This window comes from Acinetobacter sp. ANC 3903 (assembly GCF_002135315.1).
GTDB lineage: Bacteria > Pseudomonadota > Gammaproteobacteria > Pseudomonadales > Moraxellaceae > Acinetobacter.
The window spans coordinates 1-57,671 of sequence record NZ_NEGA01000012.1 but is presented as its reverse complement, the minus strand read 5'-3'; the positions used below and the strand labels follow the sequence as shown (position 1 = coordinate 57,671).

Here is a 57,671-nt window from a genome sequence, read left to right as displayed (position 1 = left end):
AAATCGCCACGGTAGTGGCAAATAAATTGGGTTGATCCTGAGTGTAAATAAAGATCTGTACTGCATCTTGTGCTGACTGACGATGGGCACGCATCAATACCAGAGGTTCCGGATTATTGCCATGTTGCAAAATGGCACGGGTATGCCAGGCAATTTCATCGGCTGATTCTTTAATGAAATATTCATCACCGAGTTCTTGCCAGACTTTTTCTACTTCTTCAAGTGCAAAGTCATTAACCAGCATTTCACTGGCAGCAAATTTGGTGTCTTCAATCAGCATCTGATAATCCACCGGATGACCCAGACCGGTACGTATGACATCACGCGCATGGGTATATAACTGACGCATCAAGGATGCGCGCCAAGTGTTCCATAGTTTTGGATTGGTCGCGTTAATATCGGCAACGGTAAGTACATACAGATAATCCAGATGCTCCATATCACCCAGCTTTTGGGCAAAATCTTGCACCACATCCGGATCGGAAATATCTTTTTTCTGTGCCGTCATCGACATCAGCAAGTGATTTTGAATCAGCCAGGCCACCAGATTACATTCACGTTCGGTAAAGCCGTGGGTTCGACAGAATGCAATTGCATCTTCTGCACCCAGCTCACTATGGTCACCACCACGACCTTTGGCAATGTCATGGAATAAAGCAGCCAGATAAACAATGTCGCGACGTCGAAGACGCTGGAACACCGAACTGACCACAGGGAAGTCTTTGGCGAATTCGGGTTCTTTAAAGCGATTCAAATTACGCAATAACAATAAGGTATGGGCATCTACGGTATAAATATGAAACAGGTCATACTGCATCAGTCCCATAATTTGACCGAATGCCGGAATATAATTGCCCAATACGCCGTAACGTTTCATCGCCACCAGTGTGTCATACAGACGATGCGGTGAACGCATGATGGCCATGAATAGGGCTTGATGTTCAGGATTGTTGCGGTAGTTCTGGTCAATACGTTTTGCTGCAAGAGTCAAAAGACGTAAGGTGCGGGCACGGATGCCTTCAATTTCAGGACGGTTTGCCAATAAATAGAACAGTTCTAAAATTGCATTTGGGCGTTCCGAGAAGATTTTATGGTGCTGAACTGCGAGTTTGCCATCAACCAGTTTGAAGTTTGCATTAATTTCTTCAATTTTACGTTCATAATTGGGTAAACGTGGTGTGATGACAGACTCGTTAAAATAAGCCAGCAACATTTCATTTAAGGTGGATACTTGTTGCGCGCTCCGATAATAACGCTTCATGAACTGTTCGATCGGATAATTCGGTGATTTATTTTCTTCACGTGTATAACCAAATAGGGTAGCGATATCACGTTGATAATCGAACAATAAACGGTTTTCATCACGTTTGGTCAAACGGTGTAAATGGTGGCGAATTTCCCATAGAAAACTTTCAGCTTCTTCTAATACACCCAGTTCAAAATCTGAAATAAAGCCTAAATGAACTAGGTCATAAATACGGTTGACCCTGAAGTGCCGTTTGGCAATCCAGCCAATCTGGTTGATGTCACGCAGACCGCCCGGTGCGTTTTTAATATCCGGTTCCAGGTTGCTTTCGGTATTGTTGTGCTGAGCATAGCGTTTTGCCTGCTCATCCATTTTGGCATCATAAAAGGTTTTATCGGTCCAGGTTTGCGAAACAATACGGCGTGGCCATTTGGCTAAATTTGGGTTGCCCGTAATCAAACGCGACTCAATCAGCGCGGTCGCAACGGTTAAATCATTGGTGGCCTGTTCAACACATTCGAAAATGGTACGTACGCTAATGCCGGGTTTGAAATTACCGACATCCCAAAGCGAGGAGATAAAAGTGGAAATCAGTTTTTCCTGATCGGGGCTAATTTCATCTTCCGATAAAATCATGATATCCACATCGGAATAAGGCAGCATTTCCCGGCGGCCATATCCACCCACAGCAAACAGACCCAGATCGGTCTGATCAAGTTCAGCATGTTTCCAGAGAAACTTTAGGGCTTCATCAATCAGGTTGGATCGGGCCAAAATGATCTCTCGGATCGACTGTCCATTTTCAAAACTTTCCTGAAGCTGATTTTCAACATCGGTGCGCCATTGATTGATCGCCTGTATGTCATGGTTACTTTTAACGTAATTCAGCAGTGGAGAGGTATTGATCATGAACAGTGGTCCGTTAATAATTTAGCAAGTTTAGTTTTGTTTAACACTGACTTGAGATGCAGTCTCTAGTGCAAGTTCACGCGCCTGATCTGTGGTTTCAGCACGTGCAGTTGCAACCCCCATGCGACGACGTTTAAAACCTTCGGGTTTACCAAAAAGGCGTAAATCAGTGTTCGGATTTGTTAAAGCAAGATTTAAGCCAGAAAAAGACAAATTGCTATCATCAACGCCTGCATAAATGACCGCACTGGCTGCAACACTATGACGTGAAGTATTCACTGGCAGACCTAAAATGGCACGCGCATGTAATTCAAATTCGCTCTGGTATTGTGATGCAAGGGTGACAAGCCCTGTATCATGCGGACGTGGAGATACTTCACTAAACCATACTTTATCGCCTTTGACAAACAGTTCCACACCGAAAATACCGCATCCGCCCAAAGCTGTGGTGACTTTATGGGCAATGCGTTTAGCTTCTTCTAAGGCCGCCGGAGTCATGGCTTGCGGCTGCCAGCTTTCTACATAATCACCAGAATCTTGACGATGTCCGATCGCGTCGCAGTAGTGGGTTTCAATTTCACCTGTTTCGGCATTTTTGGCACGAACGGTGAGTAAAGTAATTTCAAAGTCGAAATCAATTTGTGATTCAACAATCACTTTACCCTGATTAACCCGGCCACCGGTTTGCGCATATTCCCAGGCAGCATCGACTTCATCAAAGTTCTTAACACGGGATTGTCCCTTACCGGAAGAAGACATCACCGGTTTAACAAAGTTTGGATAACCAATGTCATCACAGGCAGCACGGAAAGATTCTAGCGAGTCGGCAAAGCGGTAGGCAGAAGTCGGTAAGCCAAGTTCTTCAGCAGCCAGACGACGAATGCCTTCACGGTTCATGGTCAGGTTGACTGCTTTGGCGGAAGGAATAACGGTGGCAATATTTTGTTGTTCGATTTCGACTAAAACTTGAGTCGCAATGGCTTCAATTTCAGGAACAATCAGATTGGGTTTAATTTTTTCAATCAGCTGTTTGAGTTCTTCAGCATCTGCCATGTTTAAAGTATAAGAATAATGGGCCACTTGCATGGCAGGGGCATGATCGTAACGATCCGCAGCATGAACTTCTACACCTAGGCGTTGTAAGGAAATCACAACTTCTTTACCTAATTCTCCCGAACCTAACAATAAAACTTTAAACGCAGAAGGCTGAAGTGGAGTACCAATGGTCACGCTCATGTAAATCATCCATGCTTGATTTTATGGACTTTTAGCATAGCAGAACTGGTTTAAGAGTTAAGGTTTCGTTCACATAAATTAATGATATTGTCCAACAATTTTATTTATAAAGTGTTTTGAAAATCTCCCTAAATCCCTCTTTATCAAAGAGGGACTTGTATACAGGATTTAAAATGAAACTGGCAGATAGGTATAAATCAATCCGTACGCAAGCGCTGCGGTTAAGGTCGCCGGGACAATTTTCTTAAACTTAAAATACAGACCCGCCAGGGTCAGAAAACCGACCAGCATGGCAAAACTTTTATTCGGACTTTCCATCAGTGGCGGTAGGGTAGCAACCACCAGCATGGAACTGATTGCAGCAATACCGATACTGCCTAAAGCAATCTTGATCCAGACAGCACCGCGTTTTTGTGAATTCTGACGGCTTTTTTGAATGAGATAAAATGGCCCAAAACGCGAGGCAAAATTGGCAATGCCGACAATGATCCCGACCAGAATAATTTCAAGATTCATGTGCCTCTCCAAATTCATCATCATATTGTTTTAAAACATAGTGTTTAAATAAGCCTGCCAGAATACCGGAGAAAATCCCGATAAAAATCGCAGCCGATAAATTAATGAAATAGCAGGCAATAGCGGATACCGCTAAACAGACCGTGACAATAAAGCTATGCTTTTTCTCAAAGGCAGCAAGCAGGAAACTCAGGAATAACGCGGGCAGCAAGAAATCCAGAGCGGCCTGTAAAAACTGAGGTAAGGCACTGACCTGATCGGCAAATAATCCACCTAAAAATGAACCTAAGGCCCAGGACATCCAGCTAAACAGGCTTAAGCCCAGCATCCAGGATTCTGACCATTCCTGACGCCGTTGCGAAAGTTTAATCATCCCGGAAGCAAAGACTTCATCGGTTAAACCCCAGGCCCAGACAGCAGTTTTCTTTAAATTGAGTTTGTCCTGAATCAGATTTTGTAAAGCTGGCCCATAAAGCACGTGACGAATATCTAAAGCAATCACGGTGAGGGCAGTCATCCAGATGGATGTGCCACTGCCAAGTAAAGCCACCACTAAAAACTGGCTGGCGCCGGCATACATGGAACAGGATAAAAACAGCGCTTCCCAAGAGCTAAAGCCAAATTGGCTGGCTGAAACACCGAAAGCAAATGAAACAGGAAGATAAGTAAAAATAATGGCTTGACTGTCTTTAGCACCTTGCCAAAAGCCAGCAGCTTGAACTGGAGGAATTTTGTGCTCAGACACGACACACCTTTGCGGGAGAGTTGAACAACGGGTCAAATGATGATTGAGTATTGTACTCGAATTCACTAGCATAGTGCCGAATTGTTTATCTGGGTGAGCCTGATATGTTGATGTTGAAGACACGTGGAATGCTGATTGTTTCTTTATTATGCAGTAGTGTTTTGCTGCAGGCTTGTGGAAATGAGGGCAATAAAACTGAAAAAGCTGAAATTAAACCCGCACCTAAACTGACCAATGATGCAACCACTTATGCCAATGAAGCGTGGAAATTCATTAATCAGGTGGATGGTCTGGTGTATGCAAAAAAAGTTGATGCCTTGGAAGAGCAGGTCCGTAAACCGGCACGCAAGCTGAGTACAGATTGGCGCATTAATGTCAAAATGACTGATTCCGTAACTGAAGGCAAATATGCTTTATGCCGTAAGGCATTGACCAGTCTGGAAATTTGGGCACGTGAAACCATGGATCAATCCAGTTCAGTGGCGCAGAAACAGGCAGATTACGAGCGTGATAAGCAGCAATGTAAAGATGCAATCGATAACCCGGTACTTGGAAATACTGATCCGAAAAAAATCGGCTCTTAAAATGGAAATCAAAACGAGGCTTAAGCCTCGTTTTTTATGTACTCTACTTTTTAAAATATACTTTTACTTATAGTTTTAAGGGATGAATAAGAGAATAAAACGATAATATGATAAATATATAAAATTATCGTTAAATGATAATTTGTGTATAATAATGACGATTTAATCTATATTATTTTGATAAAAATCTAAATAATTTCTACTTAGTTGCTAATTAGGAGTAAAAGAGATGTTTGATAAAGTGTTTTTTTCAATAAGTATAACTATCGCAATCAGTACTTTTAGTCAGCTAGCGACTGCATCAGCACAAGTACAGGCTGCTCAATCTTCCTCAGAGAACGAACATGAAGTTGCAGCATGCACCAATGGTTTTGATGATGTGAATGTGTGCCAGTTACTTTCATAAGATCTTATCTGTTCAACCTGTGAATGATCAGACAAGTCACTTCACTTGTTCTGGTTGGCGGTAAATATTTAAAGCTTAATCCTTACTTAATCTGTTGATCAACCAGTATTTTTTCCTCAGTTGCCTGGAAAAGCATGAGCAATGTGATGCAGTTGCGCCAAGTTTAAAATTTCAATTTTCTTAAAAGATAGACGCAAAATATTTTGCTGTTCTAAAGCTTGCAGTTCCTGATTGATGGTTTGTCTGGAACAGGTCAGCATTTGCGCCAGTTGTTCTTGCGATAAATGAATGACATTTTTTTCAATGCTTAAATGATTGCCATAGCCATTTAAAATAAACAGCAAGCGTTGTGCCAAGCGCTGGGTCATGTTTTGGGTTTGGATTGAAATTAGCTCTAAAAAAGCAAAGCGTAGTTTTTGACTGGTGAGTTGCGCAATGTGATACCAAAACACCGGATGTTGTTGCAGCAGCAATTGTAGCGCGGTACTCGGTATATGCAGAATCAGGCTTTTTTGCGTGGCAATGGCATCATGGGAACGCGGCTTGGCATCGACCAGAGAGATTTCACCAAACCACATAATCGGTTCTACAATCGCAGCAACTGCGGCTTTACCATGAATATCAATATAACCCAAGCGGACAGCACCTTCTAAAACAGCATAGATGCCATTGAAGGGATCACCTGCATGAAAGATGGTTTGTTCCTTGTCAAAATGTTGTTGCACAGCACTGTTCACGATAAAGTCCTTAAACAGTACAGGCAATTGGGTGAACCAGACATTTTGTTCTAAATGATCGATATAAATGGACTCAAGCACGTTAATTCCTTTTTTTATTTCAGTTGTCGGCTAACTGACAACATGTCCCTGGATTTTTTTATATAGTAGAACAATAAGTGGAACAAGGAAGAATAACATGACCAAATTAGAACAGCTGTTAAGCCAGTATGCAGCTTATCACCTCGATCAAAAGAATATTTTTACCCATTTTATTGGCATTCCGCTGATTGTTTTTTCCATCGTCTGTTTGACTGCGCGGGCAGGTATCCCGCTTGCAGGCTTTGAGCTGACTCTTGCCTTATTATTAATGATTGCAAGTTGCATCTATTATTTCAGTCTGGACCGCATTTTCGGGATTGTCATGCTGGTCATTTTTGCGCTTATTTATCCAATGGCCTACCAGATTGCGCAAATGCAAATGGCGAGCTGGTTAGGCTTGAGTATCGGCATTTTCGTGGTGGGCTGGCTGTTTCAATTTGTTGGTCACTACTATGAAAAGAAAAAACCGGCATTTTTTGATGATGTGATTGGTCTGGCGATCGGCCCTTTATTTGTGTTGGCAGAATTTGTGTTCTTGTTGGGATTGCGCAAAGATTTACAGCAAAGAATGTTAGTTGAGGCACGCAAACAACGTGCTGAAATGGATGCCAAGATGGTGAATATTACTTAACTTAAAAGCTTCAAGATAAAAAAGCCGGTTGATTAAACCGGCTTTTTTTAGCAATTATGGTTTTGGTTTGCCCATCTCGGTATTGGCTTTGTTCATATCCATTTTTGCTTTGTTCATTTCAGTGTTGGCTTTGTGCATATCTTTTTCTGCCGGTTTGATCATATTGCTATGTTCTTTTGTGGCATGGGCTTTGCTTTTTTCATGCTGCGTAGCAGCATGCTTTTTGGCTTCTTTTGTAGTAACACATGTGCCGCCTTTATGATTTGGACCCGTACCACCCGTCATGGTCATGCCTTTAGGGCAAGCAAATGCAGTGGCACTAAGCATTGTGAAGATCGCTGCGGTAAAAATTGTGCTAAGTTTTTTCATTGCTATTATTCTTTGAAAACAGGCATCAGTGCCTGTATATAAATTAGGCAAATTTTATTCGTGATTAAGTTGCAGGATGGTTGCTGAAAAGCAATAAGTTACAGTGAAATTGTTGGTGTTTTTTGGGTTTTAAGCAGGATTTAAGTTTGAGCTGCTGAAACTGAAATAATAGGCCAGATAAAATAGCCTTAGGCCTAAGTTTAATGAGAAAAATAACCGAGTATATCGATGTGCAAATCGTCTATGCTGCTTTAATGCGCTTTGATGATTGGACACAGGGCTAATTCTCCAGACAAACCATCGTCAGACCAAGTAGTAATAATTTTAGTAATAATTTAAAGATTTACCCATGATCTAGCCTACTTGTTCTGAAGCGGGTACTGATATTGGCTATTGAAAAAGTACATCAAATCTAACGATCAATTCACACGCTATACCGATCTAACTGCAAGATGAGCATTCAGCTGATTGAGACAATAAAAAAACCCCAATGATGGGGCTTTTTTATTAAATCACGAATTAAACATTAAAACGGAAGTGCAGAACGTCACCGTCCTGAACCACGTAAGTTTTACCTTCCAGACGCCATTTACCAGCTTCTTTGGCACCGGCTTCACCGTTGTATTGAACGAAGTCATCATAAGCAATACATTCAGCACGGATAAAGCCTTTTTCAAAGTCAGTGTGGATCACACCGGCTGCTTGTGGTGCAGTTGCACCTACTTTCACAGTCCAGGCACGAACTTCCTGTACACCCGCGGTGAAGTAAGTTTGTAAGCCAAGCAAGCTGTAACCGGCACGAATCACGATATTCAGACCTGGTTCTTCCATACCCATAGCTTCCAGGAATTCAGCACGGTCTTCATCTTCAAGCAATGAAATTTCAGCTTCAATCTGGTTGCAAAGCGGAACCACAATCGCATTTTCTTCAGCAGCCAATTTTTTAACCGCTTCTAGATGCGGGTTATTTTCAAAACCATCTTCAGCCACGTTGGCAATGTACATGGTTGGTTTTAAAGTCATTAAACCAAAACCACGTACCAGTTTACGTTCATCATCATCAAGGTCGGCTGCACGTGCAGGTTTGCCTTCATCTAGCAAAGGCAAAATTTTGTCTAAAACAGCTTTAGTGGCAACAGCTTCTTTGTCGCCACTTTTAGCTGATTTTGCTAAACGTGTTACTGCTTTGGTTACAGTTTCCAAATCAGCAAGGGCAAGTTCAGTATTGATGGTTGCAATATCATCCAACGGGTCGATTTTACCGTTCACGTGAATGACATTTTCATCTTCAAAACAACGCACGACGTGCGCAATAGCATCGGTTTCACGGATGTTGGCAAGGAACTGGTTACCCAGGCCTTCACCTTTAGATGCACCAGCCACAAGACCGGCAATATCCACAAATTCCATGGTGGTTGCAAGCACACGTTGTGGTTTAACGATTTCCGCAAGTTTGTCCATGCGTAGGTCAGGTACAGGAACGATACCGGTGTTCGGTTCGATGGTGCAGAACGGGAAGTTTTCTGCAGCAATGGCAGCTTTAGTCAATGCATTGAAAAGTGTAGATTTACCAACGTTCGGCAAGCCGACAATACCGCAATTAAAACCCATGAAATAACTCACAACGTGTTATATAAAAATTGCCGATGATTTTACATGAAAGCCATGACAAAGTCAGGTCATGGCTAGATGGTTTGTTGAAAACTCCTAAAATCGGACAGCTTAAATTTTACGTTTATCCAGCTGGCTGGAGATTGAATCGCCTGCGGCCTGAACCAGCATCACCAGAATTACCAGCACCACAATCACGGCGAGCATGATTTGCATATCAAAACGCTGATAACCATAACGGTAGGCGATATCTCCCAAACCGCCTGCGCCAATCGCACCGGCAATGGCGGATGAGTTGATCATAGTCACCAAAGTCACGGTAAAGCCTGCCACAATTCCGGGCAGTGCTTCAGGTAACAGCACATGCCAGATAATCTGTTTACGATTACAGCCAATCGCTTGTGCCGCTTCAATCAGGCCCTGATCCACCTCACGCAAACTGACTTCGGCAATACGGGCAAAGAAAGGGGTGGCTGCCAATGTTAAGGGGACAACTGCTGCCCATACGCCGTAACTGGTGCCAACAATCCAGCGGGTGAGTGGAATGAGAGCTACCATTAAAATCAAAAACGGGACCGAACGGGTAATATTCACGATCCAGCCCAAGCCCTGGTTGATGCTTTTGGAGGGATAAATGCCGTGTTCGGAAGTACTGACTAAAATCACAGCGATAGGCAAGCCAATGATAAAGGCAACAATGGCGGACACACCGACCATCAGCAAAGTATCAATTGTTCCGGTCAGTAATAAATCAATGAGCTGGTCGTGCATAGCCAATGACCTCAATCTGTGCAATGTATTGTTTTAATTTTTGTTGAAGTAAGCCGGTATCAATATTCAGATCAGGCACGGCGACAATGAAACTTCCGACCAGATGCTTCTGGATAGTATCAACATGGCTCTGATATAAATGTACCGGCGTTTCAAACTGATCAAAAATAAGTTTCAGATCAGGTGAATGTTGAACATCGGGGGCATAGCGCAGTTTTAAAATGCTATGTGAACTTTCAGAAATCACATTCGGGCTGATGGCAAAAGGTAAATCCAGCTGTTCCAGATTTAGCAATTCCTGGGTAATTTCTTGCTGGGGATTGGAAAAGACCGACCAGACTTCGCCAGATTCGACAATTTCACCATGTTCAATGACCACCACCTGATCGCAGATTTCACGAATCACCTGCATTTCATGGGTGATCAGCACAATGGTAATACCCAGTTTCTGATTGATTTCTTTCAGTAATGACAACACCACTGAAGTACTTTCCGGGTCTAGGGCCGAAGTCGCTTCATCACAGAGTAAAATTTCCGGATGATGCACCAGCGCACGGGCAATGCCAACACGTTGTTTCTGGCCGCCAGATAACTGTGAAGGATAGTGCTGTGCTTTTTCACTTAAGCCGACCAGTTGCAGCACTTCATTCACACGTGCATCAATGTCTGATTTTTTATAATTGGCGACCTTTAAAGGTAGGGCAACATTTTCCCAAACCGTTTTCGCTGACATTAAATTAAAGTGCTGAAAAATCATGCCAATGCGCTGACGCAACTGGATCAGTTCGGCATGTTTCAATTCTGCCAGATCCTGCTGATGAATATGGATATGACCTTCACTGATTTGCTCCAAACCATTTAAGGTGCGTATCAGTGAAGATTTACCGGCACCACTTTTCCCGATAATGCCAAAGATTTTACCTTCAGGAATATCTAGATTAATGTCTTTTAAGGCATGAACCGGGTTACCCTGAACATCATAATATTTGTGCAGATTGCGGATTTTGATGTGCGGGACAGAGAAGTCCACCTGAGAACCAAAACTCACCATCGTTTTCTCCTTATTTCCAGCCCGGGAACCACATGTTCTTACCAAAATCTTTGTCTAAAATATTTTGAACTTGTGATGAGTTTTGAAAGGCGTGAATGAATTTTTCTAACTTTTGATTTTTGTCTTGATAATCTTTACGCGTAACAAAAAGGATGGCGTATTTCTTATCAATTGGATCTAAAAACAAAGCACTGTGTGGATCGGCTTTTTTAGCCATATTTAAATAATGGGGGAAACCAAAAATCAGATCCGCATCGTCATAGGCAAGTGCTGTTTGAGGACCTTCAACTTCTAAAAATTTGAGTTGCTTCGGATTCGCCACAATATCTTGCAGGGTTGACAGTTCATTGTTGCTGTCTTTGATTTGGATCAGCCCTGAACGATGCAACAAAATCAATGCACGAGCCGAGTTAACAGGGTCACTTGGGATAACCACACGTGCATTTTGTGGCAAGGCATCTAAAGATTTATATTGCTTGGAATATAAACCTACATGGCTGCCACTGCCTATGCCAAAAGCATGTAAGTCGTAGTTGGTTTGTTTAATCGCATTCTTTAAAAACACGCTTTGCTGAAAAAAGTTGGCATCAATATCACCGTTTTGTACTGCCACATTGGGTGCCTGCCAATCTGAAAATTCAACCAGTTTGACATGAATGCCATCTTTCTCTACTTCTTTTGCAACTGTCTGTAATAGTTCTGCATAGGGTGGGCTAATACCAATCGTCAGAACATTATCCTGTTGCTGGTTTTGCTTATAACGATAGGCAAACAATCCTGCAATAACTACAACTATAGTGAGGCCAATCAGCAGATTTTTAATATTAAGCTTGGAAATTTGAGACATTGTTTAAACCCTTATTTCCAGCCCGGGAACCAGAGTTTGGCACCGAAATCTGCATCCAAAGCCTGTTTTACCTTCGGCGAGTTCTGATAGATTTCGACAAATTTCTTCAGTTTGTCATTTTTGTCTTGATAGTCCTCACGTACCGCAAACAGAATGGCATAACGGCTGTCCTTGTTAGAGTCAAATAACAAAGCTTGTTCCGGGTCAGCTGTTTTTGCCAGACGCAGGTAGTGCGGATAGCCAAAAGCCAGATCTACATCGTCAATGGCACGTGCGGTTTGTGGACCTTCCACTTCAACGAACTGTAAGTTCTTTGGATTGGTCGCGATGTCTTTCAGGCTAGATAAATGGTTATTTGGATCTTTAAGGGTCACCAGTTTCGCCTGTTGTAAAAGTAATAGTGCACGTCCCTGATTCACTGGATCGTTTGGCACCACAACTTTGGCACCATCTTTTAACTCATCAAAACTTTTGATTTTCTTTGAATACAAACCGACATGTGTTGCTGCGCCTTTAGCGAAGGCCTTGATCTTAAAGTCGGTTTCTTTTTTGGCATTGTCCAGAAATGGTTGATGCTGGAAGAAATTGGCATCAATATCACCATGATTAAGCGTGATATTCGGTGTATTCCAGTCGGAGAATTCCACCAGTTTCACGTTCAGACCTTGCTGCTTGGCTTCATCAGCTGCGACCTGTAAAGGCTTGGCAAAGGATGGACTAATGCCAATCACCAGTTCATCTGAACCGGATTTCTTTTGTTGATTCCAGACCACCAGTCCGATAACCACTACCGCAATAATCACCCCAATAATGGTGAATTTAGTTTTAGCGCTTTGTGCCATGTTGCACCTCAAAATTTATGCTGATTGTTTTTGCTTTAAGTTGGAATTCGAAGTTGATGCAGAGTTTTGACATCGAAATTGCTGAACAGGATGTGAGGCAGACAGTCGGTCGCCTTGCTGAAACAGCTTGTGTCGGAGACTGCCTTGTTCATATGCAGTCTTATAGCGTCCGCGCTGCTGTAATTCGGGAATAACCAGACGGATAAAATCCTGATGTGATTCTGGAGCAACGGTACGGGTCAGGTTAAAACCATCAATGCCGGTTTCATCAATCAGTTGAATCAGTTTTTCAGCCACGGTTGCCCCACTGCCCACGATCAGTGGATAACGTCCGCCAAGTACATGCTGGGCTTTCAGGTCATTCGGTGTGATCTGCTGTTCTTTAAACTTGTTATTCACCGAAGCAATGCTGTTGGTCTTCTGGTAAGGAATCGCTTCATCATCTGCAAATTTAGACAGATCAATCCCGACTGAACTGGAGAAGTGGGCAAGACCCGCTTCAGGACTGGCATAAGCAATATATTCATCCAGTTTTTGCCGAGCCAGTTCATCGCTTTCAGCAGTCACCACGGTAATGCCGACAAAAATCTTAATTGCTTCTGGATCGCGTCCTTGTTCGGTGGCTTGTTTCCGAATTTGATCGACCTGTTTTTTGATTTTTGCTGGTTGATCACCACCAATAAACATGCCTTCCGCATGCTGGGTGGCAAAAGCCATACCACGCGGTGAAGCACCTGCCTGGAATAAAACCGGAGTACGCTGGATAGAAGGAGAGACCTGAAACACGCCTTGGCTTTGGTAAAACTGCCCTTGGTGCTGAACCGGATGAACTTTAGCGGGATCGGTAAAAATACGCTTCTGTTTATCTTTTAAAACCGCATCATCTTCCCAGGAACCTTCCCAGAACTTATAGCAAAGCTGTAAAAATTCTTCGGCTTGTTCATAGCGCAGGTCATGGTCTTTTAAACCTTTTTCACCAATCAGACGTTGGGCACTGTCCAGATAACCAGTCACGATATTCCAGCCAATACGGCCTTGGGTCAGATGATCCAGACTGCCGAAGCGACGGGCAAACTGATACGGTGATTCATAACTTAAATTGACGGTAATACCGAATCCAAGGTTTTGCGTCACAGCAGCCATGGCAGAAACCAAGGTACTAGGATCATGACTGGGTAATTGAATCGACTCTTTTAAAGTCAGGTCAATACCGTTTTGATAGACATCATAAACCCCGGTAATGTCGGCAATGAACAGACCATCAAACAGGCCTTGTTCCAGGGTTTGGGCTAAATCTGTCCAGTAACTCAGCTCATTAAAACGGTGCGACTGATCACGCGGATGGGTCCATAATCCGTGATTGATATGGCCGACACAGTTCATATCAAAAGCATTCAACAAGATTTTTTTTGCCGAAGCAGGTAATGAATTTGTCATTACAATGTCCCCCGGCGTGGTGGCAGTACACCATTTAAAATATAGTTGGCAATGAAATAATATTTCCAGCGCGAAGCATCATGCAGGGTATGTACGCGGGCATTACGCCAGAAGCGATCTAGGCCGTCTTCACGCTGGCTACCACGGCTGCCTGCCAGTTCAATCAGTTTTGAAGATGCCTTTAATGCTGTTTCGCTACTATGTGCCCGAACCTTGGCCACATCTAAAGAAGCTTTCGCTACATTTTCTGCAGTAGGTGCTGGCTTTGCGGCATCAATCGAACGCGCTGCCTGTTTGAGTAACACTTCTGAGGCGCGGACATCGGCAACAATTCGGCCCAGTTCAAATAGGGTAAGCGGATCATCAGTCGCTTTGTCTACACCTGAATCAATCCATGGTCGTGCCTGACGCACGCGGTTTAAGGTTTCTTCAAATGCTGCACGGGCAATCCCGGTTTCAATAGATGCATGCATCAATTGCGCAAAAGGCCCCGAGATGGTGGGTTGAGAATAGGCAGTATCAAATCGAACTACATCTTCCTCTAATACCTGCACATTGTTAAATTTCACCGTGCCACTGCCTGTGGTACGTTGGCCAAAACCGCTCCAGTCATCAATCAAAGTTAGACCTTCACTATCACGCGGCACAAAAGCCAGGAATTGCTGATCCTGTTCATCCACAACTAGTGTTGGAATACGATGGGCAAATAAACTGCCGGTGCAATAGAACTTTTCACCATTAATGACATAGCCTTCAGCATTTTTCCGGATAGCCGTTTGGCGTTGTGCGGCAGTTTTTGTTTTGAATTCTGCCAAGGCATTGCCAAAACGGGCACCTTTTAATACTTCGGCATAGAGTTTTTGTTTTTGCTGTTCTGTGCCGTTATTGCGCAGGATTTCCAGAGCATAAAAATGGTTTTGTGGAATCTGGCCAATTGAACCATCTACACCACTCATCAGTGCAATCACTTGAGCTACGGTATAACTGGATACCTCTGCACCACCATACTGTTTTGGTACGGTAATGGCCCAGAGTCCAGACTGGCTATAGGCTTCAATTTCTTCAAATGGAAGAATGCGCTCGGCATCGCGCTGAACGGCTCCAGCTTTGAATTGTTCAGCTAAATTGCGTGCAATTTCTAGTGCTTCTGCATCAGACTGAATAATGTGGGCATGCGCCAGCTGTTCGGAATTAAATGAAATAATATTTTGATATGAAGTCATGGTGAATATCCTTAAATCCAGGCGTGGCGGGCAGGGAGCTTATGATTCAGGTAATAATCCCCAAGCGCATGCAGTTTCCAGCGGATCGGGTCATGCAGGGTATGCACACGCGCATTACGCCAGTGCTGATCCAGGTTATGCTGACTCAGACTTGAACGGCTACCGCCGAGTTCTAGTAATTTTTCAGATATATGTAGCGCTGCATCATTGGCATAGACTTTGGCTTCAGCAACTAAAATAGAGGCTTTTGCAGCCTGCTCATCTGTCACCGATTCCAGTTGATCAAGCTCATCCAAATATTCAGCTGCTTCATCCAGCAGTAAGATGGCTGCATCTAAAAGAACGGAAGATTTCCCCACTTCCTGTAAGGTGTAATGTTCAAAACTGGCTTTTTCGACTTGTGCATCGACAATCGGACGCGCTTTATGAATCGCGCTTACGGTATCGGCAAAAGCTGCTTCGGCTATGCCGACATCAATTGCCACCTGTAATAACTGTGAATAGGCACCGCGGTAATTGGGTTGACTGGAAAGTAGACGCTCATCAAAAATCAGTAGCGGATTAACTTCAACGTGTTGAAGTCTGACTGTGCCACTAGATGTGGTGCGTTGACCGAAACCATTCCAGTTATCAACCACGTCAACACCGGTAGTCTCACGATTCACAATGGTTAAAACCACATGGCCTTCAGGATGAATGGCTTTAATCGCCAGCCAGTGAGCAAAGCTACTACCAGTAGAATAGAATTTTTCACCATCGACAAAATAGCGACCATTTTCAAAGCTTAAAGTGGTTGCCAAGGTTTTAGTATCTTTGGTATTGCGCTCCGGACCACCGTTGGCCAGACGTTTGCCTTGTAAAATTTCCTGATAAATAAACTGTTTCTGCTGCTCTGTCCCCATAATTTGAATCATATTCAACAGCGCAATTTGATTCTGTGGAATTTGTCCTACACTGGAATCTGCTTTGTTGATGATGCGAAATGCATGAGCAAGAGTTTTATTGGAAACAAATGCACCACCATATTGTTTAGGAATACGAAGACCGCCTAGGCCTTTCTGGCTGAACAGATCAATTTCAGCAAAAGGCAGCAAGCGCTGTTGATCACGTTGATTACGACCTTCCAGTGCAAAATCAGCCACATGATAAGCAGCATGAATCGCATCGAGATCGTTTTCAATCACATGAACATTTTCAGAAATTAAACGAGACATAATGACACCTTAAATCGATATCAGAACGCTACAGGTAATTGAGTTTGAAAATAAGCAATTGCTTTTGCAAAGCTTAGAAGAAATATGATTTAGGATAAAAACTGCTAGATTTTTATTTATTTGGAATATATTAAGTGTTTAAAAATCAACACTATTTCACTGGTTTTAAATTTATCTTCTTGGATGTTAATGAAGATATATCAGCTTTAAAGATAACAAAGACAAAAAAACATATAAAAATAAAGCACAGGTGATTTGATATTTAGCCATTTATTTTGGATAAAAAGTACATTGTAATTCCGAAGCAGGGTGACTAAAGTATTGGACTGAATTAGATGGTTTTGATTTGGCAGAACTAAAAAAATAAACGCGGAGCTTTTATGCGAATTTTATACCAGTTTCCTTTATCTCATTTTTGTGAAAAGGCGCGCTGGTTGCTCGATCATAAAGAATTGGATTATGTCGCACAAAATTTAGTACCGGGTGTACATCGTGCTTTCGCACAGCTCAAAACAGGGCAGAACAAATTGCCTATTTTACGTGATCAAGATCTTTGGATTGCAGATTCAACTGAAATTGCCTTATATCTGGATGAGGTTTATCCAGAACATTCTTTATTGCGTGCTGATCCGCAACAACGTCAATTGGCTTTGGAAATCAATGATCTGGCTAACGAACTGGGCAGACATGTTCGCCGCTGGAGACTTTCCCATGCCTTGTCAGAAAGTGAAGAATCTTTAGATATTTTAATTGGTGAAAAGGGTTATTTACGCCAGTTCGAAAAATATTCCAAACCGATTATCAAAGCTTTGCTTTCTAAGGGTTATCAACTGAATGCAGACAAGGTGGCTGAATCTAAACAGCAAATGGATAATATCATCCAAAATTTAAATGAAAGATTGATTGAAAATCATGGACGTTACTTTGTTGGCGAACGTCTAGGTCTGGCTGATATTGCGGTATGTTCCATGTTGGCGCCGATTCTTGAAATTTCGGGTACCCCTTGGGAAAAGGAGCATGGGGAAATGCTGTCTGATGCATTTAAACAGTATAAAGAGCATTTGACGGCATTACCGTTAGGGCAATATATACTGCGTATTTATCAGACCGAACGCAATGCACGGGTGGACTGGCGGGGAATTTAAAAGGATCTCTAAAAATCGTCGAACCACCATTATTTGATTGAATCAAACTGCTGATGAAGCTTTGTGTAATATCATTGTTTTTAATGCGCTATTTTTTGTTTTGGTCCAACATTTTCCTTTTAATCTATTTCTATGCAAATGTAAAAAATGAGCGATGATCCGGAGCAGGACACTTGACTGGATGAGTGTTAAATTCAATATAAATAATTAATATATAACTAAAATTACCATTGATTATTTTTTATACTTAAATGGCGAGTGATAATCTAAGCATGAATCAAATTTTTTATGAATTGATTAGGCTTTTGGAAAATATTTTCAGGATATTTAAATTTTGTGAAAAATAAATAATTATTGTATAACATAAATAGCGTAATATTTTGCGCATCTATTGATTATTGAAAAGAGTATAAAATGGAGCTCGACCGTTTTGACAAACAGATCCTTGAAATATTGAGTCATGAAGATGTCAACTTAAATGAGCTGTCTGAGCGCATTAATCTTTCGGTCAGTTCTGTACATCGACGTATTAAGCATTTGATTGAAGCAAATATCATGACGCATTTAAAGCGTGATATTAACTATGCCAAGCTGGGTTTTAGTTTGCATGTGCTATTGCAGGTTTCTTTAAATAAGCATGATACCGATACTTTTGCCAAATTTTTAGAAGAATTAGAAAGTATTCCAGAAGTGATTAATGCTTTTTTGGTGACGGGGCAATCTGCTGACTTTATTGTCGAAGTGGTGGCTAAAGATATGGAAAATTATAGTGAAATTCTATTAAAGCGCATCGGGAAAATTGAACATGTGGTGGCATTGCATTCCAGTTTTGTGATTAAAGAATATAAGGTGTTGAACTGTAGTGGCTTACTCAATCGGGTCTGATAGTAAATTTGATGTTTAAAAAGGCACTACCATGTGCCCAAATCATTTACATTTGTTTAGTCAGTCTGTTGTTATGGCTACTGATTGATATGCTTAACATGAAAATGCATGGGTATTGGGGTAGTCGAACAGTCGCTATATTGCTGTGGATTGCTCAATATTTAACGTTTCTTTATATTCTAAAAGATCGTTTTAAGAATAAATCTGTATTGAAAGCATGGTATTTCAGAATTTTTATTTCATTGCTAATACTGATTGGTTTTACGATTTTACTGATTCCCATTTTATTTAGTTTTCATATCTGGATGGGTGGGCCATTATAAAAAAACGCACCCTCAGGTGCGTTTTTAAATTCAGTCAATATTAGCCTTCAAGCTGTTCTAAGACTTCGTCTGAGAATTCAACGTTGGTGTAAACGTTTTGAACATCATCAAGATCCTCAAGCATATCAATCATTTTCATGATTTTTTTTGCTTGGTCGATATCTGTGATTTCAGCTTTGGTAGAAGGACTCATGACCACTTCAGCATTGTCAGATTTTAAACCTGCGGCAGCTAAAGCATCTTGTACTTCACCGAACGCTTCAGGAGTCGTAATGACCAGAATTTCATCTTCATCTACTTCGATGTCTTCAGCACCAGCTTCTAATGCGACATCCATGATTTGATCTTCTAAAGAAACATCTTCAAAGCTAATCTCACCACGTTTAGTAAATAAGAATGCAACCGAACCGTTAGTACCTAAGTTACCATCAGTTTTAGAGAAGCAGTGACGTACATCAGGAACAGTACGGTTTAAGTTATCAGTCATTGTTTCAACAATAACGGCAACACCACCCACACCATAACCTTCGTAAGTGACTTCTTTTAAGTCGTCGTTGTCTTCACCACCCGCACCACGCTGAATAGCACGGTTGATCACGTCGCGTGTCATGTTTACAGAGAGTGCCTTTTCAACTACAGCACGTAAACGTGGGTTGCTTGCGGCATCACCACCGCCAAGTTTTGCAGCTGTGGTTAACTCACGAATGTATTTGGTAAAAACTTTACCACGGCTAGCATCTTGTTTTGCTTTACGATGCTTGATATTGGCCCACTTGGAATGACCCGCCATGCGAACTATGCTCCTTGTAGATTGGCTTTATGCCTAATCGAATGTTTTAAATTCTACCATAAGCCCTTTTTTCTTAGAAAGGGCTAGCTTTTGAGTTTTTAAACAAATGCTACTTAGTTTTTGGTTTCAGGAATATTTTTAGGTTCGGGAATAATAATATCTAAGCCTACTTTTTCTTTGTAAAGCTGTTTTAACAAAGCCAGGTCATGATTAATTTCCGTAGGATAAATTTTACCTAAAATTCCGCCTTGTTTAGTTTGTGAATTAGCATACATTAAAACGATAGGTACACCTGCAGCTTTGGCTATATGCCAAAAACCTGTGCGGATGGGTTTTCTGGTTTCACCTGTTTTGGCCCGGGTCGCTTCAGGGGCAATTACCAGATTGAATTTTTCATTCTGCTGAAAATGTTCAACCATTAATGACACGATATCTTTATTGGATTTACGATCGACCGCAATCCCACCAATGGCTTCTAATAAAGGTTTCATCGGGCCTTTAAATAATTCTTTTTTAATCAGGGTATGAATTTTTATATCATAAATCTGGAATAGCGCTAGGGAAAGCACGGCATCCATCATGGAAGTATGTTCAAACCCAACAATTACTTGCTTATTTTCAAGTACATCTGGTTCAACGTGATAATTCCATCCTGCAAGTTTAAATGCAGATTCACCAATAAATTTTTTTAACATGGATATGAGGGATATTTGGTAATATGAAAGTGGGCTAATTTCTGCCTGTTCGTATTTATAGTCAAGTGCTGATGAGTTAAAAATAATCAAATAAATACACTTTACATAGCTTTTAAAAATACAGCCATTAATTGGTTTTATATATAAAATAGCTCGAATAAAGACTTAAAAAATATCATTAAATATAAATTAAGACTGAATAATGACTATCCAGATTAAAAAATACCTATTAGACTTTTGTCGAAGATAAAATTTATTTAAACACATGACCCGACTGGGCAGCTGTTTAATGAGGATTGAAAAGAATGATGTATGTTTCGGCTTTTCTATTAGCATTTTGTTTGTTTATGCTCGTGGTTGTGTGGTCTTTAATCGAAATTCGCATTGAAGAGCATAAGCAACGCAGTCTTGAGTCTTGATCACCAGTCAAAGCTTAAAGAATTTTACTATTTTGATTTTTTAAATCGTTATTTAAAATTTATATAAAAATTTAAAATAAGAGTTTTTAAATATAAGTTATTCATCTTTTTCCCATGATTTAAATTTCAAAAATGTGATAAGAGGGATGACTTGATTTAATTTGGTTATTTTTAAAACTGAATACTCAATCATAATCTGTTAAAAGGTGATTGTTAAAAGTAACACGATCATCATACAATTTCCTTCATTTACTAACCTCTCTTAAAAATTGTGAGTTGTTCTCAATTTATTAGCGGGAAATATTGGTATAGCATCTTCATATAAATGTTTTTAGAATTTATTATAGATACACAAGCTCAGTAAATTTGTAGATTGTTTAGGGTAGGATGGAACTAAGTTCTATGAAAAAATAATAACCTTTTAAAACGTGCTAAATAATTGTTGTGTTACTGTGCAAGTGAAAGCGAAAATGCTTGTTTTTTGAAAAAATCTTCGTTAGTATTGCCTCGCTTGAACTTGTTGATATATAACAAATTCAGCTTATAAGGGCCTATAGCTCAGTTGGTTAGAGCAGCGGACTCATAATCCGTTGGTCGACAGTTCAAGTCTGTCTGGGCCCACCATATAAAACAACCACTTACGTGTACTAATCGTAAGTGGTTTTTTAATTAAAACAAAAAAGGTAGCGAATAGGTAGCAGTTGATGAATTGCAAATTTCACCTTTACACATAAAAAAGAAAATAGTTTGTAAGCTATTAGATATATCCGTGAATCAATTAAGAAAAATATCGTTAGCAGATGAAAATTTTCCGAAGCATTTAAAGTCGGGGCCAACCCGTCAGGCAGGTGTCTATTTTGATTATCAAGAAATTGTAGAGTGGCATAAAAAGCAACTGGCATTGAGATAGTTTTGTAAATCGTGTCCTGACTAAAGATTACAGTAGTAATCTTTAATTGGCTGAATATTTTAATTTTAATTCTTAAGCAGGAGAAATTTGGTATAAATCCTCACAAACTTTATCTTAATCACAAGTTTTTAAAGGAAACTATACTTGAGTTAAGTTATTACCATTTCAAGAGCTTCTTTCAGTTTACATCAAAAATCCGTGAGAAACTGAAAGATGGCTGTGGTAAGTTTTGGGTTTAAAAGTTAAGCTATTTTTGATGTAATTTCTGTTTTATTCTCTTGGGTATTATAACGGAAGCTGGCTCCTCTATGGTTTTTAGGCAACAGCGGTCCTTGTCCAAAAAGTTTTTCGCGTAAAGTTCCTGTTGCATATTCAGTCTGATAAACACCGCGGCGTTGAAGTTCAGGAACCACATACTCAACAACATCTTCAAATGTTTTATGGGCCAAAATATAAGCGAGGTTAAAACCATCAATATCGGTATCTTCTACCCACTCTTGCAGACGGTCAGCAATGGTTGCAGGAGAGCCTACTAATACAGGTCCATTACCTCCAACACTGATAAATTTAGCAATTTCTTCAATTGTCCAAACACGTTCTGGATCTGCTTTAACATACGAATCGAGCATAGATTGAATTGCATTGGTATGAATATATTCTACTTGGTCTTGCGCATTAAATTGTGAAAAATCTACACCAGACCAACCAGAAGCTAAGGTTAATCCACCATGATAGCTTCCATATTTTTGATATTCTTTGAATTTAGCTTGCGCTTTTTCATCTGTTTCATCTACAACAATAGAAAGCATAGTGTAAATTAAAATGGAATGTGGATCTTTACCCTCTTCTACAAGTTTAGTACGAATTCCTTGAACTAGTTTTTTTACGGCTGCTTTTGTTGGCGCAGAAATAAAAACACATTCTGCATTTTGACTGGCAAAAGATTGCCCACGACTAGATGCCCCAGCTTGATACAGTACAGGCGTACGCTGCGGAGAAGGCTCGCAAATATGAATACCAGGAACTGTAAAATATTCACCTTCATGATTAATAGGGTGAACTTTGGTGTGGTCAGCGAAAATTCCTTTTTCTTTATCGCGAAGGACTGCATCTTGTTCCCAAGAACCTTCCCAAAGCTTGTAGAGTACTTCTAAGTATTCATCGGCAATATCGTAACGGTTATCATGACTGACCTGATTTTTTAAGCCTAAATTTTTAGAGCCACTTTCTAAATATGAGGTCACGATGTTCCAGCCCGCACGACCTTTTGTTAAATGGTCTAATGTACTCATGCGACGTGCAAATGGGTAGGGATGCTCAAATGAAATAGAGGTTGTGACACCAAAGCCCAAGTGTTTGGTTACGGCAGCCATGGCAGGAACAATCTGTAAAGGGTCATTCACTGGTACTTGAACTGCACCAGTCAGTGCATGTTCTGCAGACTGGTTATATACATCGTAAATACCAAGTACATCTGCAAGAAAAATACCGTCAAATTTACCGCGTTCTAAGATTTGAGCTAAGTCAGTCCAATATTCTAAGTCTTTGTATTCAGTAGAGCGGTCTAGCGGATGACGCCATAACCCCGGTGATTGATGGGCGATACAATTCATTTCAAAGGCATTAAATCTAATTTGCTTAGTCATATTGGTCTGTAATAACGTCAAAAATTTAATTAATTTTAATAAAAAAATATTGAAACTTTTAATAATAAAAATTTCAATATTTATCATAATCGTTGTTTATGAAAATAACGTATTTAGTTATTAGAAATAATAGCCTAGTGAAAGGAATAACATATTATTCCAGTTGTTATCTTTGCTTGTGGCATAACCATCACTAGAACCAAATGCAGTATCATTTTTTGCATTAATATATTCTAAATAGAATTGAAGATTATCTTTGTATTTTGTATATACACCATTGATTAGGCGTTCTGAGTCTGAATAATCATTATTGTCTTTAAAATATCTGGAGTAATTTGAATATAATATTGGACTACTAAAATTTTTATAATTTAAAGGTAGTGCATAGTTTATTTCAGTAGATAAAAAGTTGGCCTTATTTGCAACGTTATAATAGCCATCAAAGAAACCAAAAGTTGAATATTCAGGATGATCTATATCTTTATTTTTAATATTTTGTCCACCATATATAATATTAAAACCTAATGGTCCAGCTTGTGTTTTCTGGAATACGGTCCAAACATTTCGATTACCTGTAGCATTAGTTTTTAAGTTGTCAATTTGACTATGTAAATATGATGCACCAGCTTTTGTTGTAATTTTAGTATCTGAAATATTGTAATTAAAATCTTTATCTAATTTAATTGTAAACTGATTTTTTTCTTCTGTTTGTGTACCATCTGCAAAATCATGTTCTGCGGTTAAATTACTAGAATAGTGCGATGATTTTTTACTTTTACCTGTATAACTCCCTGCATCACTAAAGAAGTAGCCTGCTGTTAAATTAAATGATTTTGGTGTGTATTGATAAGTTAAGCCTATATTATTTAATTCCTCTAAACCTAAATTATAAAGTTGGGTTAAATTGTAAGTTGTACTGTAATAGCGGTCTAACCCAATTGGTACAGGTTGTAGGCCAGCAGTTACTTTATGTTCAGGTGTGAACTGGTAGGCCAGCCAAGCATTTGCAGGAAAATGTATGCCACCTAATTTATCATGTGCTTCATATACACGATAATCTAAATGCCCACTTAGGGCATTATTCTGATAATTTAACCATAAAACTGCATCGCTAAAATCAATTTTATTTCCACTGTTTTCTAAATAATCATTATGTGTATATTGGAAGCGAATAGTTCCACTTACATCTAGACCATTTTCAGTATTTTCTGCATGTGAAATTTGATTGAATGTTGAAAGAATAGATATTGATAAAATCAGTCGTTTAATCATGGCTTAAATTTAATTTAAAAGGTATTGTGTAATTATATGTTTGCATTTTGTTTTTAAATATTAATATAAAGTGATAAATTAATTCTGATTATTTATATAAGACTTTAAAATGAATATCTATGGCATATAAACATGCCATAGATGTATTAAGTAATAATTAATCTTCTGATACTGGGGTTAAAATGCCTTTTACATTTAGGTCATCAGTGGTTTTCAGATATTCAGCGATGCGAGGATCAGCGAAGATTTTTTGCAGTTTTACAATTTGCGGATCATCCTTTTTTGCCTCAGCAATGACTAAACGGCTGGCGAAAGTACGCGGTGCTGCAGGAAATAGAATGCCTTTGCTGCGCGAGATTTTACCTGCATCAAACTGAGCGACATAGCCAATTGCCGCATCAACAGAGTCTAGAGTGCGCGCCATAGACAGCAATTCAATTTCAGTAAATTTAAAGCTGTGGGGATTTTCCTGAATGTCTTTAATTTTTGCTGTACGTGGTTCAATCGCAGGATTCAGTTTAATCAGGCCTTCACGCTGTAGCAACCATAGCGCTTGACCTTGGTTGGCTAAATCGCTAGGAATGGCAAATACTGCATTTTTTGGCAGCTCATTAATGTTCTTATAACGGTCTGAATAAATTCCGAACGCCCATTGGAAGACTTCAACTGTCGGCAGGAGTTTAAAGCCATTGGCATCTGCGACTTGTTTCAGCCACCATTGATGCTGATATATGGTGCCGGCAAATTCACCATCATTGACTGCGCGGTTGGCCTGAACTGGGTCCTGTACACCAACGGCTTCCAGCTTCACGCCGTAATCAGGGGCAATATGTTCATTGGCATATTCAATCAGGTTTTTTTCACCGATCATGGTCGGTTCATAATGAACTTTTAGCACATTGCTTTCTGCGGATGCCTGATGAGAGGAATTTTGCTTAAACAGGGCAAGGCCTGCAATGACGGCGATCACGACAATCGCGCCGATGATCAAAGGCAATTTAGTTTTTTTCTTCAGTTCAAATGGGTGCTGCGGGGAAGTCATAACAATGTCCGTATGTTGAATTAAGCATGTTTTAAGGAGGCGCTGATGCGGTTACCGATAAACTGCACCGCTTGAATGGTCGCGATCAGCGTGATAATCGTGGCGATCATGATGTGATGGTCAAAGCGCTGATAGCCGTAAAGCACCGCCAAATAGCCAATGCCGCCTGCGCCGATTGTGCCGGCAATTGCAGAGTATTCAATCATGGCAATCAGATTTAGTGTGGCGGCTGAAATCAGGCTAGGCAGCGATTCTTTCAGCTGTACCTGATGAATGATCTGCAGGGAAGTACCGCTAGATACACGTCCGACAGAAGTGATTTCAGGTGGTAGTTCATTAAGTGCATTTTCGACCAAGCGGGCAAAAAATGGAATGCCAGCGATGGTCATGGGAACCACAGCCGCAGCAATACCAATAGTTGTTCCAGTCAGCCATTTGGTTAGCGGAATAATGGCAGCCATCAGCACCAGAAAGGGTAATGACCGGCCAATATTGACAATTGCGCTAAGTGCGCCGTACAGCTTTCGGTTTTCGAATAGTCCGCGGTCAGAGCTGTTGAATAAAGCAATGCCGGTAATGCCGCCGATAATAATGACCAATGTCATCACGATGCCGACCATGGTCCATGTTTCTAAATAAGCCGGCAGCAGCATTTCAGGTATTTCTGTCCAAGGTGTATTTTGATCCAGTACGATATCTTTCGACATGATGTTTATTCCTTAAGCGGCTGCATGCTGGGAAGAGGGTGGTGCAGATTGAATGACTTTGAACTGCACATTCCATTTGGCCAGTTGGCTTTCTATCTGTGTTTTATGTTTGTTGTATAGCGCATCCGGCAGGCTGAAAATAATTTTGCCGACAGTGGCATTGCTGATCACTTCAACTGTAGATGTGTGCACATCCAGACCATATCCTGCGTGGATACTCAGCTGGCTGAGCCAGTTCAGTGGTGTATCCAATGCTGAGGAGTAGGTCGCTGAAAATATGGTATGGTCAGTCGGTAATACTGCTGGAATATGCAAGGGCAAAATTTTAGCGCCGATGGCCGATTCAGGATTTAAAATCAGGTCCATGACACAGCCTTGTTCCGCGATTTCACCATGTGAGAGCACTGCGACATCGTCTGCAATTTGACGTACGACGTCCATTTCATGGGTAATTAAAATTACGGACAGCCCGAGTTCATCGCGCAGTTCAGTTAGTAGTTTTAAAATGGATTGTGTTGAATCAGGATCTAGGCCTGAAGTGGCTTCATCTGCAATTACGATACTAGGCTGCAGTGCTAAGGCGCGGGCAATCCCGACACGCTGCTGCTGACCGCCAGAAAGCTGCGCAGGATAATGGTTGGCGCGATCAGATAGCTTCACATTTTCCAGCAGGTAAGCGACCCGGTCTTTGATTTGATGATCCACCACGCCAAGAAATTCTAGGGGCAGGGCAACATTTTCAGCTGCTGTACGGCGCTTGAGGAGTGCTGAAGACTGAAAAACAAGGCCAATCTTCTGGCGCTGCTGGCGGAGTGCTTCAGCTGATAGCTTATTTAACACTGTGCCGTCTAAGATCAGCTCACCTGAACTCGGATGTTCTAATAGGCTTAAGCATTTGGACAGTGTGGATTTGCCTGAACCACTGGGGCCAACAATCGCGGTAATTTTGCCTTTTGCAATGCTGAGATTGATATCTTTCAGCACCTGTGCCGCGCCGCCATTTTTCAGCGGATAGCTTTTATTAAGATTTCGAATTTCATACACTGTGCAAAAACTTCAACTGAAACAAGAGCTGAAATTTAATCTGAATTTAATATGTTTATTAAATATAAATTTCTGCAGATTATATGCATTTAAAGGCATATATAAATAAATGAAAAGCTAATAATATTTAATAGAAATTATTTTAAATAAAAAGATTTCTTTCTCTAATTAATGTATAAAAAAAATCAGAAAATGATGCTAGCTTATTTTTATGACAAACAAGAGAGCATTTTATAATGACTTCTAAAATCGAAATAAAATTGACAGATGTACAGAATGTCCCTCGGGATTTTTATCAACATGATTCTTCGGCTCATGTAATACGATCTGATAAAGAAGCCATTGAAACAGCGCAGCGCTTAGCTGCTGATTTTGCTAAGGAAGCGTCGAAACGCGATCATGAACGTCGCCTGCCATTGCAGGAAGTACAGCAGTATTCTGCTTCCGGCTTATGGGGCATTACCATACCGAAAGCTTTTGGTGGTGCAGGTGTCAGCTATAAGACATTAGCCGAAGTCGTTAAAATTATTTCTAGCGCCGATTCATCCTTAGGTCAGATTGCGCAAAACCATTGGGCATTTCTAGAGCACATCCGTTTGGATGCCAGTCCAGAACAGCAGGAATTTTTCTTTGATCAGGTGTTAAAGGGCAAGCGGTTCGGCAATGCATTTTCAGAAAAAGGCTCTAAAACAGTAGCGGATTTAACCACAACGATTGATTTTAAATCCGATCATGCAGTGATTAATGGGCAGAAGTTTTTTGCCACCGGTGCACTACTGGCACATTGGGTACCGGTGGTTGCCGTCAGTGATGGCAAGCCTTATGCCGCGCTGGTGCCCCAGCATACGCCTGGACTTACAATCATTAATGACTGGAGCGGATTTGGCCAGCGCACCACAGTTAGCGGTTCAGTGCTTTTAGAAAATGTTCAGGTAGATCTGAAGTACATAGTGCCCATTCATCAAGCCTTTGAACGTCCGACAGCTGCAGGTGCAATTTCCCAGTTTATTCAGTCTGCTGTAGATGCTGGCATTGCCCGAGGCGCGATTCAGGAAACCATTGACTATGTGCGTCAGCATGCGCGTCCATGGATTGATTCAGGCTTAGATAAAGCTTATCAAGACCCGTACACCATCGCCAATATCGGAGAGCTGAAAATCAAGCTTCGCGCTGCTGAAGCTGTACTGGATTTAGCTGGCGAAGCGATTGACCGCGCGCTGGAAAATGCCACAGAAGAAACAGTGTCGGAAGCCACACTGCTGACCGCAGAATCCAAGGTGTTGACCACGGAAATTGCGCTGCTGGCGGCCAATAAGCTGTTCGAACTGTCAGGTACACGTTCGACGCTGTCTGAACTGAATTTAGACCGTCATTGGCGCAACGCGCGCACGCATACACTTCATGATCCCGTGCGCTGGAAACTTAATTTAGTCGGTAATTACTATTTAAATGATATTCCGTTGCCGCGCCATGCGTGGAGCTGAGAGGGAAAAGCTATGACCATTCAAAATAAACAGAACTTATCTCTTGGCACGAACTATGAGCAGGTGGCTGGTAAATTCCGCCCGATCTTCCAGCGTATTGCCGAAGGAGCTTTGGCGCGTGAGAAAAACCGCGAGCTGCCGCGGGAACCGATTCAATGGCTGAAAGAAGCTGGCTTTGGTGCAGTGCGTGTGCCGACAGCATTTGGCGGTGACAGCGTATCTCAAAAACAGCTGTTCCAGCTGCTGATTGAATTGGCCAAAGCGGATTCAAATGTCGTTCAGGCGCTGCGCGGTCATTTCGCTTTTGTCGAAGACCGTTTGAATGCGCATAAAACTGAAGATCAGAGCCTGTGGTTTCAGCGTTTTGTTGACGGTGATTTGGTCGGCAATGCTTGGACGGAAATCGGCAAAGTTGAGATAGGTGATGTCGTGACCCGCGTGACTGAAAATGCGCAGGGGCAGCTGACGGTGAATGGACGCAAATACTATTCGACCGGCACCATTTTCGCGGATTGGATTGACTTATTTGCGTTAGATGAAACCACCAATCAGCATGTGATTGCAGCGGTTTCGACCCATGCATCTGGCATTAAAATCAGTGATGACTGGGATGGTTTTGGTCAAAAAACCACAGGTAGTGGTACGCTGGTGATTGAAAATGTGCCGGTCAGCCGTGAATATATTTTGCCTTTTGATCAGCGTTTTAAATACCAAACCGCTTTCTACCAGGTGGTGCATTTGGCAACGCTGGCAGGGATTGCGCAAAGCGCTGTTGCAGCCTTTAGTGATGAAGTTCGCAAGCGTACCCGTATTTACAGCCACGGCAATGCAGAGCTGGTGCGTGATGATGCGCAGATTCTGCAAGTGATCGGCAAAGCATCTGCTCAAGCATATGCCAGTGAATCGATTACGCTGCACGCAGCTGAAGCTTTGGACGGCGCATACTTGAGCCATTTCCAAAATGATCAGCTGCTGGATCAAAAGGCCAATGACCTTGCTGAACTTGAGTCTTCTCAAGGGCAGGTCGTAATTTCTGAACTGGTATTAAATTTGACCACAGAATTGTTCAATGCACTTGGCGCATCTGCCAGTACAACCGAAAAGCAGCTCGACCGTTTCTGGCGCAATGCGCGCGTGGTGTCTTCACACAATCCGCTGATTTATAAACAAAAAGTCATTGGTGATTGGGAGATTAATAAAGCGCCGTTGCCTTATGTATGGCAAATCGGCAATAGTCCCGCAGCCAAACAGCAGGAAATTGCAGCTTAAAGTCTTTTTAAATGAAAAACTGAGAATTAAAACCGCATGATTGCGGTTTTAATTCTATTTATATCTTTAAAAAATATAATGAGGCTTATTTTATTTCGTGTTTTGTAAATATTTATAAATTCTAAATGATTAAATAAATTGCTGATATTTTAATACGAATAAATTAATTTTAATGATGCAGAGTTTTAAGCCATTATGAATATTAAACTTCAAGACCTTCAAATTGAAAATAATCAGGATATTCCTGAATCAGTATTTGTACAGCAGCAGCCGGCGCATATTATCCAAAATGATGCCGAAGCCATAGAAACAGCAAAAAAGCTTGCTGAACGTTTTAAGCAGCAGGCATCACACCGTGATGCCAACCGCTTGCTGCCGCTGCAGGAAATTGTTGAGTTTTCACAAAGCGGGTTATGGGGCATCAACATTCCTAAACAGTATGGCGGCGCGCAAGTGAAGCACCGCACGCTGTCACAGGTGATCCGCATCTTAGCCAGCGCCGATCCTGCACTGACACAGATATCAGAAAATCATCTTTCGTTTTTGGAACAAGTGCGCTTAGATGCCACTGAAGCACAGAAGCAGCTGATTTTCGGCAATATCCTGAAAGGTCAGCGTTTGGGCAATGCGCTGTCTGAACGCGGTGGTAGAACTGTAATTGACTTGAAAACCCGAATTACACCGAACGAGCAAGGCTATGCGGTAAACGGCAAGAAATTTTATGCTACAGGTGCAATCTTGGCACATTGGGTTTATGCGGTAGGACTGGATGATGACGGCAATGAACTCACTGCGTTGATTCCGCATCATGCTGCGGGACTGAGCATTATCAATGACTGGTCGGGCTTCGGCCAGCGCTCTACAGCAAGCGGTACGGTGATTTTGGACAATATTCAAGTGGATGCGGAATATGTTATCCAAACGGGTGCAGGCGGTGAAAGCATTAATCTCGTCGGGACGATTTCACAGCTGATTCATTCATCAATTGATGTCGGCATTGCTCATGCAGCCATTGAGGATACAATTGAATTTGTACAGAATTATACCCGTCCTTGGATTGATGCTGATCAGGAACATGCTGTGGATGATCAATTCACTCAAGCTGCAGTAGCTGATCTGAAAATCAAATTGCATGCGGCAGAAGCGCTGTTGGACCGTGCTGGTGATTATGTCGATGCTGCCTTGGAAAATTTGAATGAAGACAATGCCAATGCGGCTACTCTGGCGGTGGCTGAGGCCAAAGTACTAAGTGCAGAAATTGCAATTTTAGCGTCGAATAAATTGTTTGAATTGGCCGGAACACGCGCAGCGCTGTCAGAGCTGAATTTAGACCGTCATTGGCGCAATGCGCGCATTCATACGCTGCATGATCCTGTGCGCTGGAAGTATAAGCTGATTGGAGAATATTATTTAAAAGGCAAATATTTGCCGCGCCATCCGTGGAGCTGATGAAAGGATTTGTTTATACGCAAAATTAATAATCAATGCAGCCTTTATTAATTCTGTTTTTTGCATATCAAAATAATATTTAAATTATTTTTTAAACAAGCATTTTTGTATATTTTTGCAGAATTGAAATATAGAACTGCTGCCATGATTAATATTGCAAATGCTGATAAGTATTTTAATGCAAAGAATAATAAAATCTTTGCATTAAAAAATATTTCCCTGCAGATTGACGCATCGAAAATAGTTGGAATCATTGGCTATTCCGGTGCGGGTAAATCAACATTATTAAGGCTGATGAATGGGCTGGAGAAAGCCGATGCTGGTCAAGTGGAGGTGTTGGGCCAGTCTATTCAGGATGCGTCTGAGCGTGAACTGAAAGCACTGCGAAAACAGATTTCCATGATCTTTCAGCATTTCAATTTACTGAAGACCAAAACAGTATTTGACAACATTGCATTTCCGTTACGTTTAGACAGCAGCTTAAACAAAAAACAGCTAGAGCTGCGTGTAGAGGAATTAGCGCATCAAGTCGGCTTAACCGAGCATTTGCATAAATATCCGAAACAGCTTTCAGGTGGTCAAAAACAGCGTGTCGGCATTGCCCGAGCTTTGGCAAATTCACCGAAAATTCTGCTGTGTGATGAAGCGACCAGCGCACTTGATCCGATTACTACACATGAAATTTTAAACTTGCTGCTGCAAATCAACCGAGATTTAGGCATTACCATCGTGCTGATTACACATGAAATTGACGTGATCCGCCGTATTTGCGATGACGTTGTGGTGCTGGAAAAAGGTCACATTGCAGAACAGGGGCCAGTTGATCAAGTGCTGCTGCATCCTGCGCATGAGATTTCCCGCTCTTTGATCTTAGAAAATATCGATATTGATGAAGTACATCTGCTGCCAAACTCACAGATCATCCGTGTTACTGCAATCGGTGAGCTGGCGCAGCGTCCAGTGTTTGAAACGTTGGCGATTAAGCATCAGGTGAATTATCAAATTCTGCATTCCAAAGTCGAACGCACCAAAACTTCGCTGTATAGCCAATCCATTCTGTCACTTCACGGGCTGGGTATCACTTGTTACCTTGAACAGATGGAACAGCAGGGTGCACATATTGAAATCATTCACGGCGCTGCGCCACGCATAACGGAGGCAGCCTAAATGCTCGAACTAATTGCAAATCTGGATTATCAAGAACTATTGGATGCGACTAAAGCGACATTGCTGATGCTCGGGCTTTCACTACTGTTTATTGTGCTACTGGGCCTGCCTTTAGGTGTGGCGATTTATTCGTTTGCCAACAGCCGGATTAAGAAGCATCCCGTACTTTATTCCATCCTGTCGTTCTTCATTAATATCATCCGCTCAATTCCGTTCATTATTTTAATGATTTTGCTGATGCCTTTGACTGCAATTATTACAGGGACAACTATTGATGTTGCCGGTGTTATTCCACCGATTACTGTTGCAGGCATTGCATTCTTTGCGCGCTTGACTGAAACAGCACTGCATGAAGTCGATACAGGCGTGATTGAAGCGGCGCAATCCATGGGGGCGAGCTACTGGCAGATGGTGAAGGGTGTTCTGCTGCCAGAGGCACGTGCGCCGATCATTGCTGCAGTTACGGTGACCAGTATCGCGCTAGTGGACTATACGGCGGTATCTGGTGTAATTGGCGGCGGCGGTTTAGGGGACTTAGCTATTCGATACGGCTATCAGCGTTATCAAACCGAAATTATGCTGGTGACTGTCATTCTGCTGATCGTGATTGTGCAAATCATGCAGTTCATCGGCAACAAAGCAGTGTTGTATTTTTCCAAAAACTACACTTAAGCCATCCAAAAATTCAAATACAACATATTGAATACTTAACTTAAAGGAACAACGATGAATACGTTAAAAAAATTAGCAGCAGTTATTAGTATTGCTGCGGTATCTGCAGGGGCTTGGGCAAATCAAACGGTCACGATTGGTGCCAGTGCAACACCACATGCTGTAATTTTAGAGCACATTAAACCTGAGGTGGCAAAGCAGGGTGTTGATCTGAAAATCAGAGTCTATTCAGATTATGTACAGCCGAATACCCAACTGGTATCGAAAAAACTGGATGCCAATTATTTCCAGTACCGCCCGTTTTTAAATGATTTTAATGCCAAAACAAAATCGAATTTAGTGCCTGTAGTGCCAGTACATATTGAACCGTTTTTGCTATATTCATCAAAAATTACCAATTTAAAACAGCTGAAAGATGGCGCAACTATCGCGATTCCGAGTGATCCAGTCAATGGCGGGCGCGGCCTGCTGCTTTTAGCCAAACTGAATTTGATCACTTTAAAGCCAGGCTTTAAACAGCTGGCAGTACCAACAGATAAACTACCGTCAGTCCGTGATATTGCATCTAATCCAAAGAAACTGAAAATTAAAGAGTTGGATTCAGCAATGCTGCCGCGAACTTTGTCTCAGGTAGATTTAGCTGCATTGAACTGCAACTACGTACTGGAAGCGAAGCTGGATATTAAAAAATCGCTATATATTGAAAGCGGTCAGGACGGTAAAAAGATCTGGGCTGAATATTTAGTTGTACGCCCAGGCGACCAAAAGAAACCTGAAATCCAAAAAGTCGCAAAAGCGTTGAACAGCGATTCAACCCGCCAATTTATCAAGCAGCACTTTAAAGGTGAAATTTATACTGCATTCTGATGAGCTGAAAAATATAAAAAAGGCATGTGATCACTGCCTTTTTTATTGGCTATATATTATGAACAGAGTGTTTGGCTATTTGATTATTCAATCTAAACGGAAGTGTATTATTTCTATTTTTCTCTGTTTGTGCGGGCAATTTAAAGGAATTCTTTAGATCATGGAGAGAGGCTGAGTCAAGGTGTGGATGCTTTAAATTGATATCCAATCTCGATCAATAAATGTATCGTAAAATTGTGTTAATAATTGGGATCTAGGCAAAATGCATTTGGCTGTGTATCCACGATTAATTTCATAACGGCATAACGGGAAAAGAAATACGTATAAGATCCAATGATATTTCCCAATAAAAATACAGATTAAAAAAACGCTTGGAAAATCAATCCAAGCGCATGCTGAGAAACGTAAAACAGAATTATTTTGTACTGACTACACTTGGCCGATACGCCATTGGTAAGGAGGCAAAGTTCCATTCACACTGAAATCACCCACAATGCGGTCTTTATAGATGCGCGGGTTGTGAGAAGCCAATGTGCGGATGTTTCGCCAGTAGCGGTCTAGTGCCAAGTCTTTATCTGTTGCAGAAGCGCCAAGTGCATCAAAGATAATCGTTGATGCATTTAAGGCCAAATCAGAAATAATCGTTTGAGATTGCGCGATTTCCAATTCTGCAATTGCATTTTGATCTGCTTCTTCAGCAAGATTATTAAGGAAAGCAGATTCATAGGCGCGCTGCAAAGCTTGCGCATTTTTCTCAATGATTGCGCCAGAGGTGTAGGCTGCACCTCGGATTTTTCCTACCACTTGCAAGATTTGCGGGTCATGGCGCACATGCGTTGAATTAGCATGACTGTAGTTACGAGTGCGTTTTTCTACTGCTTTGGACACATCATAAGCAGCGGAACGAGTTAAACCGGTGATAATTGATAGCTGAATCAGTTGGTAAAAACCTGCTGAATATTTAAACCTATCATCATCGGGAAGTACATCCGCAGGATCTACTTCAACATTATTGAAAATAGTTGTGCCGCTAGCAGTTAAGACTTGGCCAAAGCCATTCCAGTCATCAATCACGTCGACGCCTTCTGCATGGCTTGGGATGATGATTGAAGCTGAATTACCTTCTAAATCCGTAATGCCGACGTCAATCCATTCCGCATATAGGCTGCCTGTGGTGTAATATTTTCTGCCGTTCAGCACCACGCGTCCTTCTGCAGTTTTGGAAAGATGGGTGCTGAATTTCCCGATAGATTCCTTGCCGCCTTCAGACCAAGCGCTGCCGACAGTTTGACCTTGACCGATACGTTCTAGCCATAGGCGTTTGTAGTCAGAATCTGCAAGCAGCAGGATATCTTCAGTAAAGCCGAAATGCACACGGAGTGCTTGCGGCAAGTTGGCATCAGCTTGTGCTAGTTCAATGAGTAGGGCGAACAATTCTGGAATCGTCGCATCAAAACCGTTATGCCTTTTAGGCAGGCGTAGGCGTGTAAATCCAATATCTTTCAGCCATTGCAACTGTTCAAATGGCAGCGTATGCGTTTTTTCACGCTCATTTGTGCTTGTACGGATTTTGTTGAAAATTGGACGGAAATTTTCCGCCAGCTCATCATAGCGTGAGGAAGGTCCTTGTCCCCATACTTGATAAATAGAAGACTCTTGTGAAAGCTGATGTTTTAATTGCGTAGGCGGATTTAAATCAGTAAGCGCTGTCATAATAAAATAAGTAAAACAATAAAGATAAAATACTAATCGAGCAGTTTATTTTATAAAGTAATAAAACAAGATATTGAAATGAGAAAATAATATTAAATGAATTAATTTAATATAACCATGAATCGCGAATAAGAACTTGACTTGAAAAATAGGATACTGGGAGCAGTCCAGTCGTCTGAATAGTCCCTTAAATCACTTCCTTTTTAATATATTGCCTGATCAAACCATTGGTATTCTCATTCGTCCCTCTCTGCCATGCACTGTAAGGGTCGGCAAAGTAGAATTCTATTCCTAACTCAGCAGCGATTTGTTCATGCAAGCTAAACTCTTTGCCATTATCGGCAGTGATGGACTGTAATTTCTCTTTGACTGGATTTAGCAAGTGAACCGTGGCTTCACCAACCTCCTGACTCTTACGGGTGCTACACTTCTTTAACCATAAGTATCCGGTTTTTCTATCTACGATTGAAACCAGAGACTGATGATGATTCTTGCCGACAATCGTATCTATTTCTAAATCGCCAAACCGTGACCGCTGCTCAATGATCTTCGGTCTGTCATGAATACTTTTACGGTTATTGAGTTTCCCGCGCTTTTCTAGTTGTCCATGCTTTCTTTTACCTTGGTTTCTAAAACGTAAATGCAAATACAGCTCACCTCATTTTATTTTATCCTGCTGGATATAACGGTAGATCGAATGCATGCTGACAGCAACTTGAGAAGCGATCTGTTCAGGACTCCATTGCAAAGCAAGATAACTTTAACCTGTTTCCATACAGTGGAATTTATGGTTCTATGATTCAAAATATGGCGTGTCCTAGCCAGTTTGTGAGCATGCTTGGCAAAGTAGCCATTTCTATTTCGATTGCGTTTGATCTCCCTGGAAATCGTAGAGGGAGCACGGGTTAATCTGCGGGCAATATGACGTGTGGAAAAACCTTCACGTCATAAAGCATAAATCTGATATCTTTCTTCCTAGCTAAATTAATCTCTGTTGCACTTCATCTGAGAGTCTAAGATAAAATTCATGATCTTGACTTTTAAATAAATTATTGTTTTTTAAATGTTATTTTTATTTTGACATCCGGTAAAATCTAAGATTTTGTTATGTTTTCTTGTCTTTAATGATTGTCTTGTCACTTTAAGGTCTTAAAGTAAATTTTAATTTTGTAATTTTCATCATAAATTATGGTTAAGTTATTTGAATTGTCATAAAAATATGGTAATAAATAGTAGTGATGTTTTTTTAGTCACATTGATATTTCGGGATGAAATGTATTTTTAAAAAAGTTAAATTTTAAAAACAATGAGAAGGGAGTTGGGACGATGCTTCAATTACTTATGAAATTATTTTGCTTACATGTGTATGAATATGAACACATGGAAGAAATAGGGGAACATAAGGAATGCAGAAAGTGTGGAGTGAATAAGCCACTTTAATTGAATTATATTGAACATAAAAAAGTGAGCATAATGCTCACTTTTTTATTTTGAACAAATAAAAATTAATAGTAAATGAGGACACGCCCTAGTTACTACAGTCTGTATTTTGGGAATTTTTTTATAGAGCTAAACTCTACAGTACTGCCATGAAAATAATGTTTTCAGCATGACTCACCGCAACTAAATAAAAAATGCAAAATGATTGAGAAAGCAGCAAAAATCAAAAAAGATAAAAATGTTACAATACACCTCTAAAAACTGTTTGAAACTGTATTTATGAGCATTGATTTTACGGCGGATACTTACATTGTAACTGACCGACTGGCAGACACTTTGCTCTGGTTAAGCCATCATCAGGATTGTTTTGATTCGTTCAGTTATGACACTTTTACTCAAGAGTTAGTAGTTTACCATGCCAATGGGGCGGATATTATTCGTGAGGGGAATTACCTCAATGCACGTTATGGTATTTTGATTAGTTCTATCTAAATGCTCAAATAAAAAAAAGCCCATATGGGCTTTTTTGTACAAGATGGGCGGTTTAACTTGCCATTGCATCTACAGAAAGTTCTTTAACCGTCGGTTTGGCTTTTTCTGCAATCAAACCCAATTTATCAAATAATTGTTTGTCCTTGCCTTCGCCAGCATTCGGGGTGGTTAAAAGTTTCTCTCCGGAAAAGAGCGAATTGGCACCTGCCATAAAAGCCAGAGCCTGATCGGCATCAGACAAAGACTCGCGACCTGCGGAGAGACGGATATAGCTTTTTGGCATAATAATGCGGGCTACAGCAATGGTACGAATCCACTCGGTAATATCCAGTTTTTCCACATCAGCTAGCGGTGTGCCTTCAATAGGCACCAACATATTGATGGGTACCGATTCAGGGTGAATTGGTAACGTTGCGAGTTCGTACAAAAGACCAATCCGATCTTTACTGTTTTCACCTAAGCCAACAATCCCACCACTACAAACTTTCATACCTGCTTGACGGACATGATCCAAAGTATTTAAACGATCATCAAAGGTACGAGTGCTGATCACATTGGAATAGTATTCGCGTGAGGTATCCAGATTGTGATTATAGTAATCTAGGCCTGCATCTTTTAAACGTTCTGCCTGCGATTGATTGAGCATACCTAAAGTCATGCAGGTTTCCAGACCCAGTGACTTCACTTCACGCACCATTTCCAGTACATAAGGCATATCGCGTTCATGCGGATTACGCCAAGCTGCACCCATGCAGAAACGCGATGAACCGGAAGCAAGCGCTTCTTTGGCTTCCTGTATTACTTTATCTACTGCAATACGTTTTTCTGCTTCCAGTTTCGAGTCGTAATGTGCCGATTGTGAGCAGTATTTGCAATCTTCAGGGCATTTGCCGGTTTTGATTGAAAGCAATGTGCTGACTTGAATCGTGTTGGCATCAAAATGTTCTCGATGAACCCGTTGTGCCTCAAAAACTAAATCCAGAAAAGGCTGGTTATATAAGGCCTGAATTTCATCTTGTGTCCAGTCATTGCGTACATTCATGAATGAAAATCCATAATCATCATTATTCATTGCTTTTATCATACATAATTTATGCTAAAACCAAAGGCATAATTGACCAAATCTCATGGTATCTGTCGATTAAATTACATCATTTTTTATCATGATAAAATTGTATATTTAGTTACAAACTAAAGCTTTTTATTGTAAATATCGCTGCAAAGTTTTTTTATTATTTTTATAAGTTTGTTCTGATTTGGAGCTTATGTTTTTTCTTAGGGCAAAACTTTGTCACTATCTTGAATCTTAAAAAAGAGAATTAAATTTTAAATTTAGCTTAAAAATTTAATTGGATTTTAATAGCTGTTCTTGAATGGCCCAATCAATATGGACTTGCACAATCTCATCATGTAAATCACGCGTCTGCTTTAAAGTTTCAATAATTTGGCTGGAAAAGGGTGCATTACCCAGGCCAATCGCAATATTTCGCATAAAGCTTTGATAACCGGTGCGTCGTATGGGACTGCCTTCAGTACTGGCTAAAAAGGTCGCTTCATCCCAGTGCCATAAATCTAGTAAACTGACCTGATCCAGACCATGTCGTGGGTTAAAATCTTCTATGCTGGCTTTCTTGGCAAAGCTGTTCCAGGGGCAAATCAGTTGACAATCATCACAGCCAAAAACCCGATTACCAATACCACGGCGTAAGTTTTCAGGAATGATGCCTTTATATTCAATGGTTAAATAGGCAATACATTTGCGTGCATCAAGCATATACGGTTCAACAATGGCTTGAGTCGGGCAAATATCAATACACGCTGTACAAGAACCACAGTGTTTGCTGGTTGGACCATCAAAAGGCAAATCAAGCGAGGTGAACAGTTCGCCCAAAACAAAAAATGAACCTGATTTTTTATGAATGAGCAGGGTGTGTTTGCCTGTCCAGCCCATGCCGGCATTTTCTGCTAAGGATTTTTCAAAGATCGGTGCGGAGTCTGCAAATGGACGCGACTCAAACTCGCCGACTTTTTCACGAATTTTCGTTGCGAGGGTTTTTAAGCGACCGCGCATGGTTTTATGATAATCACGGCCACGGGCATAGCGTGCAATGATGGCTGCATTGGGCTCATCGGGCACATAGCGCGGTTTGGGTGTTTCGACCAGATAATTCATGCGCACACAGATAATGCTTTTGGTTCCCGGCACCAGCAAAGTAGGATCGGCACGTTTTTCCAGATTTTCTTCCAGAAACTTCATCTCGCCGTGATAGCCACGTTTTAAATATTCTTGAAAACGTGGCAATTCTTCTTGAGCATCCGGTTTGGCAATGACACAATCACTAAAGCCTAATTGCAACGCCTGCGCTTTAATCCACGCTTTCAGCGCTTCAGGATCATGTTGATCTACAGGAATTTTTTGTGAAGGTGTGGAAGAAGCCATAATGATATAAAAAAAGGAAGAACAATGCCTCAGCAAGTTTACCATAGCCCTGTTTATCATAGCCAAAGTATTCAAGCCTGGGAGCAACGCTGGTTTGCCAAGCAAAACAGTTCTTATGGCTTAATGCAGCAAGTAGCCTGGAAGATTGCGCAGCGTTTATTGCATATTTTTCAACAGCGCAACATACAAAATATCGCAGTCTGCTGTGGGCAGGGTAATAATGCAGGCGATGGTTATCTTACGGCTAAATATTTAAAACAATATGGTTTTAATGTTGATATTTATGCCGCTGAATTAGGTACATCAAAAGATTTACACAGTGCCTATCAGGAAGTGGTAGATGTAGGGATAAAAATTTATCCAGATTTTGTCTTTCAGAAACCCTATGACTGCTTTATTGATGCCTTGTTCGGGATTGGTTTAAATCGTGAACTGAGTGATGACTGGCAGCAGATTATTCAAACAATTAATGCTCAAACTGGTTTGAAAATTGCCATTGATATTCCCAGCGGGATACAGGCCAATAGTGGTCAGCCCTTAACCTGTGCCATTAAAGCCGATTACACTTATACAGCTTTAGGCTTAAAAGCTGGACTGTTTACCGGACAAGGCAAAGAGTTTGCCGGACAGGTCGATGTCATTTCCCTGATTCCTGCCGATGCAGAATTAAAACCGATAGCACAGCTTTCACCTCATTGCATTTCACTACCGCAACGCGAAGCTTTTGGGCATAAGGGCAGTTATGGCCATGTACTCATTATCGGTGGACACGCGGATATGGGTGGAGCAGTGATGATGGCGGCAGAATCGGCTTTTAGTGCCGGGGCGGGAAAAGTCACGGTCGTCTGCCATGAAAAACATCACACCGCAATTTTGGCCCGTGCACCCAATATCATGTTACGCGATATCAACGCTTTAACTAAAGCCGAGATTCAGCAACTTTTAGATCATGTTGATGCTGTGAGTTTCGGGATGGGACTCGGCCGTGACAGCTGGTCAGAACAGCAGTATTTTAAATGGTTCCCTAAAATCAATTCCTCTGCACATTTACATGTAGTGTTGGATGCTGATGCCCTATGGTATCTGGCTGAACATCCAGCATTATTAAAACAGGATAGCTATGCAACCCCACATCCGGGTGAGGCAGCAAAACTGTTAGGTTGCTCGGTAAAAGAGGTGGAAAGTGACCGGATTGCAGCCATTCATCAACTTCAGGAAAAATATGCTGGCCAGTGGGTGCTGAAAGGCTCAGGTAGTCTGATTCTGGAAGATCAATTGTGGATTTGTACCGCTGGAAATGCCGGAATGGGGACAGGAGGAATGGGCGATGTCTTGGCCGGTATGACTGCAAGTTTAAAAGCGCAATTTGCAGAAAAAATTCATCTGCATGAAATTGTGACTTTGCATGCTTTGGCGGGTGACTTATTGGCTCAGCAAGGCATGCGTGGTGTGCAGGCCCATCATATGCATGATGCGGTATATCGTGTAGTAAATACAGGAAGCTGATATGAATAAGGCGATGAAGTTGCTAATTCAGGGCAAGGTACAGGGAGTGGGTTATCAGCGCTGGTTTGCAAAGCAAGCCTTGGAGTTAGAGCTGCAAGGTTATGTCCAGAATCTGCAAACGGGTGAAGTTGAAGCCTTGGTTGTAGGCGATGAACAGGTCATTCAGGAGCTTTTAAAACGAAGTTGGGTAGGGCCGAGTCGGGCAGAGGTCTCCCGGATTATTCAAACACCAGTCCAGCCCGATGCTTATCTTAAAGAATTTAAAATCCTGTGTTAAATGAAAACTTGATAAGAATAATGATTAAGGGGAAAAGATGGATAAATATCTGGTGGTGGCTATAGTCGTGATCGTTTGTATAGGCATCGTCATCTATACGCAGCGCGCTGATGCTGGTTCAACCAATAGATCATTTAAAGACATTGTGCAGAAAGAATTTGGCAAATATAAAGTCATTGAAAAAAATCAGACCATTATGATTTGTGAAATCAACCATCGTAACGAACTGGATGAACTGGTTTTTATCCGGATTGATCCGAACCAGAAAAAGAATATACGAAGTTTTGGCCGGAGAGTAACTTTTACCTATAGCAAGCAACCCTCAGTCCGGGAAATGCGTCAAAATTTTGCGCAATATCTTTCATGAATTGACTTAGCGTCTGCGCACGCTAGATCGGCTACGGCCACGTGCCATGCCACCCAAGGCATTCAGTACTGCCATTTTACTCATACTGCCAGAGGCATGCGCATGACAAATGGCTGCGGCCAAGGCATCGGCAGCATCCTGTTGCGGTTTGATGCTTAAATTTAAAATCCGCATCACCATCATCTGCACCTGTTCTTTATCCGCTGCACCATAACCCACGACCGATTGCTTGATTTGACGAGCGGTATATTCGGCCACCTGCAAATCCAGATTCACCAAAGCGGCAATCGCGGCCCCACGGGCCTGACCCAGTTTTAGCGCAGAGTCCGGGTTTTGTGCCATAAACACCTGTTCAACCGCGGCTTCAGTTGGACCATGAAATTTAACAATCCGTTCCACACCTGCAAAAATCCGTTTTAAGCGTTCAGGCATTTCCGGAGTTTCGGTACGAATGGTTCCCGCATCTACAAAAGTCAGTTTCTGCCCATCTCTTTCGATGATGCCGTAACCTGTTAAGCGTGAACCGGGGTCAATACCGATAATTAATGACATGCAAGGCCTTTAAAAATAAAATAATGCCCATATTGTTACATAAGCGTAGCAAAAAAGCTTGATGGTGATTAAGCAGTTAATGACTACCCCTTATTCATTTTGTTGAGATTAGATTAATTTTCATGAAATTATTTCTTATTGTACTGGTTGGCTTAATCCTGGAAGTTTTTGTCTGGATTGGCGTGGGTGACCTCGTCGGCAGCATGTGGTACGTATTTTTCTGGTTTGTTGCAGCCTTCTTTATCGGTATGAACCTGATTCGTAAATATTCGGCAGGGGTCATGCCACAGATGCAGCAAATGCAAATGGGGCAAATGGCAGGCGATCCTGCATTGACTAATAATTTGCCTAAAATTTTGGCCGGTTTTTTCCTGCTGATTCCGGGTTTAATTACCGATGTTTTGGCATTGCTGATTTTGATTCCGGGTGTACAGAATGCCTTTAAAAATGTCATGATGAAAACTATGGCAAAACGTCAGCAAGCCATGATGGATAAAATGATGGGTGGCATGATGGGCAACATGAATGGTATGGGCGGTGATGCTCAGGGTCAGAATCCATTTGCCGATTTAATGCGTCAAATGCAAGACATGCAACAAGGTGGTTCGCAGCGTCACGATTCCAGCATTATTGATGGTGAAGCACGTGAAGTAACACTGGAAGCGAAAAAAATTGAAATGAAAGATGTGAATAAATAAATCCATCTTTTCTTTTAAAGTTGAAGCCGAATGATGATTCGGCTTTTTTATGTGCTTTATTTTTATCTAAACTATTTAAAGCTGGAACCATGCAAAAAATTGAACAGGCGATATAATACTGATTTTAAAAATTCTTCCTTATTGCTATGTCATTGCTTTTGACCATTTGTGCACTGCATTTTGTTGCACAGCTTAGCCCCGGGCCGGATGTTTTACTGATTGCCAAAAGTTCAGCATCGACTTCAAGAGCCAATACCTTAAAAATTATTTTGGGAATTTCTTTAGGGATCGTAGTTTGGGTGGTGCTGACCTTGCTGGGCTTTACCGTACTGATTCAACAGTTCCCATGGATTCAACAGGTTTTAATGCTCGTTGGGGGCTTATTTTTGGCACGTATGGGCTGGGCCATGTTAAATGGAGGACTCAAAAACCTGCAGCAAGCCACTCGTTTAGAGGACAATGCTCCCTCTGGTACAGCTGATGCTAAAAACTATGTGTTGCAGGGACTTTTCACCAATCTCTCCAATCCCAAAACGCTGATTTATTTTAGTAGTGTTTTTTCTTTAGCCTTAAGTTCTTCCGCTTCAACGCATTTAAAAACCCAGCTGGCTATCATTATTCCCATACAAACCTTTTTAGTTTTTACGTTATTGATGCTGATTTTGTCCATGCCAAAAATTAAAACGGCATATCAGCGTTCTGGCAGTTATATTGACGTGATTTCGGGGGGATTATTCCTGATTTTTGCCATCTGGTTATGGTATGACGCATTGGCCATGCTTTAACTTCCTTTACTGGTATTATCAGTTGCAGGTGTATACGAGGGAGTAGTGGATATGACTTCCTCATTTTTTTGTGGCTGTGCATAACGATTGGGGCTTAATGTGGTTTCGGTATTTTCAGAGCCCTGATAGCTCCGACTACGGTTGGCACGTTCGCGTAAGCCGCCTTTTTTAATCAGTTGAACCATTCAATACTCCCAGTCATTCACTGCTATTTTAACTAAAAACATCAGCACATGGGAGAGGATTAAAACCTGCAGGTTAAATTGTGAGGTATTCCATTGTGTTACAAATAGTGTCTCTTGGTTTTGATGGTTAATGAATATATTTTATTAAAAATGAGTATTTGGGGTGAGTATTTAAAATATTTATATTGGAGTTAATTTTAATTATTGATAAATAAGCTTGTATCTTAAAAAAGACTGGCATAAGATTTTAGTGAGTCTCCAGTCTATCGGCTATAAGCGGATGGAAAATAAAAACAAAATTGGCAAGAGTGTACTTATGTTATATCAATATCATTGTGCCTGTTGTAACAAGGTTGTTGAATCAACCGAAAAAGAATGTACAAATTGCGGTTCACATAATATTAAAAGCCCTTATGGTTTCTGGATTTTTTGTGTTTTAACATGCTTGGCTGCGGTAATTATCTTTAAAGTCGTACATGTTTATTTGCAAGACCATCAGGAAACACCGGTGCAAATTTCTTTACTCGATGTTTTAAATGGAGGAGGGAAAAGCAAATAATGTGTAATTCCAGCAACAAAAAAAGCCCACAGATGTGGGCTTTTTGATGAAAAAATTACAGTCCGGCAGAGGCTTTAAGCGCTTCAACTTTATCTGTTTTTTCCCAGGTAAATGCAGTATCTGAACCTTGACGGCCAAAGTGACCATAAGCAGCAGTTTGCTTATACATCGGTTGAATCAGGTCTAACATGCGGGTAATGCCATACGGGCGCAAGTCAAAGTGTTCACGAACCAATTGAATAATGAATTCTTCAGGCACTTTTGCAGTATTAAATGTATTGATTGAAATAGAGGTTGGCTCTGCAACACCAATTGCATAAGACACCTGAATTTCACATTTGTCTGCTAAACCGGCTGCCACAATATTTTTAGCAACATAACGGCCAGCATAAGCTGCTGAACGGTCAACTTTAGATGGGTCTTTACCAGAGAAAGCACCACCACCGTGACGTGCCATACCGCCGTAAGTATCGACAATAATTTTACGGCCAGTCAGACCACAGTCACCTACAGGACCACCAATCACAAACATACCGGTAGGGTTGATGTGGAATTTGGTGGCTGCATGGAACATTTCTGCAGGAATGATTTTCTTCACGATTTCTTCAATCACAGCTTCTTTAAGATTGGCTTGTGAAATTTCAGGATCGTGCTGGGTTGATAATACCACTGCATCTAAACGAACAGGCATGCCATTTTCATAAGCAAAAGTCACCTGACTTTTCGCATCTGGACGTAACCACGGTAAACGGCCATTACGGCGTAGTTCAGCCTGTTTTTCCATTAAGCGATGTGCATAAGAAATAGGAGCAGGCATCAAAACATCAGTTTCACGGCTTGCATAACCAAACATTAAACCCTGGTCGCCCGCACCTTGATCTTCAGGTTTTTGACGGTCTACACCTTGAGCAATTTCAGGAGACTGTTTACCAATCATGTTGATGACAGCACAGGTTGAACCATCAAAACCAAGGTCAGAATGGTGATAACCAATACCATTTACGGTTTGACGTACAATTGCTTCGAAGTCAACATTTGCAGTTGTTGTGATTTCACCGGCAAGTACTACCGCACCCGTTTTTACAAGCGTTTCACAAGCAACCCGTGCATATGGGTCTTCTGTTAAGATTGCATCCAAAATAGCGTCACTGATTTGGTCAGCCATTTTATCCGGATGGCCTTCGCTTACAGATTCCGAGGTAAATACAGCGTACTCGCGCATAAGTCCTATCACAGTTAATTTTAAAGACCCGATATGTTACATCGAGTTAGACTTTTGGACTAGTTCTACACGACCAAAATGACTGAAATTATTTCAATTTCACGACTTTTTAATTGATATATGCATCTAAAAAACTGATAAGCAGAAGAAATTCGGCTTTAAAGCTGGAATTTAGGCCTGAACGAATTTTGTTAAGCAAATATTTAATCAGGGATTGAAAAGTGTGACTGCTATTGATTGGAAACTTTTATGGAGATTGGAAAATGTATTTTATAATATGAATAAGAGTATAAATATTATGTATTTATTTCATTTTCTAGGTGAAAATTTATAGTTAATAAAGCTTGAGACGATTAAATTGAATAAAAGTTAATACGATAAAAGTAAAAATTAAAAGATGTTGAATTTTTCAGTTAGTTATATTTAAGCTGAATTTTATTCATTTTTTTGGGTTTTTCTGTTTATTCATCAATCTGAAGGGTGGAGTTCAGTTTGCTCCAAAATAAATCAGTCATGACATTTATCCATGAACTAAGTGTTTGCAAATGATGTGAAATTGAGCTCTGCCTGCATTAAAATAAGCCCAGTCACGAATAAATAGTGAAATGTTGAGTATTAGGCTTTACCCCTTGCTGTTTTTTTAAGACAATATAGCCAGCTTTGAATTTTCCTATTCATCATATTCTTTAAACGATTTAGTTGGACTCTGACCTATGACAACCCCGCTTAACGAACGTCGTATTGCAAATGCAATTCGTGTATTGGCAATGGATGCTGTGCAAAAAGCAAATTCAGGACATCCAGGTGCTCCAATGGGGATGGCAGACATCGCTGATGTCGTTTGGCGTGAATTTTTAAATCATAACCCAACAAATCCACAATGGGCCAACCGTGACCGTTTCGTATTGTCGAATGGCCATGGCTCTATGTTGCAATATGCGTTATTGCATTTGACTGGTTATGATCTTTCTATTGAAGATTTAAAATCTTTCCGCCAGTTACATTCTAAAACTCCAGGTCACCCGGAATTGGGTTATGCACCGGGTATTGAAACAACCACTGGTCCATTGGGTCAAGGTATTGCCAATGCTGTGGGTTTTGCACTTGCTGAAAAAACTTTAGCTGCGCAATTCAACAAAGATGACATTAAAGTTGTTGACCATTTCACTTACTGTTTCCTCGGTGATGGCTGTTTAATGGAAGGTGTTTCTCATGAAGCATGTTCATTGGCAGGTACTTTGGGTCTCGGTAAACTTGTTGCTTACTATGATGACAACGGCATTTCAATTGACGGTGAAGTTGAAGGCTGGTTCTCTGACGATACAGAGCAACGTTTCTTAGCTTACGGCTGGCAAGTGATTAAAGTTGATGGTCACGATGCTGCTGAAATCCGTCAAGCAACTGTTGCAGCAAAAGCTGAAACCGCTAAACCTACTTTAATTATCTGTAAAACTGTGATTGGTTTAGGTTCTCCAAATAAACAAGGTAAAGAAGATTGCCATGGTGCCCCACTCGGTAATGACGAGATTGCATTAACTCGTGAAGCGCTAGGCTGGAAAGAAGAAGCATTTGTAATTCCTGCTGACGTTTATGCAGCTTGGAATGCAAAAGATAAAGGTGCTCAATCTGAAGCTGCGTGGAACGAAACTTTCGCTGCTTATGCTGCAAAATACCCAGCTGAAGCGGCTGAACTTAAACGTCGTTTAAGCGGTGAATTACCGGCTGATTTCGTTGCTAAAGCAGATGCTTATATCGCTGAAGTGAATGCAAAAGCAGAAACTATTGCAACGCGTAAAGCAAGCCAAAATGCTTTACAAGCACTTGTACCTTCACTGCCAGAAGTACTAGGCGGTTCTGCTGACCTTGCAGGTTCTAACCTGACTTTGTGGAAAGGTGCACAAGGTGTACAAGACAATCCAGCGGGTAACTACGTACACTATGGCGTACGTGAATTCGGTATGACTGCAATTGCCAACGGTGTTGCACTACACGGTGGTTTCATTCCTTACGTTGCTACATTCTTGATGTTTATGGAATATGCACGTAATGCAGTGCGTATGTCTGCACTGATGAAACAGCGTGTGATTCATGTTTATACTCATGACTCAATTGGTCTGGGTGAAGATGGTCCTACACACCAACCGGTAGAACAAATCGCATCTTTACGTGGTACGCCTAACTTAAATACATGGCGTCCATGTGACACTGTAGAAGCTTCTATTTCCTGGAAATCTGCATTGTTACGTAGCGAAGGCCCTACAGCGTTAATCTTCTCTCGTCAAAACTTGCCATTCCAAACACGGACTCAAGCACAAATTGAGAACGTGGCTAAAGGCGGTTATGTACTGGCTGAAGAAAAAGGCGAATTGAAAGCCATCATCATTGCTACAGGTTCAGAAGTTTCATTGGCAATCGAAGCACATGCACAGCTTGAAGGTGTACGTGTGGTATCTATGCCGTGTGCAGAAGAATTTGTGAAACAGGATGCAGCTTACCGTGAAGCAGTTCTTCCATCTCATATTCGTGCACGTGTTGCTGTTGAAGCAGCTCATGTCGATTACTGGTGGAAATTTGTTGGTCTTGACGGTCGTGTGATCGGTATGACCACTTATGGTGAGTCTGCTCCAGCGAAAGACTTGTATCAGTACTTCGGTATTACCACTGAAGCGGTTGTTGGAGCGGTAAAAGAAATTACAGCTTAATTCATCACGAATTCACTGTTAAAAAGACGCTTCAGTAAAAGGGGCGTCTTTTATTTTTTAAAATAACGATATTTCAACGAATGATTAAAAATGAAGGTTTAAAATTTAATCATTCATTGGAGTATTCAGTATAAATGGCAGCGTGCTGCCAAAGCGAGGAAAATATGAGCCTTTATGATCAGATTAATGATGAAATTGTCCTGATGGATGCGGGTGAGCAAAAGTGGATCGGTCAAGATTTGCCGCTTGCAAGCATGATGGCTGTTGAACTGATGCTGCAAGATCTGCAAGAAGATAAAGTGATTAAAATCCGCCGTAAAAACCATGAGAAGCATACCGGTATGAAACAGGTGGATCGCATTCTGGTTGAAAAGTTATAGAGATGAAACCTCTGTAAAAAGCCCCAAATGGGGCTTTAATTATTTTGGAAATTTAGAATTCATCTGTTGTGTATAGCCTAATTTGCATTACTTATCATCATGATTTTAATCAACTGTAGATTTTTGTATTAAATTATGAATAAAAAGACAAGAAAGCTGCAAGGGCATAAAGTTGCAGATCACGATTTAAAATAATTTATGATAATTATCAATATATTAAAATAATAACATTGCATCGTTTCATTTATTGCCCTAGGTAAGCCGGTAATTGTTCTATTCTTGCAACATATCGTTTTATCTATATCGGTGAATTAAGATAAGAAAGGTATAGACTAATAACCATTCCAAAGCGAGATAATGACACATGAATTTCAAAGCAATAACTTTAGGTTTGGCGGTAGCATCGGTAGCAACATTGTCTTTGGCAAAACCGGTGGCTTACCAAATTGATCCAACCCATACAGCGACTGTATTTAGCTGGAACCATTTTGGTTTTTCTACCCCATCTGCAAACTTTAGCGACATTCAAGGTACAATTAACGTAGATAATGCAAAACCTGCAAATTCATCTGTAAATGTGACCATTCCTTTATCGAGTTTAAATACCAACGTAAAAGCATTGGATGAGCATTTAAAAACAGCAGATTTTTTTGATGCAGCTAAGTATCCAAACATCACTTTTAAAAGTACCAAAGTTCAAGCTTTAGGTAAAAACAAATACAAAATCACGGGTAACCTGACTGTAAAAGATGTAACTAAACCGGTAGTTTTAGATGCAGTGTTAAACAAACAGGGCGTACACCCAATGACTAAAGCTGAGTCTATTGGTTTCAATGCAACGACTTCATTCAACCGTTCAGCATTTGGCGTAGGGGCTTATGTTCCGAATGTAGGCGATAAAATCACGGTAAACATTACCACTGAAGCATCTGTTCCTGCGAAAAAATAAGTACGAATTGGCTCATAAAAAAGCACCATTGAGATGGTGCTTTTTTATTGGAAGTTAATTTAACAAGTTAATTTAAATTGCTGAAATCTGTTTAAAATATGCCTGCAATACAGCATGTGCCTGCAATTCTAATGCAGTGGCGTATTTTTCATTATCTGACCGCAAAGCAGGGATGTTGATATTGGCTTTACGCAATTCACAGGTATGGCCAATCAGCCATTTTTCCAGACTTTCTGCTGCAACTTCAATATGAAACTGCAAAGCCAGAATGTTTTTCCCCACTGAAAAAGCCTGATTTGGATAAACCTCAGAGCTTGCCAATAATGTAGCTTGTTCAGGTAAGTCGAAAGTATCGCCATGCCAGTGTAAGACTGGGGTTTCAGCTAATGGCGCAAGCAGATTATTTGCTGCATCTGAAATGCTGAGTTGGCTCCAACCGATTTCTTTTTGATGTCCTGCATAAACTTTGGCACCCAAAGCATGCGCGATCAGCTGAGCTCCCAAACAGATGCCAAAGGTTGGCAAGTTTTCTTTTAAGCGTACTTTTAGTAAGTCTATTTCTTGTTGTAAGAAAGGGTAGTCATCAGTTTCATACACTCCAATCGGTCCACCTAAAATAATGGTCAAACCTTTGTGCTGAAATGCCTTGCTTAGGTCATCGACGCCAGCTTCAAAATAACGCACCCGAAAGCCGAGTTGATAAAATACATCTTCTAATGCCCCCAAGTCTTCAAAGGCAAGATGTTGAATGGCATAAATGGTGTCAGGAAAATCTGGAGAGGCTGTAATCATACTGTTTTTTTCAGGGTATTTGCAATAATAGAAATTTAGCCCGAATTTGCAGAAAAAAGAAGGTTTAAACTTAAATGATTTGATTAAGGATCTTCCATAAAAAAAGCGAACCGAAGTTCGCTTATTTATACTTTACACAGATAGGTTTTTAGAAGAAGCCCATCGGTTTGGTTGCATAGCTCACCAACAAGTTTTTAGTTTGCTGGTAATGATCGAGCATCATCTTGTGGTTTTCACGGCCAATACCTGATTTTTTATAACCACCGAATGCAGCATGTGCAGGGTAGATATGATAACAGTTGGTCCATACACGACCCGCTTCAATCGCACGGCCTGCACGATACGACGTATGCGCTGAACGTGACCAGACACCTGCACCTAAACCATAGATGGTATCGTTGGCAATTTTGATGGCATCATCAAAATCTTTAAAGGTGGTCACTGCAAGTACCGGTCCAAAAATTTCTTCCTGGAATGTACGCATGTCATTGGTGCCTTTGAAAATAGTCGGTTCAATGTAGAAACCTTGGCCGACTTCATGGCGTGCTTCACCACCCGTCAGTAGTTCAGCACCTTCTCCACGTCCTGTCGCGATACAGCCCAGAATCTTGTCTTGTTGTTCCTGAGAAGCCTGTGCACCAATCATGGTGTCGGTATCTAGCGGATGACCGGTCTTAATGCGTTTTACACGCTCTACTGCCATTTCTAAGAACTGGTCAGCAATACTTTCCTGAACCAAAGCACGTGATGGACAGGTACAGATTTCCCCCTGATTCAGGGCGAACATGGTAAAACCTTCCAGCGCTTTTTCTAGGTAGTCATCTTGTTGCGCCATGACATCTTCAAAGAAAATGTTCGGTGATTTACCGCCCAGCTCCAGTGTGACTGGAATAATATTTTCGGTTGCATATTGCATGATCTGCTGACCGACAGCTGTTGAGCCGGTAAATGCAATTTTGGCAATACGTGGGTTGGTAGCCAATGGGCGACCCACTTCAACGCCATAACCATTCACAACGTTTAATACACCTGCAGGCAGCAGGTCTTGAATCAGTTCAACCAGCACCAAAATACTGACCGGAGTTTGTTCAGCCGGTTTTAAAACAATACAGTTACCTGCAGCCAGAGCCGGAGCCAGTTTCCAGGTTGCCATTAAAATCGGGAAGTTCCATGGAATGATTTGTCCGACTACACCTAAAGGTTCATGAAAATGGTAGGCAATGGTATCTTCATCGATTTCTGAAATGCCGCCTTCTTGTGCACGGATACAGCCGGCAAAATAGCGGAAATGATCAATCGCCAAAGGAATATCGGCAGCCAGGGTTTCACGAATCGGCTTACCATTATCCCAGGTTTCAGCAACCGCCAAAAGCTCCAGATTGGCTTCTAAACGGTCGGCAATTTTTAACAGGATATTGGAACGGGTCGTTGGCGATGACTTGTTCCATTGGGCTTTGGCTTTATGTGCCGCATCAAGAGCCAGTTCAATATCTTCAACGCTAGAACGCGGAACTTTGGTGAAGGCTTTGCCATCTACAGGCGAAATATTGTCAAAGTATTCTCCTTTGACAGGAGCTACCCATTGTCCACCAATGAAGTTTTCATATTGGGCTTTAAACTGAACTTTTGAACCAGGTTGGTTAGGATCGACGTAACGCATATGTATTTCCTTTGCTTATTTTAGTGTCTTAAAACCGTATCTACAGCTTTGGTATATAAGGTACTTGTGTACATTATATGATTAGCATAACCTGAATAAGGTTGGAGAAAGGTTGGATACAAGAAGGTTTACAATCTTTTCAATCCAGCATAAAAAATAGCGATTACAGTGGATGTAAATCATGAATTGTTGTGAGAATAAGGAATGATGACAAAACAAAATTTGATGCAAAAAAGGCATAAAATTGATCAGTTTAGGCAAAGTAGCAGTTTATCTGCCTTACATGCAGAACAACTGGGTCAAAGTATTGCGAGTTCCTGGCAACGTTCATCCTCGGCCGAAATTCCAAAGGACCGTTTGGCTGCACCACTGGCTCACTTACAAAAAGAAACCTATCCTTCGGCTTTGGCAAATGCCTTGCAACATTGCGCACAGGACTTAAAGCATATTGCCGAACAGTCTTCGATGGTGATTGCAGTCGGGGATATCGGTAGCACCATTATCTGGACGGCATCCAGCCCACAAATGCAGAGTGCAGCAGAAAGTGTACATTTTATTGAAGGCGGGCAATGGCGCGAGGAACTGGTCGGAACCAATGCTTTGGCACTGTCATTAAAAACCCAGCAATCGAGTTGCGTTTTTTCTAACGAACATTACATGCCTTCCATTCATGATTGGGTCTGTTATGCTGCCCCGATTATTGATCCTTATTCCAAACAGGTATTGGGGGTGATTGACCTGTCGACCACCTGGCAAAAGCATAACAGTTTGGGACTGCTTGCAGCGGAACGCTGTGCTTCGATTATTCAATCGGCTTTGCTGGAATACCAAAAGCAGCGTCTGTTTATTCGGGCTTTTTCCGTGCCTCAGGTTTTGTTTAATGGCAAGGTGCTGGTTTTGACCCCACGCCAAATTGAAATATTGACCATTCTGGCTTTGTGTCCGCAAGGTTTAAGCCTGGATAATCTACATCAGGCTCTATATGGTGAGCGAAAAGTCAGTATAGGCACCTTAAAAGCAGAAATGTCACAGTTGCGTGATGTACTGGGTGGTATGCTGGGTTCCAGACCTTATCGGTTGTTGGCCCATGTCGAGGCTGACTTTTTATTGACAGAACAGTCTTTGGATGCCGGCTATATTGATTCGGCCTTAAAACTGTGCACCGGCATATTTTTAGCCAAAACCGAAAGTCCTTTTTTATGTGCCTGGCGTGATTGTCTGGAATCACGTTTAAGTGATGCCATCTTCAAAGCCAATGAAACCGATGTTTTACTTAAACATGTGGCACGTTTTCCTGAAGCGATTGATGCGGTGGAGCGCTTGATTGAGCTGATGCCCAGAACCCATCCCGTGCATCAAACTTTGCTTAAATATAAAGATAATTAATGCCAATATTGCTGCATCATTATCTTTATAAACCTTTCAGTTCTAGCCATTCAAACAGCTGTTGATAGACATTTTCGCGCACCGATTTTTCAGACAGCACCAAATCATGTAAGCCATTTTTGATTTCGCTGAGGGTGACATCACCTTTAATTTTTTTGGCATATTTGTCTATATGTTTGACATCCAGAATCACATCACTGGTTTGAGCATATTTATGCCATTTTTTCGGATTTTTGGTTTGGTGTGAATGCATGACCAAGGCAGGGACATTTAATGTCACTCCTTGATGAATTTCTTTTTGTGCTTCAAAAATTGCCCTTACAAAACTCAGGCGTACCAAAGGGTAGGAAGGCGGTTTCCAGTCCAGATTAAAGTACCATTCGCCATGGAAATTTTTATGCAGGCTGGGGGTATACCATTTATTCAGATTGCTGGGAATTTTTAAATCCGGACAAATTTTGCCGACCCGGCTTAAATTGGGAAGGCCGAGCTTTTTTTTGATCGGATTCATGTTGAAGTCATAAAAGGGACTATTGACCCAGAGTGCCTTAATTAAAGGATGATCAGGGTGATGTGCAGCATATAAAGTGGTGGTGAGTCCGCCTGTCGAATGGCCAGAGAGCAGAACGGCATCATGCCCTTCAGCCGCAATAATGTTTAAGGCTTCAGTAATTTCGGCATCGTATTCGGCAATTTCACGTACGTTATAATATTTTTGATGAGGCAGAATCGAGCGGCCATATTTACGCAAATCGAGTGCATAAAAGTCAAAACCATGCTGGTTGAACTGTTCTGCCATTTCGGTTTGAAAAAAATAATCAATAAAACCATGAATATATAATACGGCTTTGTTTGTGGCTTGCGCTGCTTTTTTTCGGATTAAAGTTGCAGTAACTTGTCCTTCATAATCATCGGGGAAATTTAAAGTGGCCTGTTCATAGCCTGTACCTAATACATCGCGTTGATAAAGGGGAAGGGTGCTGCCATTGCTTATTTTTATACTCATTTAGAATCTCTGCTTTTTTCTTATCCTTCCTGATGAGCAGTGATTTGTCAAATTGAATTATTTTTATAAAAAAAGAAGCAACCGCAGTTCTTTATCCTGTAATAAAAGGAACAGGATAAGCCAAGAAAGGGTACCGGATACTTTTTCTTGGCGCACTTCTTGATGAAGTGCAAACCTTGGTTGCTAAAAGTGTAAGTCAAAGATTGGGGAGAAGACTTACCTTGAGGACTTACAGCGCCGCTTTGAATATATCAACCACTTGAGCATGGCTGGCTTTACGTGGGTTGGTTAGCATGCAGGCATCTTTCTGTGCATTTTCTGACATGATGGCTAAGTCGTCTTCTTTTACGCCCAATTCAGCTAAACCTGATGGAATGCCAATTGAGGCTGAAAGTTGACGAATCGCCTGGATCGCTTCATAAGCTGCTTCAGTTACGGTTAAGCCCTCTGTATTTACCCCCATTAACTGGGCGATTTTGGCATAACGGTCCGGGCAGGCAATCAGGTTAAACTCGCATACATGCGGAAGTAATACAGCATTACATACTCCGTGTGGCAAGTTGTAGAAACCGCCCAGCTGATGTGCCATCGCATGGACATAACCGAGTGATGCATTGTTAAAGGCCATGCCGGCAAGATATTGCGCATAGCTCATAGCATCACGTGCTTCCAGATTATTACCATTGGCAACGGCAGGGCTGAGCCACTCGCTAATCATGCTAATGGCTTTTTCTGCACAGGCATCGGTAATTGGATTGGCTGCAGTGGAAACATAGGCTTCAACTGCATGTGTCAAAGCATCCATCCCTGTTGCAGCAGTTAAGGCTGCAGGTTTGGCCAGCATTAATTTAGGATCATCAATGGCAATGAGTGGGGTACAACGCCAATCGACAATGGCCATTTTTACATGGGTTTCGGTATTGGTAATGATACAAAAGCGCGTCATTTCAGATGCAGTACCCGCTGTGGTGTTGATCGCAATCAGCGGTGTCATCGGTACGGTGCTTTTATCAATCCCTTCATAGTCACGGATATGCCCACCGCCAGCGGTTACCAGGCCAATCCCTTTGGCACAGTCATGCGATGAACCACCACCTAGGGACACAATAAAGTCACAGGCATGTTCGTTATAAGCCTGAACGCCGTTATGGACATTAATATCGGTTGGGTTAGGCTCTGCACCCGGGAAAATGTGACTGTCTACACCAGCATCTTTCAAATAAGCTGCAATGCTATCTGCCACACCAAATTTGAACAGGCCTGCATCTGTCACAATTAAAGCTTTTTTTGCGCCTAAACTTTGTGCCTTTGCGCCAATTTCTTTGGCACAGCCTGGGCCGAAAAGTGAAACACAGGGAATATAAAAACCGTTGGTTTGATCTGCAATATTTTTAAAAGCCATGGTGCGATTCCTTCTACCATTCATTGTATTATCGGTGACCCTCACCGTGATTTGAGTATTCAATGAAGCGAAAAAAAATCCCACCTACCAAAAACCTACCATTTAAATTTTGATATTTTTTATGCCGGAATTGTAGAAAATTAAAATGCTGAAGGGCTTGGAATTAGCTTGAATGAGTGATACAACTTTTAATGTAAGAGATAATCTAAAAAATCATTTTTTAGGGATAAAAAAAAGGATTAACAGCAAATCTGCAAGGGTTATATCAGTATTTTGCTGATCGCAATGGATTATCTATTATTGAACAGGAAATATCCTATTTGTATGATTGTTATATGAAATTTTAGGGGGGTGTATGGAAGCCGCACAAAAAAAAGATGTCACATTATTGCATGCCATACATAAAATTTTACTGCAGGAATGGGATCCCTTGGGGATTTGTTGTAATCCGTCCATGCGGGATGAATATGAGGATTATTTACCAAAAATTTTTAACATGCTGAATGAAAATGCAAGCGAGTCGGAAATTTTTGATTATTTATGGCGAATTGAACATAAGGTGATGGAACAAAAGGGCAATAAACAGCATACCTTAAGAATAGCGAGTTTGCTGAAAGCCTTGCTTGTTTAACATTTACCTTGAATGGGGCGATGGGTAGTTTATTCAAAGATTTATTTTTATCAGATCTCTTTCATAAATCAAAAAATGTTCAATATTAGATTTTTTTTAAATCAGCACGGCCTCATTTGATTGATTTAATTTTTTTGCCTTTTCGTAGGCAATCTCTCTACTTTTGAAAGGTCAAAATGAGGATCTCAAAATATATTTTGAGTCCGTAAGAAAAACTTTTTGTTTCCCATACACGACTTCCTGAGCCAGTTTTAAGCAATGCTTTAAAATGCAGCGCAAGGGATG

The 57,671-nt window shown here is 41.2% G+C and carries 55 protein-coding genes, 1 tRNA gene and 1 pseudogene (1 of these 57 running past the window's edge); 24 read left to right on the top strand and 33 right to left on the bottom strand.

Annotation, left to right across the window (positions count from 1 at the left end; translation table 11 throughout):
• The 4 genes from glnD to B9T29_RS10695 all read right to left on the bottom strand — a co-directional run.
• Positions 1-2,155, bottom strand: partial view of a [protein-PII] uridylyltransferase gene (gene glnD / locus B9T29_RS10710; RefSeq protein WP_086175919.1) — the 5' portion only. It extends 512 nt beyond the left edge of the window; the window shows 2,155 of its 2,667 coding nt (coding positions 1-2,155); it begins with the start codon at positions 2,153-2,155; its stop codon lies off the left edge, out of view.
• A gap of 30 nt (positions 2,156-2,185) precedes the next feature.
• Positions 2,186-3,400, bottom strand: a complete 1,215-nt coding sequence (gene purT, locus B9T29_RS10705; RefSeq protein ID WP_171264033.1) for a formate-dependent phosphoribosylglycinamide formyltransferase — start codon at positions 3,398-3,400, stop codon at positions 2,186-2,188.
• A gap of 159 nt (positions 3,401-3,559) precedes the next feature.
• Positions 3,560-3,907, bottom strand: a complete 348-nt coding sequence (ygaH, locus tag B9T29_RS10700; RefSeq protein ID WP_086175917.1) for an L-valine transporter subunit YgaH — start codon at positions 3,905-3,907, stop codon at positions 3,560-3,562.
• On the bottom strand, positions 3,897-4,652 hold the full coding sequence (locus B9T29_RS10695) for an AzlC family ABC transporter permease (RefSeq protein WP_086175916.1): 756 nt from the start codon (positions 4,650-4,652) through the stop codon (positions 3,897-3,899). The genes ygaH and B9T29_RS10695 overlap by 11 nt, the downstream gene beginning before the upstream one ends.
• Positions 4,653-4,756: 104 nt before the next feature.
• On the opposite strand from B9T29_RS10695, the gene B9T29_RS10690 reads away from it, so the two are divergent.
• Together B9T29_RS10690 and B9T29_RS16295 are read left to right on the top strand one after the other, a co-directional pair.
• A complete protein-coding gene (locus B9T29_RS10690; protein ID WP_086175915.1) occupies positions 4,757-5,236 on the top strand; it encodes a hypothetical protein in 480 nt (159 codons plus the stop codon).
• A gap of 229 nt (positions 5,237-5,465) precedes the next feature.
• Positions 5,466-5,642 (top strand): hypothetical protein, encoded by a 177-nt coding sequence (locus B9T29_RS16295; protein WP_171264032.1) that lies wholly within the window; start codon positions 5,466-5,468, stop codon positions 5,640-5,642.
• Positions 5,643-5,758: 116 nt separating this feature from the next.
• Here the strand turns inward: B9T29_RS16295 and B9T29_RS10685 are convergent, their stop codons facing one another.
• The gene (locus B9T29_RS10685; protein ID WP_086175914.1) at positions 5,759-6,460 is read right to left on the bottom strand and encodes a Crp/Fnr family transcriptional regulator; all 702 of its coding nucleotides are present in this window, start codon (positions 6,458-6,460) and stop codon (positions 5,759-5,761) included.
• Between the two features lie 97 nt (positions 6,461-6,557).
• Here B9T29_RS10685 and B9T29_RS10680 point away from each other — a divergent pair, with 97 nt between their 5' ends.
• Positions 6,558-7,091 (top strand): DUF962 domain-containing protein, encoded by a 534-nt coding sequence (locus B9T29_RS10680; protein ID WP_086175913.1) that lies wholly within the window; start codon positions 6,558-6,560, stop codon positions 7,089-7,091.
• A 54-nt stretch (positions 7,092-7,145) separates the two neighbouring features.
• Here the strand turns inward: B9T29_RS10680 and B9T29_RS10675 are convergent, their stop codons facing one another.
• The 9 genes from B9T29_RS10675 to B9T29_RS10635 all read right to left on the bottom strand — a co-directional run bounded on the left by B9T29_RS10675 (position 7,146) and on the right by B9T29_RS10635 (position 16,456).
• Positions 7,146-7,460 (bottom strand): hypothetical protein, encoded by a 315-nt coding sequence (locus B9T29_RS10675; protein WP_086175912.1) that lies wholly within the window; start codon positions 7,458-7,460, stop codon positions 7,146-7,148.
• Between the two features lie 519 nt (positions 7,461-7,979).
• On the bottom strand, positions 7,980-9,071 hold the full coding sequence (gene ychF / locus B9T29_RS10670) for a redox-regulated ATPase YchF (RefSeq protein ID WP_086175911.1): 1,092 nt from the start codon (positions 9,069-9,071) through the stop codon (positions 7,980-7,982).
• Positions 9,072-9,182: 111 nt separating this feature from the next.
• Positions 9,183-9,842, bottom strand: coding sequence for a methionine ABC transporter permease (locus B9T29_RS10665; RefSeq protein ID WP_086175910.1), 660 nt, complete (start codon positions 9,840-9,842; stop codon positions 9,183-9,185).
• Positions 9,823-10,893 carry a methionine ABC transporter ATP-binding protein gene (locus tag B9T29_RS10660; protein WP_086175909.1) on the bottom strand — a complete coding sequence of 357 codons (1,071 nt, stop codon included), beginning with the start codon at positions 10,891-10,893 and terminating at the stop codon, positions 9,823-9,825. Before B9T29_RS10660 ends, B9T29_RS10665 begins: the two co-directional genes overlap by 20 nt.
• A gap of 10 nt (positions 10,894-10,903) precedes the next feature.
• Positions 10,904-11,740, bottom strand: a complete 837-nt coding sequence (locus tag B9T29_RS10655) for a MetQ/NlpA family ABC transporter substrate-binding protein (RefSeq protein ID WP_086175908.1) — start codon at positions 11,738-11,740, stop codon at positions 10,904-10,906.
• An 11-nt stretch (positions 11,741-11,751) separates the two neighbouring features.
• On the bottom strand, positions 11,752-12,582 hold the full coding sequence (locus B9T29_RS10650) for a MetQ/NlpA family ABC transporter substrate-binding protein (RefSeq protein ID WP_086175907.1): 831 nt from the start codon (positions 12,580-12,582) through the stop codon (positions 11,752-11,754).
• A 15-nt stretch (positions 12,583-12,597) separates the two neighbouring features.
• Entirely contained in the window at positions 12,598-14,019 is a 1,422-nt protein-coding gene (locus B9T29_RS10645; RefSeq protein ID WP_086175906.1) for an LLM class flavin-dependent oxidoreductase, read from the bottom strand.
• A complete protein-coding gene (locus B9T29_RS10640; RefSeq protein WP_086175905.1) occupies positions 14,019-15,242 on the bottom strand; it encodes an SfnB family sulfur acquisition oxidoreductase in 1,224 nt (407 codons plus the stop codon). The genes B9T29_RS10645 and B9T29_RS10640 overlap by 1 nt, the downstream gene beginning before the upstream one ends.
• 11 nt (positions 15,243-15,253) lie before the next feature.
• On the bottom strand, positions 15,254-16,456 hold the full coding sequence (locus B9T29_RS10635) for an SfnB family sulfur acquisition oxidoreductase (protein WP_086175904.1): 1,203 nt from the start codon (positions 16,454-16,456) through the stop codon (positions 15,254-15,256).
• A gap of 380 nt (positions 16,457-16,836) precedes the next feature.
• On the opposite strand from B9T29_RS10635, the gene B9T29_RS10630 reads away from it, so the two are divergent.
• Together B9T29_RS10630 and B9T29_RS10625 are read left to right on the top strand one after the other, a co-directional pair.
• Positions 16,837-17,601: a glutathione S-transferase family protein gene (locus tag B9T29_RS10630; protein ID WP_086175903.1), complete on the top strand. Its 765-nt coding sequence runs from the start codon at positions 16,837-16,839 to the stop codon at positions 17,599-17,601.
• 414 nt (positions 17,602-18,015) lie between these two features.
• Positions 18,016-18,486 carry an Lrp/AsnC family transcriptional regulator gene (locus B9T29_RS10625; RefSeq protein ID WP_086175902.1) on the top strand — a complete coding sequence of 157 codons (471 nt, stop codon included), beginning with the start codon at positions 18,016-18,018 and terminating at the stop codon, positions 18,484-18,486.
• Between the two features lie 363 nt (positions 18,487-18,849).
• Here the strand turns inward: B9T29_RS10625 and B9T29_RS10615 are convergent, their stop codons facing one another.
• Positions 18,850-19,599, bottom strand: a complete 750-nt coding sequence (locus B9T29_RS10615) for a YebC/PmpR family DNA-binding transcriptional regulator (RefSeq protein WP_086175900.1) — start codon at positions 19,597-19,599, stop codon at positions 18,850-18,852.
• A gap of 113 nt (positions 19,600-19,712) precedes the next feature.
• Entirely contained in the window at positions 19,713-20,294 is a 582-nt protein-coding gene (locus B9T29_RS10610) for a 1-acyl-sn-glycerol-3-phosphate acyltransferase (RefSeq protein ID WP_086175899.1), read from the bottom strand.
• 966 nt (positions 20,295-21,260) lie between these two features.
• On the opposite strand from B9T29_RS10610, the gene B9T29_RS10605 reads away from it, so the two are divergent.
• Positions 21,261-21,337, top strand: a tRNA-Ile gene (locus B9T29_RS10605).
• Positions 21,338-21,865: 528 nt separating this feature from the next.
• On the opposite strand, the gene B9T29_RS10595 is transcribed toward B9T29_RS10605, so the two are convergent.
• The 5 genes from B9T29_RS10595 to B9T29_RS10575 all read right to left on the bottom strand — a co-directional run bounded on the left by B9T29_RS10595 (position 21,866) and on the right by B9T29_RS10575 (position 27,334).
• The gene (locus tag B9T29_RS10595; protein ID WP_086175966.1) at positions 21,866-23,269 is read right to left on the bottom strand and encodes an LLM class flavin-dependent oxidoreductase; all 1,404 of its coding nucleotides are present in this window, start codon (positions 23,267-23,269) and stop codon (positions 21,866-21,868) included.
• Positions 23,270-23,389: 120 nt separating this feature from the next.
• A complete protein-coding gene (locus B9T29_RS10590; protein WP_086175897.1) occupies positions 23,390-24,541 on the bottom strand; it encodes a hypothetical protein in 1,152 nt (383 codons plus the stop codon).
• Positions 24,542-24,698: 157 nt separating this feature from the next.
• Complete coding sequence (locus tag B9T29_RS10585; RefSeq protein WP_086175896.1) at positions 24,699-25,583, bottom strand: MetQ/NlpA family ABC transporter substrate-binding protein; 885 nt, start codon at positions 25,581-25,583, stop codon at positions 24,699-24,701.
• Between the two features lie 20 nt (positions 25,584-25,603).
• Complete coding sequence (locus B9T29_RS10580; protein ID WP_086175895.1) at positions 25,604-26,290, bottom strand: methionine ABC transporter permease; 687 nt, start codon at positions 26,288-26,290, stop codon at positions 25,604-25,606.
• Positions 26,291-26,302: 12 nt separating this feature from the next.
• Positions 26,303-27,334: a methionine ABC transporter ATP-binding protein gene (locus B9T29_RS10575; RefSeq protein ID WP_086175894.1), complete on the bottom strand. Its 1,032-nt coding sequence runs from the start codon at positions 27,332-27,334 to the stop codon at positions 26,303-26,305.
• 236 nt (positions 27,335-27,570) lie between these two features.
• Here B9T29_RS10575 and B9T29_RS10570 point away from each other — a divergent pair, with 236 nt between their 5' ends.
• From B9T29_RS10570 to B9T29_RS10545, 6 genes are all read left to right on the top strand, one after another.
• The gene (locus B9T29_RS10570; protein WP_086175893.1) at positions 27,571-28,818 is read left to right on the top strand and encodes an SfnB family sulfur acquisition oxidoreductase; all 1,248 of its coding nucleotides are present in this window, start codon (positions 27,571-27,573) and stop codon (positions 28,816-28,818) included.
• Between the two features lie 12 nt (positions 28,819-28,830).
• Positions 28,831-30,087 (top strand): acyl-CoA dehydrogenase family protein, encoded by a 1,257-nt coding sequence (locus tag B9T29_RS10565; RefSeq protein ID WP_086175892.1) that lies wholly within the window; start codon positions 28,831-28,833, stop codon positions 30,085-30,087.
• Between the two features lie 195 nt (positions 30,088-30,282).
• Positions 30,283-31,536, top strand: a complete 1,254-nt coding sequence (locus B9T29_RS10560) for an SfnB family sulfur acquisition oxidoreductase (protein WP_086175891.1) — start codon at positions 30,283-30,285, stop codon at positions 31,534-31,536.
• Between the two features lie 144 nt (positions 31,537-31,680).
• Positions 31,681-32,703 carry a methionine ABC transporter ATP-binding protein gene (locus tag B9T29_RS10555; RefSeq protein WP_143223883.1) on the top strand — a complete coding sequence of 341 codons (1,023 nt, stop codon included), beginning with the start codon at positions 31,681-31,683 and terminating at the stop codon, positions 32,701-32,703.
• The gene (locus tag B9T29_RS10550; RefSeq protein ID WP_086175889.1) at positions 32,704-33,375 is read left to right on the top strand and encodes a methionine ABC transporter permease; all 672 of its coding nucleotides are present in this window, start codon (positions 32,704-32,706) and stop codon (positions 33,373-33,375) included. It begins immediately after the preceding gene.
• A 54-nt stretch (positions 33,376-33,429) separates the two neighbouring features.
• On the top strand, positions 33,430-34,242 hold the full coding sequence (locus tag B9T29_RS10545) for a MetQ/NlpA family ABC transporter substrate-binding protein (protein WP_086175888.1): 813 nt from the start codon (positions 33,430-33,432) through the stop codon (positions 34,240-34,242).
• Between the two features lie 429 nt (positions 34,243-34,671).
• On the opposite strand, the gene B9T29_RS10540 is transcribed toward B9T29_RS10545, so the two are convergent.
• The 3 genes and pseudogenes from B9T29_RS10540 to B9T29_RS16840 all read right to left on the bottom strand — a co-directional run.
• Entirely contained in the window at positions 34,672-35,955 is a 1,284-nt protein-coding gene (locus tag B9T29_RS10540) for an acyl-CoA dehydrogenase family protein (protein ID WP_086175887.1), read from the bottom strand.
• 187 nt (positions 35,956-36,142) lie between these two features.
• Entirely contained in the window at positions 36,143-36,601 is a 459-nt protein-coding gene (locus tag B9T29_RS10535) for an IS30 family transposase (RefSeq protein WP_171264031.1), read from the bottom strand.
• A 17-nt stretch (positions 36,602-36,618) separates the two neighbouring features.
• A pseudogene (locus B9T29_RS16840) lies at positions 36,619-36,885 on the bottom strand (helix-turn-helix domain-containing protein); the annotation flags it as partial.
• A gap of 789 nt (positions 36,886-37,674) precedes the next feature.
• Between B9T29_RS16840 and B9T29_RS10525 the strand changes: the two are divergent.
• A complete protein-coding gene (locus B9T29_RS10525; RefSeq protein WP_086175885.1) occupies positions 37,675-37,887 on the top strand; it encodes a hypothetical protein in 213 nt (70 codons plus the stop codon).
• A 52-nt stretch (positions 37,888-37,939) separates the two neighbouring features.
• Here B9T29_RS10525 and bioB read toward each other — a convergent pair whose 3' ends face one another.
• Positions 37,940-38,929 (bottom strand): biotin synthase BioB, encoded by a 990-nt coding sequence (gene bioB, locus B9T29_RS10520; RefSeq protein ID WP_086175884.1) that lies wholly within the window; start codon positions 38,927-38,929, stop codon positions 37,940-37,942.
• A 303-nt stretch (positions 38,930-39,232) separates the two neighbouring features.
• A complete protein-coding gene (gene queG, locus B9T29_RS10515) occupies positions 39,233-40,327 on the bottom strand; it encodes a tRNA epoxyqueuosine(34) reductase QueG (RefSeq protein WP_086175883.1) in 1,095 nt (364 codons plus the stop codon).
• Between the two features lie 24 nt (positions 40,328-40,351).
• Between queG and B9T29_RS10510 the strand changes: the two genes are divergently transcribed.
• From B9T29_RS10510 to B9T29_RS10500, 3 genes are read left to right on the top strand one after another with little or no spacing between them, the layout of a single operon-like run.
• On the top strand, positions 40,352-41,833 hold the full coding sequence (locus tag B9T29_RS10510; protein WP_086175882.1) for an NAD(P)H-hydrate dehydratase: 1,482 nt from the start codon (positions 40,352-40,354) through the stop codon (positions 41,831-41,833).
• Between the two features lies 1 nt (position 41,834).
• On the top strand, positions 41,835-42,110 hold the full coding sequence (locus B9T29_RS10505; protein ID WP_086175881.1) for an acylphosphatase: 276 nt from the start codon (positions 41,835-41,837) through the stop codon (positions 42,108-42,110).
• A gap of 37 nt (positions 42,111-42,147) precedes the next feature.
• On the top strand, positions 42,148-42,477 hold the full coding sequence (locus tag B9T29_RS10500; RefSeq protein ID WP_086175880.1) for a hypothetical protein: 330 nt from the start codon (positions 42,148-42,150) through the stop codon (positions 42,475-42,477).
• A gap of 6 nt (positions 42,478-42,483) precedes the next feature.
• Here the strand turns inward: B9T29_RS10500 and ruvC are convergent, their stop codons facing one another.
• Positions 42,484-43,029, bottom strand: coding sequence for a crossover junction endodeoxyribonuclease RuvC (ruvC, locus tag B9T29_RS10495; RefSeq protein ID WP_086175879.1), 546 nt, complete (start codon positions 43,027-43,029; stop codon positions 42,484-42,486).
• 122 nt (positions 43,030-43,151) lie between these two features.
• Here ruvC and B9T29_RS10490 point away from each other — a divergent pair, with 122 nt between their 5' ends.
• Entirely contained in the window at positions 43,152-43,727 is a 576-nt protein-coding gene (locus B9T29_RS10490; protein WP_086175878.1) for an FxsA family protein, read from the top strand.
• 146 nt (positions 43,728-43,873) lie between these two features.
• Positions 43,874-44,512, top strand: a complete 639-nt coding sequence (locus tag B9T29_RS10485) for a LysE family transporter (RefSeq protein WP_086175877.1) — start codon at positions 43,874-43,876, stop codon at positions 44,510-44,512.
• Here B9T29_RS10485 and B9T29_RS10480 read toward each other — a convergent pair.
• Complete coding sequence (locus B9T29_RS10480; RefSeq protein ID WP_086175876.1) at positions 44,509-44,697, bottom strand: hypothetical protein; 189 nt, start codon at positions 44,695-44,697, stop codon at positions 44,509-44,511. The two genes, B9T29_RS10485 and B9T29_RS10480, sit on opposite strands and share 4 nt — an antisense overlap.
• Before the next feature lie 316 nt (positions 44,698-45,013).
• Between B9T29_RS10480 and B9T29_RS10475 the strand changes: the two genes are divergently transcribed.
• Positions 45,014-45,256, top strand: coding sequence for a hypothetical protein (locus tag B9T29_RS10475; RefSeq protein WP_086175965.1), 243 nt, complete (start codon positions 45,014-45,016; stop codon positions 45,254-45,256).
• Positions 45,257-45,311: 55 nt separating this feature from the next.
• Here B9T29_RS10475 and metK read toward each other — a convergent pair whose 3' ends face one another.
• Entirely contained in the window at positions 45,312-46,478 is a 1,167-nt protein-coding gene (metK, locus tag B9T29_RS10470; RefSeq protein WP_086175875.1) for a methionine adenosyltransferase, read from the bottom strand.
• 713 nt (positions 46,479-47,191) lie between these two features.
• On the opposite strand from metK, the gene tkt reads away from it, so the two are divergent.
• From tkt to B9T29_RS10455, 3 genes are all read left to right on the top strand, one after another.
• Positions 47,192-49,180, top strand: coding sequence for a transketolase (gene tkt, locus B9T29_RS10465; protein WP_086175874.1), 1,989 nt, complete (start codon positions 47,192-47,194; stop codon positions 49,178-49,180).
• 164 nt (positions 49,181-49,344) lie between these two features.
• Positions 49,345-49,560: a hypothetical protein gene (locus B9T29_RS10460; RefSeq protein ID WP_086175964.1), complete on the top strand. Its 216-nt coding sequence runs from the start codon at positions 49,345-49,347 to the stop codon at positions 49,558-49,560.
• Between the two features lie 364 nt (positions 49,561-49,924).
• On the top strand, positions 49,925-50,509 hold the full coding sequence (locus tag B9T29_RS10455) for a YceI family protein (protein WP_086175873.1): 585 nt from the start codon (positions 49,925-49,927) through the stop codon (positions 50,507-50,509).
• Positions 50,510-50,581: 72 nt separating this feature from the next.
• Here the strand turns inward: B9T29_RS10455 and B9T29_RS10450 are convergent, their stop codons facing one another.
• Entirely contained in the window at positions 50,582-51,301 is a 720-nt protein-coding gene (locus B9T29_RS10450) for a glutamine amidotransferase (RefSeq protein WP_086175872.1), read from the bottom strand.
• 148 nt (positions 51,302-51,449) lie between these two features.
• Positions 51,450-52,961 carry an aldehyde dehydrogenase family protein gene (locus tag B9T29_RS10445; protein WP_086175871.1) on the bottom strand — a complete coding sequence of 504 codons (1,512 nt, stop codon included), beginning with the start codon at positions 52,959-52,961 and terminating at the stop codon, positions 51,450-51,452.
• Between the two features lie 204 nt (positions 52,962-53,165).
• On the opposite strand from B9T29_RS10445, the gene B9T29_RS10440 reads away from it, so the two are divergent.
• On the top strand, positions 53,166-54,347 hold the full coding sequence (locus B9T29_RS10440) for a helix-turn-helix domain-containing protein (protein ID WP_086175870.1): 1,182 nt from the start codon (positions 53,166-53,168) through the stop codon (positions 54,345-54,347).
• Between the two features lie 25 nt (positions 54,348-54,372).
• Here B9T29_RS10440 and B9T29_RS10435 read toward each other — a convergent pair whose 3' ends face one another.
• Both B9T29_RS10435 and mdh read right to left on the bottom strand, forming a co-directional pair.
• Entirely contained in the window at positions 54,373-55,353 is a 981-nt protein-coding gene (locus tag B9T29_RS10435; protein WP_086175869.1) for an alpha/beta hydrolase, read from the bottom strand.
• Between the two features lie 229 nt (positions 55,354-55,582).
• Entirely contained in the window at positions 55,583-56,755 is a 1,173-nt protein-coding gene (gene mdh, locus B9T29_RS10430) for an iron-dependent methanol dehydrogenase (protein WP_086175868.1), read from the bottom strand.
• A 355-nt stretch (positions 56,756-57,110) separates the two neighbouring features.
• Here mdh and B9T29_RS10425 point away from each other — a divergent pair, with 355 nt between their 5' ends.
• The gene (locus B9T29_RS10425; protein WP_086175867.1) at positions 57,111-57,386 is read left to right on the top strand and encodes a hypothetical protein; all 276 of its coding nucleotides are present in this window, start codon (positions 57,111-57,113) and stop codon (positions 57,384-57,386) included.
• Positions 57,387-57,671 lie beyond the last annotated feature (285 nt).

Excerpts from the sequence above, each read along its gene's own strand:
- purT (WP_171264033.1), bottom strand. The coding sequence starts at position 3,400 with ATGATTTACATGAGCGTGACCATTGGTACTCCACTTCAGCCTTCTGCG.
- ygaH (WP_086175917.1), bottom strand. The coding sequence starts at position 3,907 with ATGAATCTTGAAATTATTCTGGTCGGGATCATTGTCGGCATTGCCAAT.
- B9T29_RS10690 (WP_086175915.1), top strand. The coding sequence starts at position 4,757 with ATGTTGATGTTGAAGACACGTGGAATGCTGATTGTTTCTTTATTATGC.
- B9T29_RS16295 (WP_171264032.1), top strand. The coding sequence starts at position 5,466 with ATGTTTGATAAAGTGTTTTTTTCAATAAGTATAACTATCGCAATCAGT.
- B9T29_RS10680 (WP_086175913.1), top strand. The coding sequence starts at position 6,558 with ATGACCAAATTAGAACAGCTGTTAAGCCAGTATGCAGCTTATCACCTC.
- B9T29_RS10675 (WP_086175912.1), bottom strand. The coding sequence starts at position 7,460 with ATGAAAAAACTTAGCACAATTTTTACCGCAGCGATCTTCACAATGCTT.
- ychF (WP_086175911.1), bottom strand. The coding sequence starts at position 9,071 with ATGGGTTTTAATTGCGGTATTGTCGGCTTGCCGAACGTTGGTAAATCT.
- B9T29_RS10665 (WP_086175910.1), bottom strand. The coding sequence starts at position 9,842 with ATGCACGACCAGCTCATTGATTTATTACTGACCGGAACAATTGATACT.
- B9T29_RS10660 (WP_086175909.1), bottom strand. The coding sequence starts at position 10,893 with ATGGTGAGTTTTGGTTCTCAGGTGGACTTCTCTGTCCCGCACATCAAA.
- B9T29_RS10655 (WP_086175908.1), bottom strand. The coding sequence starts at position 11,740 with ATGTCTCAAATTTCCAAGCTTAATATTAAAAATCTGCTGATTGGCCTC.
- B9T29_RS10650 (WP_086175907.1), bottom strand. The coding sequence starts at position 12,582 with ATGGCACAAAGCGCTAAAACTAAATTCACCATTATTGGGGTGATTATT.
- B9T29_RS10645 (WP_086175906.1), bottom strand. The coding sequence starts at position 14,019 with ATGACAAATTCATTACCTGCTTCGGCAAAAAAAATCTTGTTGAATGCT.
- B9T29_RS10640 (WP_086175905.1), bottom strand. The coding sequence starts at position 15,242 with ATGACTTCATATCAAAATATTATTTCATTTAATTCCGAACAGCTGGCG.
- B9T29_RS10635 (WP_086175904.1), bottom strand. The coding sequence starts at position 16,456 with ATGTCTCGTTTAATTTCTGAAAATGTTCATGTGATTGAAAACGATCTC.
- B9T29_RS10630 (WP_086175903.1), top strand. The coding sequence starts at position 16,837 with ATGCGAATTTTATACCAGTTTCCTTTATCTCATTTTTGTGAAAAGGCG.
- B9T29_RS10625 (WP_086175902.1), top strand. The coding sequence starts at position 18,016 with ATGGAGCTCGACCGTTTTGACAAACAGATCCTTGAAATATTGAGTCAT.
- B9T29_RS10615 (WP_086175900.1), bottom strand. The coding sequence starts at position 19,599 with ATGGCGGGTCATTCCAAGTGGGCCAATATCAAGCATCGTAAAGCAAAA.
- B9T29_RS10610 (WP_086175899.1), bottom strand. The coding sequence starts at position 20,294 with ATGTTAAAAAAATTTATTGGTGAATCTGCATTTAAACTTGCAGGATGG.
- B9T29_RS10595 (WP_086175966.1), bottom strand. The coding sequence starts at position 23,269 with ATGACTAAGCAAATTAGATTTAATGCCTTTGAAATGAATTGTATCGCC.
- B9T29_RS10590 (WP_086175897.1), bottom strand. The coding sequence starts at position 24,541 with ATGATTAAACGACTGATTTTATCAATATCTATTCTTTCAACATTCAAT.
- B9T29_RS10585 (WP_086175896.1), bottom strand. The coding sequence starts at position 25,583 with ATGACTTCCCCGCAGCACCCATTTGAACTGAAGAAAAAAACTAAATTG.
- B9T29_RS10580 (WP_086175895.1), bottom strand. The coding sequence starts at position 26,290 with ATGTCGAAAGATATCGTACTGGATCAAAATACACCTTGGACAGAAATA.
- B9T29_RS10570 (WP_086175893.1), top strand. The coding sequence starts at position 27,571 with ATGACTTCTAAAATCGAAATAAAATTGACAGATGTACAGAATGTCCCT.
- B9T29_RS10565 (WP_086175892.1), top strand. The coding sequence starts at position 28,831 with ATGACCATTCAAAATAAACAGAACTTATCTCTTGGCACGAACTATGAG.
- B9T29_RS10560 (WP_086175891.1), top strand. The coding sequence starts at position 30,283 with ATGAATATTAAACTTCAAGACCTTCAAATTGAAAATAATCAGGATATT.
- B9T29_RS10555 (WP_143223883.1), top strand. The coding sequence starts at position 31,681 with ATGATTAATATTGCAAATGCTGATAAGTATTTTAATGCAAAGAATAAT.
- B9T29_RS10550 (WP_086175889.1), top strand. The coding sequence starts at position 32,704 with ATGCTCGAACTAATTGCAAATCTGGATTATCAAGAACTATTGGATGCG.
- B9T29_RS10545 (WP_086175888.1), top strand. The coding sequence starts at position 33,430 with ATGAATACGTTAAAAAAATTAGCAGCAGTTATTAGTATTGCTGCGGTA.
- B9T29_RS10540 (WP_086175887.1), bottom strand. The coding sequence starts at position 35,955 with ATGACAGCGCTTACTGATTTAAATCCGCCTACGCAATTAAAACATCAG.
- B9T29_RS10525 (WP_086175885.1), top strand. The coding sequence starts at position 37,675 with ATGAGCATTGATTTTACGGCGGATACTTACATTGTAACTGACCGACTG.
- bioB (WP_086175884.1), bottom strand. The coding sequence starts at position 38,929 with ATGAATGTACGCAATGACTGGACACAAGATGAAATTCAGGCCTTATAT.
- queG (WP_086175883.1), bottom strand. The coding sequence starts at position 40,327 with ATGGCTTCTTCCACACCTTCACAAAAAATTCCTGTAGATCAACATGAT.
- B9T29_RS10510 (WP_086175882.1), top strand. The coding sequence starts at position 40,352 with ATGCCTCAGCAAGTTTACCATAGCCCTGTTTATCATAGCCAAAGTATT.
- B9T29_RS10505 (WP_086175881.1), top strand. The coding sequence starts at position 41,835 with ATGAATAAGGCGATGAAGTTGCTAATTCAGGGCAAGGTACAGGGAGTG.
- B9T29_RS10500 (WP_086175880.1), top strand. The coding sequence starts at position 42,148 with ATGGATAAATATCTGGTGGTGGCTATAGTCGTGATCGTTTGTATAGGC.
- ruvC (WP_086175879.1), bottom strand. The coding sequence starts at position 43,029 with ATGTCATTAATTATCGGTATTGACCCCGGTTCACGCTTAACAGGTTAC.
- B9T29_RS10490 (WP_086175878.1), top strand. The coding sequence starts at position 43,152 with ATGAAATTATTTCTTATTGTACTGGTTGGCTTAATCCTGGAAGTTTTT.
- B9T29_RS10485 (WP_086175877.1), top strand. The coding sequence starts at position 43,874 with ATGTCATTGCTTTTGACCATTTGTGCACTGCATTTTGTTGCACAGCTT.
- B9T29_RS10480 (WP_086175876.1), bottom strand. The coding sequence starts at position 44,697 with ATGGTTCAACTGATTAAAAAAGGCGGCTTACGCGAACGTGCCAACCGT.
- B9T29_RS10475 (WP_086175965.1), top strand. The coding sequence starts at position 45,014 with ATGTTATATCAATATCATTGTGCCTGTTGTAACAAGGTTGTTGAATCA.
- metK (WP_086175875.1), bottom strand. The coding sequence starts at position 46,478 with ATGCGCGAGTACGCTGTATTTACCTCGGAATCTGTAAGCGAAGGCCAT.
- tkt (WP_086175874.1), top strand. The coding sequence starts at position 47,192 with ATGACAACCCCGCTTAACGAACGTCGTATTGCAAATGCAATTCGTGTA.
- B9T29_RS10460 (WP_086175964.1), top strand. The coding sequence starts at position 49,345 with ATGAGCCTTTATGATCAGATTAATGATGAAATTGTCCTGATGGATGCG.
- B9T29_RS10455 (WP_086175873.1), top strand. The coding sequence starts at position 49,925 with ATGAATTTCAAAGCAATAACTTTAGGTTTGGCGGTAGCATCGGTAGCA.
- B9T29_RS10450 (WP_086175872.1), bottom strand. The coding sequence starts at position 51,301 with ATGATTACAGCCTCTCCAGATTTTCCTGACACCATTTATGCCATTCAA.
- B9T29_RS10445 (WP_086175871.1), bottom strand. The coding sequence starts at position 52,961 with ATGCGTTACGTCGATCCTAACCAACCTGGTTCAAAAGTTCAGTTTAAA.
- B9T29_RS10440 (WP_086175870.1), top strand. The coding sequence starts at position 53,166 with ATGATGACAAAACAAAATTTGATGCAAAAAAGGCATAAAATTGATCAG.
- B9T29_RS10435 (WP_086175869.1), bottom strand. The coding sequence starts at position 55,353 with ATGAGTATAAAAATAAGCAATGGCAGCACCCTTCCCCTTTATCAACGC.
- mdh (WP_086175868.1), bottom strand. The coding sequence starts at position 56,755 with ATGGCTTTTAAAAATATTGCAGATCAAACCAACGGTTTTTATATTCCC.
- B9T29_RS10425 (WP_086175867.1), top strand. The coding sequence starts at position 57,111 with ATGGAAGCCGCACAAAAAAAAGATGTCACATTATTGCATGCCATACAT.